This window comes from Lonsdalea iberica, from assembly GCF_002111585.1.
Classification (GTDB): domain Bacteria; phylum Pseudomonadota; class Gammaproteobacteria; order Enterobacterales; family Enterobacteriaceae; genus Lonsdalea; species Lonsdalea iberica.
On sequence record NZ_LUTP01000010.1, the window covers coordinates 57,672 to 109,473 of the forward strand.

Sequence of the window (51,802 nt, forward strand, 5' to 3'; positions counted from 1 at the left end):
TAAACCGACTTTCGCGAATATAGCGCCCGGCGAGGACGTCACTCAGCTGTTGCTGGGCATGATCCGGGTCGAGGTCGGTTAAAAAGCCGAGATTTCCTCTGTTGACGCCGATGACGCTGATGTCGTAGCGGGACAGCACGCGCGCGGCACCGAGCATGTTGCCGTCCCCGCCGACCACGACGGCGAGGTCGGCCTGCTGTCCAACTTCCGCCAGACTGCCGGTGACGGCCTCAGTGAGGTTCAGTTCCTGGGCTATTTGTTGCTCGAGGATTACGGAATAACCTTTATCGGTTAGCCATTTATAGAGCATTTCGTGTGTGGCCAGGGCGGAAGGATGCCGTGGATGACCGACGATACCGATGCAGTTAAATGTTTTATTCATTGGGCGGTTAATCCTTACGGGAAGAGGGCGTTCCGCGTTTCAGCCGAGCAATATGTCAGGGTTCCCTTGAAACCCCCGTTTTGATCCCCATAATAAGCGAACAAGCGAGATGAATGCCAAAACCGCGGAGTATTTCATGAGTAGTAAAGAACAGAAGTCGCCGGACGAACAGGTCCAGGATCAAAAGAAAGCAGCAGACGCCTCTGTTGAGACGCCAGAAGCGGCTGATCCCCGTGATGAACGTATCGCCGAACTGGAAGCGCAACTAAGCGAATTAGAGCAGCGTGAGCGCGAAAGCGTGCTGCGCTCTCGCGCCGAAAGCGAAAATATTCGCCGCCGTGCGGAGCTGGATGTCGAAAAAGCGCATAAGTTCGCGCTGGAAAAATTCGCCGGCGAAATGTTGCCGGTAATTGATAATTTAGAGCGTGCGCTGGAAACAGCAGACAAGTCCAACGATGCGCTGACAGCCATGATCGAAGGGGTCGAACTGACGCTGAAATCTTTGCTGTCTGCCGTGCATAAATTCGGGATTGAAGTCGTGGCGGATGTGAATGTCCCGTTCAACCCGGAAATCCATCAGGCGATGACAATGATGGAATCTGCCGATCACGAGCCTAATCAGGTGATGCTGGTCATGCAGAAAGGTTATACCCTGAACGGTCGCCTGCTGCGCCCGGCGATGGTTGCGGTATCAAAAGCTAAAGAGTAACTTTTCTGGCTTTGCTTCGGAGCAGGGGATGTTAACCTGCTCCGAAGAGCCCCTGCTTTTCCTCTTTCCCCTTTCTCTCCCCCAAGTATTGACGCAACAATATTTCTCGCCTGATTTATATCGAACCCGTTTTTTTTCAGGCCGAAAGCATCACATTGTGTATATTTTGTTAATATTAGTTTTTTGATACGCATCGGGTTTTGTGTCGAAACACCTCATCATCTCTGCCTATCAGAACAATCATTTCTATCGCTCTAAATGCACTTGATAATCATTCTCATATCTGTGAGAGTATAATTTCAGTATGTTTAGAAGGGTCAATTTTATGCAGGAGAGCCGCGTTATCACATCTGTCAGCCGTACATCTAGGAAGATCAAACTTTCCCTGATGGGGCCTGCGTTTATCGCGGCAATCGGCTATATCGATCCTGGTAACTTCGCGACCAATATTCAGGCCGGGGCATCTTACGGCTATCAGCTGTTGTGGGTGGTCGTATGGGCTAATCTCATGGCCATGCTGATTCAGCTACTTTCGGCCAAGTTGGGAATTGCGACCGGTAAAAATCTTGCAGAGCATATTCGCGATCGCTTTCCGCGTCCTGCCGTTTGGGCCTATTGGGTACAGGCGGAAATTATCGCTATGGCGACCGACCTGGCGGAGTTTATCGGCGCCGCTATCGGCTTCAAACTGTTGCTGGGCGTCTCTCTGCTGGAAGGCGCGGTGCTGACCGGTATCGCTACGTTCCTGATACTGATGCTGCAACAGCGCGGGCAAAAGCCGCTTGAGATGGTGATAGGCGGTCTGCTGCTGTTCGTCGCGGCGGCCTATATCGTTGAGCTGATATTTTCTCGTCCTGAGCTGGCGTCGATTGCGCGTGGCATGGCGATTCCAAGTCTGCCGACCTCAGACGCCGTGCTGTTGGCGGCAGGCGTACTGGGGGCGACTATCATGCCGCACGTCATTTATCTGCATTCGTCGCTGACGCAGCGTAAGGGAGACAATACTCGCAGCGATCGCTATGCTTCGACGAAGTTCGATGTGGCCGTAGCCATGACTATCGCTGGATTCGTCAATCTCGCCATGATGGCGACAGCCGCAGCGGCGTTCCACTTTAGCGGCAACACCCACGTGGCGGATCTGGATCAGGCGTATTTAACCCTTAAACCCCTGTTGGGACAGGCAGCCGCCACGATATTCGGTCTCAGTCTGGTCATTGCGGGGCTGTCGTCGACGGTGGTGGGTACTCTGGCGGGGCAGGTCGTTATGCAGGGATTCGTCCGCTTTAGAATACCGCTGTGGCTGCGTAGAGCGGTGACCATGCTGCCATCGTTTATCGTCATCCTGTGCGGTATGGACCCCACGCGGGTGCTGGTCATGAGTCAGGTACTGCTGAGCTTTGGCATTGCGCTGGCGCTGGTTCCTCTGCTGTTATTCACCAACGACCGCAAACTCATGGGCGATTTAGTCAACGGCCGGTGGGTGAAATTGATTGGCTGGGTCATCGTCGCCGTGGTGGTGACATTGAACCTCTATCTGCTGATTGGCAGCCTGTTCGGTCTCTAGCACAAAGCGCGGCGCTTATTGCGCCGCGTCTTTACGCGGTTTATTTCCCTTTTCTTAATTCGGTCACCGGGACGCCGCCGATTCCCCAGTTATCCGTATCAACCTCCTCAATCACCACGACGGTGGTGCTGGGATTTTTGTTCAAAACGTCCACCAGCAATTTTGTCGCGCCTTCAATCAATTGCTTTTTCTGGTCAGCGGTCACGCCTTCCCGTGTAATTTTGATATTGACGTATGGCATAGTTTCCTCCGGTGTAGACTCGAAAATTATTCAGGTAACAGGACTACGAGAACACATTTGAATCATCCATGGAGTGAAGCTGTTCCAGCTGCTGATACATGTCGATAACGCATCTTCCGGCATCCTGCAGCGCGCGCGAGTTAACCTGCGGACGTGGCAGCACATAGGTATAGAAGTTCGGCCCTTCAGCGAGAACACCCAGCGCCCACAGTGATTTCTGCGCTTCTCCTTCGCTAGAGATCGGATGCTGATTGCGATCGATATCTATCCCGCCGGGATGATAGCCTTGGTTGATGAAGGGGCGGATAATTCCCTGTGTGATGAGGTTGTGGATAAACGGCGAATCATCGTGCAGTACAGAGAAACTGTCGATCCTGGCTTTGATCAGCACATCGAATTCCGTCCGGCTGTTTGTCTCGGTAAACGAGCTGTTAATCTCGTAACAGCCTGATTGGGCGTTGAGCATCAGTGTAGACGCGGGCCCCCCGCAAGCTTGACCACCCCCGCTTCCATCAGCGCCAGCAGTTCACGGTTCCGCTCTAATGGCGGTCCCACCGCGATGCGGTTAAAAATTGGCGCGTAGTGGTCCGAGAGACGCTGATGAGATTCGCCGGTTAACCCGCCGAAATCGATCGCACTTCGCAGAATATCGCGCACGTCTCGAATCACATCGGTGGCCGCTTTGATTGGGCCCTCAATATTGCCTTGATCCGCGGCGTGGAGATCGTCAATCAGGTGCGCCATCAAGAATTCAGTGTAAGCCTGCAGGGAAGCGAATGACCTGCCCTGATGTGGATAAAACAGCGCGAGGATACATTGACGATCCGCAGGATCTTCTTGATACGTCGCCGCATCCGGCCACTGCTTATCTAGAGTGCTGCGATAGACGTAGCACATCTCCTTCATCAGCAGAGGCAGGATCTGTTTTTCTAAATCCAGCTTCGACGATCCCGTGTCGGAGAGCGTCTGCTGACGAAGTTTGTCGATGACGGCGAGAGTAATGAATGCGGGATGGTGTTGCCCGCCGACGCCCTTCTGATTACGACCGCGGCTGCTAAACGGCAGTGCCTGACGGGAGAACAGGGCGATAGCCGGTTCACGTCCGCTGGGGGTGTAGCGCAGTCGGTCTCCCTCTTCTGTGAAAATGCCTCCTCGGCCATAGGTCAGTTGCGATAGCACATCGTAAGCGGTAAGCCCCATACCTTGAATCAGCACGCGCGACTGTGGCGATATCTCGTCCAGCATCGTGGTGGGATAAGGTGTGCTGAAATACTGAAGACGGGGATTTCGTATGCCTTGGCGGCCACAAATTGCAGCAGCACGTGATCGTCAATGGACAGCCTATTGCGCCCATGCCCGGTGGTGAGGAAAACAAAATCGGCTGTAATGCTCGTCCCGCCCTCCAGATCAACCGTGGTTTTCCCGTTATTTCGAAGGGTCATGTTGGTGGCACGGTGCGGACGATAGTGGATCACGAAATCCTGAGGCAGCTCGCGGGTGATTTCGTGGTATCCCCAGGCAAGATATTTGCCCAGCAGACGACGGGGAAGGTAGTCGTTTTCCTGAATTTCAGTGCCATTTTTGTTTCGGTAGCCCTGTGCTCTAGCCCACTCACACAAGTTGAGCCCACGGCGGATGGGGCCGGTATTTCTGACCGACTCATCGCCAAAGAGCGTAATTTGACTGGCGACGGTGTTGACCAGCAGGTGGTCGGGTTGTTGAGGATGGTGAGCTCCCGTGCCAATTTCATTGGGATCAACGAGCAGGATTTCCATTCCTTCTGGGGGTGGTGAGAGGTGATAAAGCGTAATCAGACGTTCAAGAATACTTAATCCTCTTGGACCTACGCCCAATATTGCAATAGTTGTTCGAGCCATAACTCATCTCCTTTGATTGATCGAACATTGACGATTTCCTGTTGTGAAATAACTCATTCCAGAGGCAATAAATAACGCGATGGCACCGCAGACAGTGGCGAAGACGACTGCGTGGGGACCGGATTTCAGCGCGCTGGTCAGCAAGGGGCCGGCAATTTGCCCTATCCCGTAAGTCAGGGTAACCAGTCCGAGCAGATTGATATGTCGTGGAACGCGAATGCGTTTGGCTAACGGCATCACCAGTGAGGTGGAGCCCATGAACGTGGCGCCGAACCCGATGCTGCTGAGGATTAATAGTACGGGTGAGTTACTAACCAAGGTCAGCAGGACGCACGCTCCCTGCAGGAAAAGATTGACCGTCAGGCATTGCAGCGTTCCCCACCGACCCGCGGCCCAAAGCCAAATGAAGCAGCCGGGAATGATGCCGAGACCGACCAGCGACCACAGGTGGCTGGCTAGCAGCGGAAATGCCAGTGTTGTGGCCATCAAAGGCAGATAGGTGGCGATGATGATGTAGCCGAAGCCGGCGAGTCCATACAGCAGCGCCAACTGCCACCAGAGAATGGTTTCCTGTTTGACCGGCGTGGGAGCGACGCCGGCAGATGCCGCCGCACGCCGTGGCGTCAGCAGCCACATCCCCAGCAACAGCAGAGCGGACAGCAGGCCCGCGCCCCACCACAGCGTCTCTGCGTCCAGCGCATAGCGCTGCCCGGCGACGACATACTCATTCCCCATGATGATTCCCACGCCAACGCCCGCATATAGCGCAGCGATAGCGCCAAAGTCATGCGTGAGGCGCATGATGCTTAAAGAGCCGAAAATCATCATTCCTGCGCTGGCGATACCGGCGGTGAAACGAATCAACAGCGTCGGGGTAAAATCATGAGACAGGGCCATAGCCAATGTCAGTACCGCGGTGACGATAGCGGCGGCAAACAGCGTCGCGCTGGTGTAAGCGGGGGGAATCAGGCGGCTGAAAGCAAACAGCAGGCTACCAAACAGATACCCCGCATAGTTGGCGCTGGCAAGATACGAGAGCTGGTCGAACGTAAACAGTTTCTCGCTGAGCATGACGGGCAACATGGGGGTGAAGAGAAAACGGCCGAGTCCCATTCCCAGCGCCAAAATCGCCATGCCGAACAGTGCAGTGCTAATAGATGACGACATTTGCTGGGAATATCGCACTTGATTCATTTTTCTCTTCCGCAGATAGCAGGAATGGTGTTAGAGCTATCCTGACGGTTATTAAGATAAATAAAAGTGAATATTTATTAGCTAAATATTCATTTAAAGGGAACGTGCGATATGAACAGCGATTCACTGCGTTTCTTCAAAGCCGTCGCTGAGACAGGCTCTGTCACAGAAGCGTCAAAGCGTTTGCACTGCGTTTCGTCAAATGTGACTACCCGGCTCAAGCGATTAGAAGCCAGCCTCAATGTCTGTCTGTTCAGGCGTGAGAAAAATCGTCTCCACATCACGCCGGAGGGCGAATACTTGCTGGGGTACGCCAAACAGATTTTGGCGTTGCTGGACGAGGCGCAGCGAAATTTGCAGGCCCGCACGCCTTCCGGGCCGCTACGCCTCGGGTCATTGGAAACCACGGCGGCGATCCGCTTACCTTCCCTGTTGTCCTCATTCAGCCTCCAGATGCCGCTGGTCGAGCTGAGTCTGGAAACCTATTCAACGTTCCAGCTGGTTAAAAAAGTGCTGAATGGTGAATTAGATCTCGCCTTTGTCGCTGCTCATGACTCCTTACCGTACGAGCTCTTGGGCCGCATTCCCGTCTGGCGGGAGAGATTAGTCCTGGTCACGGCGAAGGATCACGCTGACGTCGTGACCGCTGACGATTTGCAGGTCAACAAACCGTTGAAGTTTGCACAAGGCAGCCACTACCGCGCCCGCTTCGAACAGTGGATTAGCCAGCAAAGTCTCGCTGGCGCAGGGCTGCAGGAGTTTGGATCTTTTCAGGCTATTCTCGGCTGCGTGGCGTCAGGAATGGGGATTTCGCTCCTCCCCGACAGCGTAGTCAGATTCTACGCGCAGAGCTTTGCTGTCCGTGGGCACACTATCGACCCTGCGATTGGTGAAATCGATACGCTGATGATTTGGCACAAGAGCCGAGAATCTGGCTGGGGCATTTCCGCATTCAGGCAATTTGTGGTCAATAACGGTTCGGTGCATGATGAGTGACTCGGCGCCGTCTGGTCGACATGGCCCGGCGAGCCTGCTCATCAGAATAACCTGATGTTGATTGACACGATTTGAGACCGAGGGCCTGACATGACGTCATCGATTACCATCGTTAAAAAGAAACTGCTGTCCGACCAATGGTTTGTGCTGAATAAGTATGTTTATGACCTGAGAAGGAAAAATGGCGGGACCGTTCGGCAGGTTCGCGAGGTGTATGACCGGGGGAATGGTGCGACGATTCTGTTGTATAACCGGGAAAGCGGCAACGTGGTCCTGACGCGTCAGTTTCGGTTGCCGACATACCTGAACGGCAATGAGAGCGGCATGCTGCTGGAAGCCTGTGCGGGGATGCTGGACGAGCACTCTCCTGAAACTTGTGTACGGAACGAGGCCATAGAAGAGACCGGCTATGTCGTCAGAGACGTCGAAAAATTGTTTGAAGCCTATATGTCGCCGGGCGGCGTGACCGAAATCATCCACTTCTTCGCCGCACAGTACGACGACTCCTTGCGTGAAAACAGCGGAGGCGGGATCGACGATGAGGATATCGAAGTGGTTGAACTGCCTTTTACCGAAGCGGTCGCGATGGTGAAAGACGGGCGCATCAAAGATGCCAAGACCATCATGCTCCTACAGTACGCCCAGATACAGGGGTGGTTCAGTAAGTCGTAGTGGATTGGCTGTCAGGGCGGGGCGGTAAAATTCGCCCCGCGACCTCTCTGTTACTGTTATAGCTGTGCGGCCAGTAGGTCTTCTAGCTTCTGCTGATCGGCGGCGAACAGACGTATCCCTTCCGCCAGTTTCTCTACCGCCATGGCGTCCTGATTGTGCAGCCAGCGGAATTCGGCTTCGGAGAGCGGCGAAGCCTGATAAAGCCCTTCCGTCGCCGGGCTGAGTTTGCGCTCCACCGGCGCACCGCTGTTCTTCAGTTGCTCCAGCAAATGCGGAGAAATGGTCAGCCGGTCGCAGCCCGCCAGCGCAAGCACCTGTTCAACTTTGCGGAAGCTGGCACCCATGATGACGGTCTCGTAGCGGTGCTGCTTATAGTAATCGTAGATGCGTTTGACGGACTGTACGCCCGGATCTTGTTCTGCCGAATAGTCCGCGTTAGGTTCACGAGCCTGATACCAGTCGTAGATGCGGCCGACGAACGGCGAGATCAGATACACTCCCGCTTCCGCACAGGCCCGCGCCTGGGCAAACGAGAACAGCAGCGTCAGGTTGCAGTTAATTCCTTCCTTTTCCAGCGCTTCGGCTGCCTGAATCCCTTCCCAGGTCGCCGCCAGCTTGATCAGAATACGTGAACGGGGAATCTCTTTCTGTTCATACAGTCCAATCAGCTTGCGGGCCTTGGTGACGCACATACCCCGGTCGAATGACAGGCGCGCGTCTACCTCGGTGGAGATCCGCCCTGGAATGCTTTTCAGCACCTCGGCGCCAATGTTGACGGCCAACTGGTCGCTGGCGTTTATCAGCTGTGTTTCGCGCGATCCGCCCTGCTGGCGGGCATAGTCCAGCGCGTCGGTAAACAGCGACTGATAGGAGGGCAGGCTGGCGGCTTTCAGGATCAGGGAAGGATTGGTGGTGGCATCCTGCGGCGCGAAATGCCGGATTGAGTCGATATCGCCGCTGTCAGCCACCACGACGGTGAACTGTTTAAGGGCATCGAGTTGGTTCATGCATGACTCCTGGGATAAGAAACGGATCGACGAAAACTCGGGTAGTAATGACATACCCTGCATCAGTACCGGACAGAATGACATGCGGTTTTTCTGATTACTGTGATGGAGGAAGACAATAGGGCAATTGATCGACCCGATCGCAGAGACGCGATCGGGGGAAAAGGCGGTTAGCGGGATTGACGTTGCAGCCACTGGTCCAGCTGATTGGCGAACTGCTGGCGGTCGCGCTGGCTCAACGCGTTGGGGCCACCGGTCTGAATGCCGCTGGAACGCAGGGTATCCATGAAGTCGCGTAGCGTGAGTCGCTCGCGGATGGTGTCCGGCGTGTAACGCTCCCCGCGAGGGTTCAGCGCCTCACCCTGTTTTTCCAGCACCTCGGAGGCCAGCGGGATATCGCTGGTGATCACTAAATCGCCGGGCGTGACGCGACGGACGATTTCGTTATCCGCAACGTCGAAGCCGGCGGCGACGCGCAGCGTGCGCAGGTGGGGGGATGTCGGCACTTTCAGCGGCTGATTGGCGACGAAGGTGACGGTGGTCGCCGTGCGTTCTGCCGCACGATACAGGACTTCCTTGATCACAACCGGACACGCGTCGGCATCGACCCAGATAACGGCCATCAGCGTTCTTCCTCGTTTTCTTTGGGGGCCAACCAGTCGCGCGGCGGCAGAAAGTCCCGATACAGCGCGGCTTCCGGGCTGTCCGATGCCGGGGCGTATTGATATTCCCAGCGCACCAACGGCGGCATCGACATCAGAATGGATTCTGTCCGCCCGCCGCTCTGCAGGCCGAACAGCGTGCCGCGGTCCCACACCAGGTTGAACTCCACGTAGCGCCCGCGACGATAAAGCTGGAATTCGCGCTCCCGCTCGCCCCAGGGCAGATCTTTACGGCGTTGGACGATCGGCAAGTAGGCCTCTGCAAACCCTCTGCCGACGGCCTGCATAAATGCGAAGCTGGTGGCGAAATCCGGCGTATTCAGGTCGTCGAAGAACAGGCCGCCAATGCCTCGGGCTTCGTTGCGATGCTTCAGGAAGAAGTACTCGTCGCACCAGGCTTTGTAGCGCGGGTAGATGTCTTCGCCGAAGGGCTGACAGAGGTCGTGCGCCGTTTGATGCCAATGAACCGCATCTTCTTCAAAGCCGTAAAATGGCGTCAGGTCGAAGCCGCCGCCGAACCACCACACCGGCATCTCGCCCTCTTTTTCGGCAATAAAGAAGCGTATATTGGCATGGCTGGTGGGCACGTACGGATTGAGCGGATGAATAACTAGCGAGACGCCCATGGCCTGAAAGCTGCGCCCTGCCAGTTCTGGGCGGTGTACGCTGGCGGAAGGCGGCAGCGACGCGCCTGACACGTGGGAAAAATTGACCCCGGCCTGCTCAAAGACCTGCCCCTGACGCAGGACCCGGCTTCGTCCGCCGCCGCCGGTTGCGTATTCCCAGGCGTCCTCCCTGAAGGTTTCGGCACCGTCCATCTGTTCCAGCTGTTGGCAGAGGGTGTCCTGCAACGAGAGCAGAAAACGTTTAATCGCGTCGATATCGGGAGAACTCATCGTGATCCTTTTGGCATCAGTGGCAAAGCCGTCAGTATAACGAGATTTTCGCGTCGATAAATGCTGTCGTGGTGATGAGGCGGTGACGGCAATTTACGGTTGCGTCTGACGGGAATCACGCGATAATCAGAACTTCCCTCATTTACTTACCGCTAATGGGTCGTTACCGATGGACATCCGCATATTCAGGCAAGATGACTTTGAAGAAGTGATCACTCTTTGGGATCGTTGTGATCTCCTGCGCCCGTGGAACGATCCGGAAATGGATATCGAACGTAAGATGAACCATGACCCCGATCTGTTTCTGGTGGCGGAAGTCAGCGGAGAGATTGTCGGCTCAGTGATGGGCGGTTATGACGGTCACCGGGGGTCGGCCTACTATCTGGGCGTTCATCCCGACTTTCGCGGGCGCGGTATCGCCAATGCGCTGGTCAGTCGGCTGGAAAAGAAGCTGATTGCGCGCGGCTGTCCAAAAATCAACCTGATGGTGCGCGAAGATAACGATGCGGTGATTGGCATGTACGAGAAGCTGGATTATCAAACCGCAGACTGCATCACGCTGGGCAAGCGCCTGATAGAAGATCAGGAGTATTAACCGCGGGGTGATGTGCTGGCGCGACATGCATGCTATCCCCCACGAATACGACCTGACTGTCGTATACCCCCGCAACGATTTTTACGGCACTTTCTGCTCACAGAGGACTCCAATAGCCATCTGCATGCAGGCAGGTGCCGTTTTTTTAAGGAGTTGGTTGTGATAACTGTTCGACCGCTATATTTGGCTCTTCCGCTGCTGCTGACCGGCTGCGGCACGCTGTCCCATTTTTCCATGTCCAGCCTGTCGCCAATGAACTGGTTCGGGTCTTCTTTAACGGTCTCAGACACGGGCGTCGGCGGCATCACCGCGGGAACGTCGATGTCTGAAGCCGAGCTTGATCGCGCCTTGGACGGAAATTACCGGCTGCGCGGCGGAATGGCAACGCATAATGGTAAGTTGGTGGCGTTCTATGAAGCGCTGAAGGACGACCAGGTGAAAGTGACGATCAACGGTGAGCCTAAGCGTCACGTCAGTCAGGTGGATGTCATGGACACGTCGGCCGCCAGCGTCTGGGGCGTTAAAATCGGTGACGAATTCAGCTCGCTTTACAGCAAGGCGTTTGAGGCTTGCCGACTGGGACAGGGCGACAGCGCCCGCGACGTGGAATGTGTCGCGCCGCAAAGCAAGCATGTGAGCTATCTGTTCACCGGTAGCTGGAGCGGTCCGGACGGACTCATGCCGCCTGATGATATTCTGCAACGTTGGAAAGTCAGCAAAATCATCTGGCACGCTCAGCCGCGCAGCTGATTCCCTCATCTGGCATGGGCGCAGCCGCCCGTGCTTTTTCTCATCTTTCACTGTATTTGCCGGTAATTCCCCGCACGACCTTCCCCTCTTTCTATCTCAGCCGCGTTGCGGCCTGGGAGACATTTTGCGTTGAAGCAAAGCAAAATGAGTATTGCATCCGGTATCATAAGCGCGCTGGGTATTTTCGGATCAAGGTAGATGCCACAACACACTGAATAAAAAGAGGAATGAGAGTGATGACACCAATTCAAAGCGGTATTTTGCTGGAGCATCGCCGTTTTGCCATTTATATGGAAGCCAGTGTTCAGGGAGAATTTGATGCCATCCGGCAGGGATGCAAGAAATTTTGTCAGTCTCTGAATGAGTTACAACAGCAGTTCCCTGAGGCTGGTTTGGGCGCGACGCTCGCCTTTGGTCACGATGTATGGCGCGAGCTGGATTGTGACGGCAGCGCCGCCGAACTGAAGCCGTTTACACCGCTAGGGAAAGGGCTGGCGCCGGCGACGCAGCGAGATATGTTGATCCATATTCAGTCGCTACGTCACGACGTGAACTTCAGCCTGGCGCAGGCGGCGATGGTCGCCTTCGACAGCGCCATTCACGTCGAGGAAGAAACACATGGCTTCCGCTGGGTGGAAGATAGGGACCTGAGCGGCTTTGTCGACGGTACCGAAAATCCACAGGGCGAAGATCGCCATCGTGTCGCCATTATCCCCGACGGACAGCCGGGCGCGGGCGGCAGCTACGTTTTTGTACAGCGTTGGGAGCATAACCTGCGTCAGCTAGAGCGTATGAGTACGGAAAAACAGGAACAGATGATCGGTCGCACCAAGCAGGAGAACGAAGAGCTGCCGTCCGATCGGCGTCCGGCGACTTCTCACCTTAGTCGTGTCGATCTCAAAGAAGACGGCAACGGTCTGAAAATTTTGCGCCAGAGCCTGCCTTACGGGTCGGCCAGCGGTAAAAAAGGACTCTATTTCATGGCCTATTGCGCTCGCTTGCACAATATCGAACAGCAGTTGCTAAGTATGTTCGGCGACCGGGACGGAAAGCGGGACGAGATGTTGCGCTTTACCCGCGCTGTGAGCGGGAGCTACTATTTCGCTCCATCGCTGACGTGGTTACAGGCGTTGTAATTGCCGAAACGAGACGACCCCGATAGAGAAAGGTAGGCAGAGGACGTGAAGACAGACGCGCTTGAACACTGCATCGGCAATACGCCGTTGGTGAAATTACAGCGATTGGCTCGCCACACGGATAGCGAGATATGGGTCAAGCTGGAAGGACAGAACCCGGCGGGGTCGATTAAGGACCGCGCCGCTTATAGCATGATCTGTCAGGCGGAGCGGCGGGGGACTATCGCCCCCGGCGACACGTTGATCGAAGCGACCAGCGGCAACACCGGCATCGCATTGGCGATGGTCGCGGCGTTGAAGGGATACCGCCTGCGGCTGCTGATGCCGGAAAACATGAGTCTGGAACGTCAGGCCGCCATGCGTGCATACGGCGCGGAACTGCTGCTGGTGAGCCCGGATGAAGGAATGGAAGGCGCGCGAGACATGGCGCGCCGTATGGCGCAAGCGGGCGAAGGTTATGTGCTTGACCAGTTCAACAACCCGGACAACGCGCACGCCCATTTCGTCGGCACCGGTCCTGAAATCTGGCGTCAAGCGGCGGGTCGCCTGACCCACTTTGTCTCCTGTATGGGCACCACCGGCACGATCACCGGCGTTAGCCGATATCTGAAAAGTCAGCGTGAGGCTGTCTGCACCGTCGGACTGCAACCACAGGCCGGCAGTCAGATCCCGGGGATCCGACGCTGGTCGCCGGGCTATACGCCGGGGATTTACGAGCCGTTGCTGGTCGACCGTGTTCTGGACGTTTCTCAGGAGGAGGCCGAATCCACTACGCGCTTGCTGGCGCAGCAGGAAGGTCTGTTATGCGGCGTGAGTTCAGGCGGTGCCGTGGCGGGCGCCTGAAGATCGCCGCCGCTGAACCGGGAAGCCATATCGTCGCGATTGTGTGCGATCGCGGCGATCGTTATCTCTCGACCGGCATCTTCAACTGACCGCCGTTTCTCCTTCGGCTATTCCCTTTCCAACGCGTAGATAGGCTGCATGTTGGCGGCGCGCCGGGCAGGGAAGAAGCCGAAAATCACGCCGATTAGGCTGGAGCAGACGAACGCAGCGACGATAGAGGCGGGCGAATACACGAGAGAGAAGCTGGTGACCAGCAGGCCGAATATCCAGCCGCCCAGCATCGAGGTTGCGACGCCCAGCAGCCCGCCGCACAGGCAAACCAGCACCGCTTCAATCAGGAATTGCTGCATAATATCGCTGGTACGCCCCCCCACCGCCATCCGTACGCCGATTTCACGCGTCCGCTCCGTGACTGAAACCAACATGATATTCATCACGCCAATCCCGCCGACGATCAGTGAAATCACCGCAATCAACGACACCAGCAGCGTCAGGGTGGCGCTGGTTTGCTGGATGGTTTGCCGGATGCTGTCGGTGTTCATCACGAAGAAGTCCTTGTTGCCGTGCTGGCGCGTCAGTACTTCCGTGATGCCCTGCTCTGCCACGCCCAGATCGATATTGTCTTTGACGCGAACCGTGATGCTGCGCAGATAGGACTGTCCGACCAGTCGCCACATCGCGGTCGTGTAAGGGACCCAGACATTCAGGTTTTCATCACTTCCGAAGCCACTCTGTTGGCGGGTCGCTACGCCAATTATCCGGCACGGCAGCGTGCCGAGCAGAATGACCTGCCCCAGAGGATTTTCCCCATGAGGGAACAGCTTATCGCGCGTGTTCTGATCGATAACGACTTCTTGCGCCAGGGTGTCGATACTGCGAGAGGGAAAGGCTACCCCTTCCGAGAGGGTATAGCCGCGCACGGTAAAAAACTGTTCGCCGACGCCGTTCACGCTGGAGGAGACCGACACATTGCGATAGCGCAGCGTTACGCTGGTGGAGAGCAGGGGAGTGATGCTGTGGACGTAAGGCTGTTCCGAAAGCGGTTTGATGTCGCTGGCCCTGAGCGTTTGGATCGCGCCTGACCGCATATCGCCAAAGTCTTTGCCGGGAAAAATTTCTAGCGTGCTGGTCCCCATCGCGTTGATGCTATCCAGAACCTGCTGCTGAGTGCCTTTCCCCAGCGCCACGACAGACACCACTGACGCGATGCCGATGATAATGCCCAGCATGGTCAGAAAAGTACGCATTCTCTGGGCGTTCATTGCACGCAGCGCCATTTTAAACGCGTTGGTAAAGCGGTCACACCATTGGGACATCGTGGGGCTGGCGGACAAAACGGGGCCTTGAGCCACGGTCACAGGCGGGAGAGTGGAAGGAAAGGCATCGCCTGGAGCGGCGTCATGATGGTGATCGCCGATGATTTCACCGTCACGGATCTCAATGATGCGCTCCGCCTGCCGTGCCACCTGCATATCGTGTGTAACGATGATGATGGTCTGCCCCTGCCGGTGCAGCTCTTTCAGGATCGCCAGCACTTCATTTCCACTGGTGCTATCAAGCGCGCCGGTGGGTTCATCGGCCAGAATGACGTTGCCGCCGTTCATTAAGGCGCGGGCAATGCTGACGCGCTGCTGCTGTCCACCGGAAAGCTGGTTAGGCGAGTAGTTCAGACGTTCTTCCAACCCCAGTCGGGTCAGCAGCGCGAGTGAGCGTTGCTGGCGCTCATGGCGTGCTTTACCGGCATAGATGGCCGGGATCTCCACGTTGTCTTGTACCGTCAGGTCACTCAGCAGATGATAACGCTGAAAAATAAAGCCGAAGTGTTCCCGCCTCAGCGCGGCCAGACTGTCGTTATCCAGCGTCAGCGTGGAGGTTCCGGCCACCAGGTAGTCACCCTCACTGGGTTTGTCCAGACAGCCGAGGATGTTCATCAGGGTGGATTTTCCCGAGCCTGATGCCCCGACGATGGCGACCATCTCACCCGATTGGATCGTCAGATTGATGTCTTTTAGAACGTCGACGGTCTTCTCTCCGTTGGCGAAACGGCGAAAGACATGGCGCAGGTGCAACAGCGGTGTCGTCATGGCTTAGAATCCCATCGGCGGTCTGCCCGGACGGCTGACGGTCGTGCCGACCTGTTGGCTGACAATCACTTGTTCGCCGGCGTTGACGCCGGAGGTGAGCTGGACGAAGACGTTGTCGCTGATGCCTGTCGTCACCAGCCGCGACTGGATGTCTCCTTTGGCGTCGACCACCTGTACGGATGTCTTCCCGTTGTCGTTATGCAGCGCGGTCATTGGGACAACCAACGCATTCTTAACAGTATCCAACAGGATGTAGACCTGTGCCGTCATCGAGATTCGCAGGGTTTCTTCGGGGTTGTCGACATCGAACAGACCGTTGTAGTACACCGCCGTGGTGGTGGACGTCGAGCTGCTACTGCTGCTGGCGCTGCTGCTGGTAGACGAGGTATCGGAGCTTAGCGATTCTGGCGCCGGTTCGATAGCGCGTAACGTGGCCTGATAGCGTTTATCCGGATCGCCGAGAATGGTGAACCAGACCGACATGCCGGGCTTGACCTTGATGACATCCGCCTCGGAGATCTGAGCTTCGATCGTCATGGTCTTCAGGTTCGCCACTTTCGTAATGGTGGGCGTGCTCTGCGCTGCATTCACCGTTTGTCCCTCTTCGACCGGGATGGCGACGATGGTGCCGTCTATGGGAGAGAGGATGCGGGTATAGCCTAAATTGACTTGCGCAGTGCTAACGGCAATCTGAGCCTGGATGATTTGCGCGTCCAGCGCGGCGATCTCGGCCTGTGTCGCGTCCAGGGTCGCTTTGGCGCTGTCATAATCCGCTTGTGCGCCGACGCCTTTCCGCATCAGCATTTCCTGACGCTGCCAGCCGATCTGATTATTTTTCAGCACCGCCAGTTTGGCCGCACGCTGTGCCTGCACGTTTTTCAGCGCAGCCTGGCTATCTTTGAATGCGTTCTGCTGAGTCAGGTCGTCAATTTCAGCCAGTAACTGGCCTTTGGTGACCTTGTCGCCCAATGAGATCGGCAGCGTCTTGATTTGCCCTGAGGCCTGTGCCCCCACGCTGACCAGCTTTTGTGCTTCAATCGTGCCGTCGGCCAGCACGGTTTTTTCCAGATCCCGAATGGCGACAGGGGTAGTAATATAGTTAACTTTGCTTTCTGGACGCAGCAAATAAAGCGAGAGTAGGGCAAGAAGAATAGCAAACAGTATAATTAAAATTAAGCGGGCGGGCCGTAAACGGAATTTCATCAAAACTTCAGTGTCCTTAGTAAGGCCGAAGACATAAAGCATAGTAGAGACATCAATTTACTCTATTTATCGAAAGCCCCGCGTAATAATTGTCTAAATAGAAAGTAAGTAATCTGTAAATACAGCTGCGTAAGATATTGGCACGCTTAAGAATAAGTTTCATTCGAACATACGGGAACAAAAGATGAAAATTTTACTGGTAGATGATGATGCCGAGCTGGGAAGTATGCTGTGCGAATACCTGACGGCCGAAGGGTTCAATGCTGAACAGGTTCTGACCGGTCAAGAAGGTGTTGACGGGGCTATGTCCAATCAGTACACCGCCATGATTCTGGACATCATGCTGCCGGACATGAGTGGGATCGATGTATTGCGTCAGGTCAGGCGGAGCCAACAGTTGCCGATCATCATGCTGACGGCGAAGGGCGACAACATCGATCGCGTTATCGGCCTGGAAATGGGCGCGGATGATTATGTTCCCAAACCCTGCTACCCCCGGGAATTGGTGGCTCGACTACGCGCGGTATTGCGTCGTTACGAAGATAAACCGGAAAAGACCAGTGAGTCGGGGATGGTTACGTATGGCGAACTGATGCTAAATACCTCTACTCGCAACAGCGAATGGCGCGGCGAATCGTTCGATCTCACGGCTTCCGAGTTTAATCTGCTTGAGCTGTTGATGCGCTCACCTGACCGGGTGGTGACGAAAGATGAGTTGTCGGAGAAATGCCTGGGGCGCCGACGCGAAGCGTACGATCGCAGCGTAGACGTTCACATCAGCAATATTCGGCAGAAACTGAGCGCGTTGGAAGGCAGCAAATTGACCATAGAGACCGTGCGCAGCGTCGGCTACCGGATCCGATAATGATGCAGGGAAGACTTTTCTGGAAGATCCTGGTCGGTCTATGGCTGACGTTGATCGTGATCTCGCAATTACTGTGGGTGGGCATATCCTTTTATGGCGATCGCGATGTTCCTCCTGAAATCAAGCTGGGGCGGCACGTCATTTCATTACAGATGACGCTGGCATCTCAGGCTTTGCAGCGCGGCGGGCTCTCCGCGCTGGATGAGGAGATGTCGAGCTGGCCTGAAAGTGAACGGCACTATCTTACGGTCTCCACGCAGAATACGTCGGATACCCTACCGCCGCAGGATGACGATGGTGAACCGCTGCTGCCTGACGATATGGTCGAAGGCAATAACCCTGCCAGACCTGTACAGCAGGTCACCGGTCCGGATGACGAACATTATCTGCTGCGATTCGATATCGATAAGTTAAGACAAGAGTTCCGGTTTGGGCCTCCGGCATTGCAGCGATTTTTGCACATTCCCGGTCCTATCCTGTGGATCGGCGCCATCAGTGGGCTGTTGTTCAGCGCGATGATGGCCTGGAACCTTGCCCGGCCGCTCAACCAACTGCGGGCGGCATTTGGTCAGGTCGCGCAAGGCAATCTTTCCGTAAGGCTGCCGTCGGCGATGCGTCGACGTCATGATGAGATCAGCGATGTGGCGCGAGACTTCGACTCGATGGTGGAGCGCCTGGATGTGCTGGTCAGCGCGCGTGAGGAACTGCTGCACGATGTTTCTCATGAACTCCGATCGCCGCTGGCACGTCTGCAGTTAGCCATAGGGTTGGCCCGGCAAAACGACAGTCATGTGGAAAGCTGCTTACAGCGCATTGAGCGCGAGGCGGAGCGGATGGACAAGATGATAGGCGAGCTGCTGACCTTGTCGCGCACCGATAACGCGGAGATTAACCAGGAGATCAACGAGGAGTATTTCGACCTGCTGGGGCTGGTGAACGCGGTGGTCAATGATGCCAGGTACGAAGCGCAGGTGCCGGGTGTTGAGATCAATCTCAACGCCGGTGACTACGAAGACTACACTCTCAAGGGCGTATCGGAGCTGATGCGGCGCGCGCTGGATAACATTATCAGAAACGCGCTCCGCTTTTCTGGCATGGGGCAGGAGGTCACCGTGACGTTGAGGAAAAGCGAACGCGAGTGGGTTATCGACGTCTCGGATAACGGTCCCGGAGTCGAAAAGAGTAAACTTTCCAGTATATTCGACCCGTTTATACGTATCGATTCTCCCCAATCCGGCAAAGGTTATGGACTGGGGCTGGCCATTGCTCGCAAAGCCGTGCTGGCTCACGGCGGACGTATTGAAGCGATGAATCAGGAACCCCGAGGGTTACTGATTCGCATCAGCCTGCCACGCTGGCAATAGGGCGCTCTGCCCCTCTCCGAGGCATTTCGCCGCCGGTATGGCAATAGGCCCTCCGTTCTTGGGGGGCCTATTCTCCCTGTCATCGCCTCTTTGACGTGCAACACTTTCACCTTCCGCTGTGCCCATTTATCTCCATCGTCATCACTCCCTTTGTTTTTGAACTTAATGTGCCGCGACAGCAGGGCGCCAGCTGTCTCGTACAGGCGGACAAGCCACGTTTGGCTGGGGAGCTTGGTTCGGAGGCATGTTCGGTATGATGGATGAAGAAGGTGCAGCGCTGGCGAGGATAGATGGCGGGCAATAAAAAACGGCGCCTAAGCGCCGTTGATGTACAAACCGAGCCGTTATTATTTTTTGATGCGAATCACCGGCGTTTCGCCGACGACGACAGAACCACTCAGTTTGGTCAGCTCTTTGATTTCATCCATATTGGAGATCACAACGGGCGTCAGTGTAGATTTGGCTTTTTCTTCCAGCAGCGGCAGATCGAATTCGATGATCGTGTCGCCTTTCTTGACGCGTTGACCTTCTTCAGCGATGCGTTTGAAACCTTCGCCTTTCAGTTCAACGGTATCAATACCGAAGTGGACGAACAGCTCGATACCGCTGTCGGATTCGATGGAAAAAGCATGGTTGGTTTCGAAAATTTTACCGATGGTGCCATCTACCGGAGCAACCAGTTTGTTCCCGTTCGGTTTGATAGCAATACCGTCACCGACAATTTTTTCGGCGAAAACAACATCAGGCACATCTTCAATGTTCACGATCTCGCCAGACAACGGGGCGATGATCTCAATGCTGCCGGTATCTTTTTTATCATCAGAAACCAGAGACTTCAGTTTATCGAACAAACCCATGATTCTCTCCTAAGCTTTAATATTGGGCCAGCATGGCGGATCAGCAAAGCGTCTTTTCTTTAATGAACCGGTTTACCAGATTGCTTAACTCTTCCGCCGTCGGTTGGGCTAATGCCTGTTCCGCCAGCGCCTTCGCATCGCCGTAATTGGCATTACGGATGATTTTCTTGATACGAGGGATTGAGATGGCACTCATGCTGAATTCATCCAGACCCATCCCCAATAACAGTAGTGTAGCACGTTCGTCACCGGCGAGCTCACCACACATCCCTGTCCATTTGCCTTCTGCATGAGAGGCGTCAATCACTTGCTTGATCAGGGTTAACACTGCCGGGGACATCGGATTGTAGAGATGAGAAATCAGCTCATTACCACGGTCTACAGCCAGAGTATACTGGGTTAAGTCGTTTGTCCCAATACTGAAGAAGTCCACTTCCTTGGCCAGATGATGGGCGATCGTGGCTGCGGCCGGTGTTTCCACCATGACGCCGACCTCGATGGTTTCATCAAAGGCTTTACCTTCTTCTTTCAGCTGCGCTTTCAGCATTTCCAGTTCAGCTTTCAGCGTACGAACTTCCTCGACGGAAATAATCATCGGGAACATGATACGCAGTTTGCCGAAGGCGGAAGCACGTAGGATAGCGCGCAGCTGTGAATGCAGAATTTCTTTACGGTCCAGACAGATACGGATCGCACGCCAGCCCAGGAACGGGTTGTCTTCCTTCGGCAGGTTCATGTACGGCAGATCTTTATCGCCGCCGATGTCCATGGTACGAACGATGACTGCCTGGGCGCCCATTGCTTCCGCAACGGCCTTGTATGCCTGGAACTGCTCTTCTTCAGTCGGCAGCGCATCACGATCCATAAACAGGAATTCGGTACGGTACAGACCAACGCCTTCCGCGCCGTTACGCTCAGCGCCAGCGACGTCGCGCACGGTACCGATGTTGGAGCAGACTTCGACCTGATGTCCATCCAGCGTGACCGCCGGCAGATCTTTCAGTTTAGCCAGCTCTTGTTTTTCAGAAATGAACTGCTGCTGAACTTCTTTCAGCTTATCGATGATGTCCTGGCTCGGATTCTGGTAAATGGTGTTGTTCACGCCGTCCAGAATCAGGAAATCACCGCTTTTGACCTGTTGGGTCGCATCTGATGTACCCACGATGGCTGGCAGTTCCAAAGAACGCGCCATGATGGATGTGTGAGATGTACGGCCGCCGATGTCGGTGATAAAGCCCAGCACCTTTTTCAAATTCAGCTGAGCGGTTTCAGACGGGGTCAGGTCGTTAGCAACCAGAATCACCTCATCCTGAATATCGCCCAAATCGACAATATTCATGCCGAGAATGTTTTTCAGCAGGCGCTTGCCGATGTCACGCATGTCGGCAGCGCGCTCCTTCAGGTATTCGTCATCCAGTTCTTCCAATGCCTTGGCCTGGTTTTCAATAACAGAAGAAGCCGCCGCGTCTGCAGATGCGTGGTCATCTTTAATCAGGGATATGATTTCCTGCTCGAACTCTTCATCTTCCAGCAGCATGATGTGGCCTTCGAAAATAGCTTCTTTCTCGGGCCCCAGTGTTTCCGCTGCTTTGTTTTTGATCGCTTCCAACTGCTGTGAGGCTTTCGCCCGGCCAGCCAGAAAACGCTCGACTTCCTGATCGACCTGTTCCGCAGTGATTTTTTTCCGGTTGATGACGATCTCATCGTCTTTCAGTAACAGCGCCTTACCAAAAGCAATCCCGGGTGATACTAATATACCTGAAATCATAACCCTACCTTACTTAATACTGATGTGCACTAAAGAGACCGGCTGCTGTTACTCAAGCTCAGCCATCAGTTTAACCAGATGTTCAACGGCTTTTTGTTCGTCTTCGCCTTCAGCGGAGATCGTGACCACAGTGCCCTGAGTCAAGCCGAGGGTCTGTAATTTGAACAGGCTCTTAGCGCTGGCGCTTTTACCGTTGGAGTTGACGGTGATGTCGGAGACGAAGCCTTTAGCTTCTTTAACAAACTGAGCAGCGGGACGGGTGTGGAGGCCATTCGGCGCGGTAATAGTTACTTCTTGCTGGAACATTCGGTTTTCCCCAACTTATTGGATTAGATAAATGTTGTGGAACTAAAGTCTAGTTTATCGACTGAACTTTAGCCTGTTTGGTTAACTCCCTGCGCATGTTACAGGGGCAGGCCGGGATGCGGCAAGGAACGCCTAAGCATTACCTTGAATACAATATCAGTAAACCACCCTGAGAGTTCAACCATTGTCACACAGGTGAATCAGAATACCGTTTGGAGACTCGACTCGCGTTGCGCTCAATCATGAAATTTTCAGAGGGTGAAGACGGATATTTATTTCACGCATCAAAATAATTGTCCGGTTAGATACTAAACCTGGGCTGGAAATGCAATCCACTACACCTGCAAACTTTGACGTGGCCCACAAAAAAAGCACCCCGGAGAGTGCTTTTTGTAACATGCCGATTACTTATCCGTGGCTTGTCTGTTACTGCTGAAGTTCTTGCTCGGTGAACAGATCGGCGAACAACGCGGTGCTCAAATAGCGCTCGCCGGAAGAGGGCAGAATGACTACGATGGTTTTGTCTTTGAAGGCGTCTTCTTTCAGCAGGTTAAGTGCCGCGGCAACAGCTGCGCCGGACGAAATTCCCGCGAGAATGCCTTCTTCTTCCATCAGGCGTCGTGCGTTGCTGATGGCATCTTCATTACTGATACGCTCAACGCGGTCAACCAATTTTAGATCCAGGTTATCTGGAATGAAGCCTGCGCCAATCCCCTGAATTTTGTGAGGACCAGGCTTAATCTCTTCGCCCGCGAGAGCCTGGGTGATGACAGGAGAGTCAACGGGTTCAACCGCGACGGTCGTGATAGCTTTACCCTGGGAGTGTTTAATGTAGCGGCTGACGCCCGTTAAAGTCCCCCCTGTGCCGACGCCCGCGATGAAAACATCGACTTCGCCGTCCGTGTCTTCCCAGATTTCCGGCCCGGTGGTTTTTTCATGAATTTCCGGGTTGGCCGGATTACTGAACTGTTGCAGCAGCAGGTAACGCTTTGGATCGCTGGCGACGATTTCTTCGGCTTTGGCGATAGCGCCTTTCATCCCTTTCGCGCCTTCAGTCAGTACCAGGTTAGCGCCAAGCGCTTTTAACAGTTTACGGCGCTCGATGCTCATGGTTTCAGGCATCGTCAGTGTTAATTTGTAGCCTCGGGCGGCGGCCACGTAGGCCAGAGCGATACCGGTGTTGCCGCTGGTCGGTTCGACCAGTTCGACACCGGGCTTCAGAACGCCGCGCTTTTCGGCATCCCAAATCAGGTTGGAACCGATACGGCATTTAACGCTGAAACTGGGGTTGCGAGACTCAACCTTAGCGAGGATGCGTCCATTACCAATGCGATTCAGCCGAACCAGCGGCGTATGGCCGATTGTGAAAGAATTGTCTTCGTAGATCTTGCTCATAGCCCGTCCTTTAAATAGCTGTATGTAATTTTTGTGAACGCTAGAGAGAATACCTTTTCAACACTGTCAGTGAAGTAAGCAATCGCTATATCGTTATGTTTTTAGGAAATATATTTTTCATAGTTTCCCGGCCCAAGTCAGCGAGGTTTATTTGGCTTTCAACACGTTGGATAAATGCTGGTAACGATCTACCCACAGCGCTGTTGCGCCGCATACGGCGACGGGCATGATGATCAGATTCAGTACAGGAACGATCGTGCACAGATTGACTAGAGCACCAAACTGCAGATTGCTCATTTTATGCTGTCGCAAAGTCTGGCGCATGACCGGGAAACTGACCTTATGATTATCGAACGGGTAATCGCAATACTGCACCGCCAACATCCAGGCGCTGAAGATAAACCAGAGGATTGGCGCGACCGTTTGACCAATGCCCGGTACGAAATAGAGTAAAAACAGCACCAGCGCTCGAGGTAAATAATAGCCAAGTTTCTGCACTTCACGTCGCATGATACGCGGCGTGTCTTTAGCGATGCCCCATATACCGCTGTCCGGCAGAGCGACGCCGGTCAACCGCGCCTCTAACTGCTCAGCCAGCAGGCCATTGAACGGCGCCGCGATAAAATTGGTCAACGTACTGAAAAAGTAGCCAAAGACCAACAAGATAGATATCACCGCTAGAGGCCAGAGCAGGTAGCTGAGCCACTGCAGCCAATGAGGAATATGGCTCATCAGTTGAGGAATCCAACTATTCAGTTGTTGGAACAGCCACCAGAAGGCGCCGCCCATCAGCAAAATATTGACCAGCATCGGCAAGACAACGAACCGCCGGATTCCAGGTAGCGAGAGCAACTGCCAGCCTCTCACGAAGTAGTGGAAACCGCTGCGAAGGTTTTGGCGTTCTTGTTCGTAAGGCATACTCTTGTTCTCATTGTTCCTTGAAGATGGCGGCATCATATCGGGACGATATTGTGCTGGCTAGCCCGCTTTTGCATGAAAAAACAGCAAAAAAGTGCGCACTTATCATCTTTATTGTCATAAACTGTCGGCCAGACTTGCACTTGTGTACACGGGCAAATACAGTTAGTGATATATGTATATGCCATAGTGGCAATGTATTGGAATAACTGGGATAGCAATGATGCAGGACTTGCGTCTGATATTAATCGTTGTTGGCGCGATCGCAATTATAGCACTGCTGCTTCACGGCTTGTGGACCAGCCGTAAAGAGCGTTCGTCCCTTTTTCGCGATCGTCCTGTGAAGCGTTTGAAGCAGGATCCGGAAGAAACGCCGTTCGAGGCGCTGGACGAAGGGGTGGGAGAAGTTCGGGTCAAACCCGTGCGCCCGCAAAAACAGAAAAGTACGCCCCCTGCGAATCGTCCGCCAACGAGTGCTTCAGGGCGTGCCGTGGACGATCCTCCGTTGACGTCTCATGAACCGACATCATCTTCAGCAAATTACGATCCGCTGTTGGGTGAAATGGATTCTGCGGAGCCGTCTCAAATCGATGAAGCCGAGCTTGAGCTTGCGGCAGATACGCATTCCGATTCGGAAACGGTAGCGGAGCGTGAAGCCAAAATGGCAAGCCTGCAGGAAGCGCAAGAAGAAGCGGCTCCCACTAATGAAGCGCCGGCAGCGAAAGAAGCGGTATTGGTGGTTCATGTCGCTGCGCATCAAGGGGGCGTTATCGGCGGGGAACTGCTGTTGCAAAGCGTTCTTCAGTCGGGTTTCCAATTCGGTGAGATGAATATTTTCCATCGCCATGTTAATCCAGCGGGCGGCGGTCCGGTGCTGTTCAGCCTGGCCAATATGGTGAAACCGGGTTCTTTCAACCCTGACGACATGTCGGAGTTTTCAACGCCGGGCGTATCCATCTTCATGATGGTGCCGTCTTATGGTGACGCTGGCCAGAATTTCAAACTCATGCTGCAATCAGCACAGCGTATCGCCGACGATGTCGGTGGTGTGGTGCTGGACGATGAGCGCCGAATGATGACGCCGCAGAAGGTTGAAGTGTATAAATCACGTATACGCGAAGTGCTCAACTAACCGGTTATCATTGTCGGTTTCTCTAGCGATACACAGTAAAAAGCCTCCGCATGCGGAGGCTTTTTCTTTGGGCTTGAGTTTGCCTGAGTTGCATGACCACCCGTTTTCAGATTAAGGAACTTGAATGCCCCCCGCTTTTCCCTAAGCGACGGTGGTGAATCGTTATTCTTGCGCCTGCGTTGCCGGCGGCTCAGCTTTGGGGTCCGTGGTGGGTGCTGATTTGGCTTCCAGCTCGTCCAGTCGTTGCTCTAGCCGCGTCAGTTTTTCACGCGTGCGTAGTAGAACCTGCGTTTGAACGTCAAATTCTTCACGGTTGACGAGATCCAGACGGGATAGCTGCGATTGCAGAACCTGACGAATCTTTTTTTCCATATCCTCGCCGAGTTCCCGAATCCCTTTCGGCATGGATTCGTGCATCTGACGGGCGATTTGCTCTATCTTTTTAGGGTCAATCATGATGATTATCCTGATGGGTTAGACGGAAAAAGTGCTGCTGTTAGTCAAGTGTAATGCCTGCTAGGCATTGTATAAACCTAAACTGCGCCGGCGTAGCGGTTATTGACGATGAGAGCCCTTATACCCGTTGCCCCTGCAAATCGTTAGCGTTATAGTAAACCCGCTTATTCTCAGGGCGGGGCGCAATTCCCCACCGGCGGTAAACCAGTCCATACACGGTATGAGGTTGGAAGCCCGCGAGCGCTCAGACTGTCGTATTGGGTTTGAGGTCAGCAGATCCGGTGAAATTCCGGGGCCGACGGTTAAAGTCCGGATGGGAGAGAGTAACGGTATCCGTCAGGCTGAGCCTGCCCGCGTTATTTTTTTAGCATTGATTGCATTTCTATGCCGTCAGTGCCACTCCTCAAGTTAGCCCTGATTCTGGTAATCCATAGAAAATAGTGAGGGTTTTTTACCATGAATCAGACTTTGCTTTCTCAATTTGGTACATCGACCGAGCGTGTTGAACGCGCGCTTGAAGCGCTGCGTCAGGGACGTGGCGTCATGGTGCTGGACGATGAAAATCGTGAAAACGAAGGCGATATGATTTTTTCCGCCGAACATATGACCGTCCAGCAGATGGCGCTGACCATTCGCCATGGCAGTGGGATTGTTTGTCTGTGCCTGACCGAAGAGCGTAGACAAAAACTGGAATTGCCGATGATGGTTGAGCATAACTCCAGCCATTATCAAACGGCCTTCACGGTGACAATCGAAGCGGCTGAAGGCGTGACGACGGGTGTGTCCGCCGCAGACCGCCTGACTACCGTTCGCGCCGCTACGGCCGACGATGCCCGCGCCAGCGATCTGAATCGTCCTGGGCATGTTTTCCCTCTGCGTGCGCAGCCCGGCGGCGTATTGGTCCGCGGCGGCCATACAGAAGCGACAGTCGATCTGATGACGCTAGCTGGCTTGAAGCCGTTTGGGGTGCTGTGCGAACTGACAAATGACGACGGTTCCATGGCGCGTGCGCCAGAGGTGATCGCCTTTGGTCAGCAGCACGATATGCCGGTACTGACGATCGAGGATCTGGTGGCTTACCGCAAGGCGGTTGAACTGAAAGCCAGCTAATCGTGTTATCGATTTATGCCTTATGCCGGGGCGAGTCCCCGGCTGTATTCTAACTGGGTTTACGCGCCAGCAGCGTGGCGAAACGCAGTTTGATACGCTTCCCCTCCTCGTCCGTTTTGTGCAATTTCCCGATATCGCGATCGTGTTTCACCACTTCCCATGCCTCGTAATAGCGGCTCAGTTCGTCCTCTTGGAACGTAAATGAAAAGGGCAGCGGGCAGGGATAATCGCCGGCCGACATCGCCGCGACAATCAAGTTTTACCCCCGGCGACGGTCTGTTGCTGCATCTTTTGGATAATGGCCGGTCTGCGTGAGCGCTCGAGGCACACGAATACCACGGTAGACACAATCATGTCGTAGGCGTCATCTCTATCGGCGAGATGAATATCATGTGCACATGCCTGAATTCCCTAGAGATGTTCTTGCTCAATGATGTCGTTCAATGCGCGGATACTTTCAGGGTGTTTATCCCATGCGGTGACATTCCAGACTTTCCGGTGAAGATAACGTGCATTACGCCCGCGGCCGAGATCTAATGCCTTGCCGCTACCAAGATGACGCAGGGCATCAATCACCGCCGAGTGCGTACGAGACAGGCCATACTTCTGATGGTAAGAATCCTCAGGACAACAGTAGAAACTCAGTTGACAGCGCATGTGTCGGAGCAGGCCTTAACGCGATAGCGTTGCCGTGGTTCAATGGGGACGAGTTCTGTGGGGAAATACGGAGTGCCGAGAAGGCCTCATCGTATTCCCGAGAGTATCGTCAGCGTTAACGCCCCTTGTGATACCGCCAGCCTGGTCCAGGTTCCATCTTGCGCGTTATATTCCTCCCGGAAAGCCGCTAGTCGTGCCTCCCAATCCCATACCGGCAGTTGTTTGTAGCACATCAATGTATTCATCATTATCTTAACAACATAGCGAAAGCGATTTCATCATTGCCTCGGCGGGCGACGTCGAAAACCATGAAGTTGCATTTTTAATGCATCAATTTATTGAGAGGTAGGGAAGGGCGTGATGAGAGGGCCTTGAAAACGTACGAGGAGAGGGGATGAGGCAGGGGAAAGGAGCAACCGCTAAATGAATAATTGGGGGAAGACTATCGCTCCCCCGAAGTGCCTGACCTGTATCAGCGTCAGGATAACGAGTTATCAGCCGCAGCGATTACAGGCTTTAGCCTGAATCTGATGGAAGAAATCGTTACCCTTGTCATCCACTAGGATAAATGCCGGGAAGTCCTCAACCTCGATTTTCCAGATTGCTTCCATACCCAGCTCAGGATATTCAACGCAGGTCAGACTCTTAATGCTGTTCTGCGCAAGGATCGCGGCAGGGCCGCCGATACTGCCGAGGTAGAAACCGCCGTGTTTCTTACACGCGTCGGTCACCTGCTGACTGCGGTTGCCTTTTGCCAGCATGATCTTGCTGCCGCCGTGGGATTGCAGCAGGTCGACGTAGGAGTCCATACGACCCGCAGTAGTCGGACCCAGAGAGCCGGAGGCGTATCCGGTCGGTGTTTTGGCCGGGCCAGCATAGTAAATCGGATGGTCTTTGACGTACTGAGGCAGGCCTTCGCCGTTGTCGATGCGCTCTTTCAGCTTCGCATGAGCAATATCACGTCCTACGATGATCGTGCCGGTCAGAGACAGACGCGTAGAGACCGGATACTGAGACAGTTCGGCAAGGATGTCATCCATTGGTCGGTTGAGGTCGATGCGGACCGCTTCGCCTTCACCGGCTTGGCGCAGATGTTCCGGGATGTATTTGCCAGGATTTTGCTCCAGCTGTTCCAGCCAGATGCCGTCGCGGTTGATTTTGCCTTTGATGTTGCGGTCTGCGGAGCATGACACGCCCATACCGACCGGACATGATGCGCCGTGACGCGGAAGACGGATCACGCGAATATCATGCGCGAAGTATTTACCGCCGAACTGTGCGCCGAGGCCCAGATTACGGGCTTCTTCCAACAATTCCTGCTCCAGCACGGTGTCACGGAAGGCCTGACCGTGTTCGTTGCCTTCAGTCGGCAGTTCATCGTAGTAGTGCGTAGAAGCCAGCTTGACCGTTTTCAGGGTGGTTTCCGCTGAAGTGCCGCCGATGACGAAAGCAATGTGATACGGCGGGCACGCTGCGGTGCCTAGCGTACGCATTTTTTCTACCAGGAAATTTTTCAGTTTTCCTGGGGTCAGCAGCGCTTTGGTTTCCTGATACAGATAGGTTTTGTTAGCAGAGCCGCCGCCTTTGGTGACGAACAGGAACTTATACTCTTCGCCTTCCGTGCTGTAGAGATCGATCTGCGCCGGCAGGTTAGTCCCGGTGTTGACCTCTTTATACATATCCAAGGGGGCGTTCTGCGAGTAGCGCAGGTTGTCTTCGATGAAGGTGTTATATACGCCGTGCGACAGCGCTTCCGCATCGTTGGCGCCGGTCCAAACGTTCTGGCCTTTCTTGCCGACAATGATGGCGGTTCCGGTATCCTGACAGGTCGGTAAAATGCCCTTGGCGGCGATCTCTGAGTTGCGCAGGAATTGCAGCGCGACATATTTGTCGTTTTCGCTCGCTTCCGGATCGCTCAGGATATCGGCGACCTGCTGCTGATGGTCGGGACGCAGCATGAACGAAGCATCGTGGAAGGCTTGCTGAGCAAGCAGCGTCAGTCCTTCCGGCGCGATTTTCAACATGTCCTGACCGTCGAACTGCGTAACGGAAACATAGTCTCTGGAGAGCAAGCGATACTCGGTTTTATCTTTACCGAGGGGAAAAGGCTCTTGGTAATGGAAAGTTTTATTCGACATTGTTGTCTCACTTAAGGCCGTATAGTTTATGAATTCATTCAGTTTTATCGCCCTGGCGGCGTGTTTTGCGCAGTCTTAATCATTAGAGCGGTGCGTTTCGTGCTGCGACAAAAGTAATAGACGCTACAATGTTATGGTTTTATTTCCATGAGTGCTACGTATGCGGGGTACATTATTATTAATCTCCGTCATGTTTTCATGGAAAATAGCGTTCGGCTTGTTTCATTCGGTGAGAATTCAGTCTGATGTGCGTTATGGAATAATGTTTAAGTTAATTAATTTTATTAATTTAAATAAATAACAAGAGGTAAAACGAGCGTCAAAAAATATCTTGCGTACGCAAGTGATACTTTTTCATTATTACTCTTTCAGAAACACCCTTCTTTTATATTCCTTAAAATCAGCACAATGGTTCGCTCCCGATCTTCTAAACACGCCTTCTGCGTCAGCGTCTACGCTTTATTGCTAGCCTGTGTCTGTTTGCACTCGGAAGAGCGGGCAGAGCAACGCCCCCTTCACTCAGAGAGGAACTTCTATGAACTTCGATCTGTTTGCCGATGAGCAACCCGAGCGCCGTACAGAGACTCTCGCGCCGGGTGCCGTGGTGATGCGCGGCTATGTCTGGGACGAGGCTTGTACATTATTGGACGACATCAAGCGAGTGAGTAGTTCGGCGCCTTTTCGACACCTGACAACACCGGGCGGATACGGCATGTCTGTGGCCATGAGCAACTGCGGACCATTAGGATGGGTGGCTGATGAGCGAGGTTATCGTTACGACGCCTACGATCCGCTTTCTGGCCTCCCCTGGCCCGAGATGCCGCCTCTCTTCCATCAGTTGGCGACGGCGGCGGCTGGAGAGGCCGGCTTCCCAGGATTTCAGCCCGATGCTTGCCTGATCAATCGCTATTCATTGGGATCGCGTTTGTCTCTTCATCAGGATAAGGATGAACGCGATCTTGAGCAGCCTATCGTTTCGTTTTCACTAGGTTTAAATGCCATTTTTCTCTTTGGGGGGAGGAAACGCAGCGATCCGTGCCAGCGCGTACTGCTTTCTCACGGCGATGCGGTAGTTTGGGGCGGGGAATCTCGGTTGTTTTACCATGGAATCCAGCCCCTGAAGCCGGGACCTTTACCCAGCGGCATGCCGGGAGAATATCGGTTCAACATGACGTTTCGCCAGGTTCGCTAAAGCGCAGAAGAGCGCATGGCGCGGGTCAGCAGATACAAGCATCGGGCGTCGGGGGCGCCCAATGCGGAGAGATCAGGCACGCCCCAGGCGCATCAGTTCTTCGGGCGCAAAGAAGCCGTTCAGCCCTTGCAGCTCAACGCATTTGGCCTTACGCACTTCTTCACGTTTTAGTTTTTCCGCATGGATAGCGGCGACGGTACCTACGGTGCGGGAGCCATCCTGCATGACTCGGCAACCGATGCTGAGCGGGTTTCTATATCGGTCATACGCTGTGTACATTTTTTGCCTCCAAAACTTTGACGACATACAACGCAACCGATCCTACTGCTCAGTAACGCAATAGACCATGGTATTTGCATGGTTATGATTAATTGCTCTATAAATCAACGGGCTTGTGATGGGCCGCGTTAAAAATAGCAGAACGAAACGCTCAGATGCAGGCTCGTTCCGTCGGCCGTCAAGACGTCGCGTTTTTAGGCAGGCGCTTAAAGCTGAAGATTAATTGAACCGCGTTGATGACGATGAGCAGCGATGTCACCAAAAAGACCCAGCGGTAGCCCAACGTGGCAGAAATACCTGAACCGAGCAGGGGACCGATGACATTCCCCAGATACATGCAGGACTGGTTATACCCGAAGATGCGCCCGGTCACCTGCTGACTGCTGTATTTCACCAGAAGCGCCTGTACGGCGGGTAACAATGCACCGTCGGCAAAGCCCAGGATAAAACGCAGAATCCCCAATTGAGTCGCGCTTTGAATGGTGGACATCAGGAAAAACAGCAGTGCGCTGAACAATAGCGCGACGATGAGAATACGCTGCGAACCAATGCGGTCGCCGAGCTTGCCGAGCCGGGGAGCGGACATCAATGCCGACACGCCGGGAACCGCGGCAATGACCCCGCTGATAAAGGCGATGTTCTCGATGTCGGGAGACAGCTCGCGGATGAACAGCGTCAGTATCGGGCCTATGGAGCCATTGGCCATCTGTATCATCATGGTGGTGATGCAGAGGCTGACGATCAGCATGGGATAGGGCAGCGACGCGAAGACGGCCTTACCGGACAGCCGGTCGGCTTTGCTGACTTTGACGAAATTCTCTTTAATCGCGAACAGCGTAATCAGGAAAGAGATAAACAAGAGGCCGGACGTCACGAAAAATACCGTTCGCAGCCCCAGGTGGTCCGCCATGAATCCCCCCAGCATGGGCCCTATCAGCACGCCGGATACCTGCCCGGTGGAGAGCGTACCCAGCGCCCAACCGCTTCGGGCTCGGGGCACCTGAGAGGCGATGAGCGCCATCGCGTTGGGGATATAGCCGGAAGTCAGTCCCATTAAGGCGCGAAGTAGGAACAGATGCCAGACGCTGGTCGCCATCCCTTGTAACCCCATGACAATCGACATCCCTAGTGCGGCTCGCAGCAGCATTAGCCTGCGCCCTTTTCGGTCGGCCAGACTTCCCCAAAGGGGGGCGACGATGGCTGAAATCATGAAGGATGAACTGAAAATCAGCCCAGACCATAGATTGAGAGACGCATGATCGTGTACGCCGAGCTGCTCGATATATAGCGGCAGGAACGGCAGGATCTGGCTCATGGCCATGCCGGTAAAAAAGCACCCTACCCAAGCGGAGAAGAGGTTAAGTTTCCATTTTTCCATAAGGTCAGGACATGAAGTGACTTAGACAGTGAACAATGAGTATGGCTGTTTTAACCGCATCGTGAAATGGTTTTTGTATACCAAAGGATAACCGGTAGGCAGAAAAAAGAGGAACTGAGGGGAGTCGAGGGGAAAAGATTACGCCGCCTTTCGGTTAGAACAGGCGGCGTGGAGCCTTACTGGCGAACTAATCGCCCTACCGCGTGGCTGTCTTCGAAGTTACTGCGGAACGGGTTGATATCCAGACCGCCGCGTCGCGTATAGCGCGCGAAAACAGTCAGCTTCTGCGGCTGGCAGTAGCGCTGAATGTCGTTGAAGATACGCTCGACGCACTGCTCATGGAACTCATTGTGCTGGCGGAACGAGATCAGATAGCGCAACAGGCATTCCGGGTCGATTTTTCTGCCTTCATATTTAATCACCACGCTACCCCAGTCCGGTTGGTAGGTCACCAGACAGTTGGATTTGAGCAGATTAGAGCTCAGCGTTTCGCTGACCGTCGGCGCATTTTCGGAAACGGCGTATTTCAAATACTCCGGGTTGAAGGAGTAGTCGTTGACCTCGATATCCAGGTCGTCAATAACGGTGCCCGGAAGGGCGTCGATTTGCGCCGGATAGCCCGTCAGCCCGGGATAAATATTGACTTTTACCTGGCCCTGCGCGGCGGCCGAGAGGTCGGCCACCAACGTGGACAACAGCGTTTCAATGTCGCGCATGCGCGTCTGGTTGAAGCTGTTGAGATAAAGCTTGAATGACTTGGATTCGATCAGGTTGACCGAAGAGGCGGGAACCTGAAATTCGGCAATCCCCACCATGGGCTTGCCTTTCTTGTTGAGCCACGACAGCTCAAAGGCTGTCCACAGGTCATAGCCCGTGAAAGGCAGATCGGCGTCGGTCAGGCCGACCAGCTCGCGCCCATTGGCGCGAGGCAGCGCTTCCAGCAGTTCCGGATCGTACTGATCGGGATAGCTGGAGCGAACGCCAAGATGCGTGATTTTATCTTTTTCCGTGATATGCATAAGATCATTTCCTTGCCGGAGCGGCGTTGATATAGCTTCTGAACAGTTTCCGCGTGCCGTAAATCGGGCCGACGCCCAGCACTGCATAAACGACTTTAATCATGAATTGAGACAGAATCATGGTTTTTATGACGTCAAAACTCAGCACATTATAGAACGCGACGATACAGAAAATAACGCTATCTACCGCCGATGCGGTAATCGTACTGGTGATCACGCGAATGAACAGATAGCGCGACTTCGTCATGATTTTTATTTTGTACAGAACGTAGGCGTTCACGTTTTCAGAAACCAGATAGGCAAGCGAAGACGCCACCAGCACCGCCATGATGCTGTGAACAATACCGTTGTAAGTATGGTCGTACTCCCACTGCGGCAATCCTGGGATCAAGCTCGTAACCCACAGGCCGAGGACGAACGCGAGGTTGGCGAAAAAGGTGATGAAGATCGTTCGCCTTGCCAACTTCAGTCCGTAAAATTCGTTAAGGATATCGACCAGGATAAACGTAATGGGGTAGACGAAAACGGCGGGCGGCACCACCATGTTCAGCGCGGGCACAAATACCGGCTTCACCCCGGCAATGGTCGAAAAAATGTAAATAACGCTCAGCGCGATACTGATGAGAAGATAGGCATGCCAGGAACGATCGTTGCGGTCGCTGATGTCGTAAACGGTTGTGATGTCTCTGCTGTTGTAGAGCTTTTTGTATAAGGCATTGAGCTCGTGGCGGCTGAAATCATCAGAGATTTCGTTATCCACGAGCTCTTTTAAATCCATGCTGATAGTTTTGCCTGTCGCCAGCACCATGATGTTGGCTGACAATTCGCCGCTATGGTTAAATCCCAGTAGTTTAAACTTTCTGTTGGATTCCATTTACAGTCTTTCCTCTATGATATAGCCCAGCAGCACTATATTGCTGGATCTTTTCCTTTCAAATGAGATGGTTCCCTCTGGTGGCTGAATAATAAAACCTTCGGCCGGCGAATAGCACAGTAAGGGGGTGTTGAGTACCAGGGCTGGCGGACGTTTAATAATAATGACATCGTTCGGTGAAAATTGGTCACTAATAGTAGACTCAACTCGCATCGCTAAAATATTTGATTCTTCCCCGAAGAAATAGGTTAGGGGGTATTGAATGGCTAACTGGCCTATTTTTTTATCTTGTGACGCTAATAAATCGGACTGAGGAATAATGGGAACCGCGGCCGGATTTTTATTCCCTTCGTGGGAAAGCGTATTATTAAGCTGTTCAATCTTTTCCAGATCGTAATCTTCTATTTCTTCACACGACAGGCCGAAAAAATCAGAAATGCGATTCACGGTTGATTGCTGTACGTTATTCACGCGTCCATCGAGGATTTTGTAGATAGTTGTGCGGGTCACACCGGTGCGGTTTGAAAATGACGCTTTCGTTTCCCCACGCGTCCGCATCAAATATTCAATATTCTTGATGATGTTGGTTTTACGTTGAGCATTCGTTGTTTTCATAGACATCCTTTACGCAATAACACCTCTTACCCGTTTATCTTACGCTAAAACAGCGTTTGTCCGCATCCAGAGGGGCGTAATTTCTTGTCGAATTCGGCGGTTAAATCATCATACGAAAATCTTCACCAACATCCTATTCTTGCCATTATTATTGGCCTTTCGAAAAGTGAACACTAAAGTGAGTTTTACGTCAACTTATCTGTTGACTAAAGGTTTTTTGCTGCGTTAATGTTTAAAAAGCTCTGAGAGATATACACGGCGCATACTGTAGTTAAGTCTTATGGCAGTTATTATTGATTAAAAAATTATTGCCGTGATTTTCTTATTGGAGCCTGAGTCATTCTAATTCCAACACCAGGGAACTTAGGTAGGAATGAATGAAGAAAATATCATTCAAGATCCATTGACCCGAAATAATTAGCCGTGCCAATCATGTTGCCGTGCTGTCTTAGCGTCTGACAGCGTGGCAACATGATTATTCGGCTCTCGTCAGTTATTCTCGCCTTGCTCCATCCTCTCCCCGTCAGTGACTGTCCAGCCCCAGCCCAAGTCCGATGCGGATAACGGCGGTTCGTTACTCTTTGATGATTCATGGGGTGCCTAAGATGAGCTCGTTCGTTCACAAGGAATTAACACCGAAACGCGAATTTTCGCTATCATGCATCCTTTCTACCTGCGACAGATGAGTACTATGGAACGTTTTCTTGAGAATGCGATGTACGCCGCCCGGTGGCTGTTGGCGCCGGTCTATCTTGGTTTATCGCTAGGGCTACTGGCGCTGACCATCAAGTTTTTTCAGGAGATCTGGCATGTTCTGCCCAACATTTTTTCCGTGGCGGAATCTGAGCTGGTCCTGACACTGCTGTCGCTGGTGGATATGACACTGGTGGGTGGCTTACTGGTCATGGTGATGTTTTCTGGCTACGAAAACTTCGTCTCGGCTCTCGATATCGACGAGGGGAAAGAGAAGCTGAACTGGCTGGGCAAAATGGACTCCGGTTCATTGAAAAACAAAGTGGCGGCTTCCATCGTCGCCATCTCCTCCATCCATTTACTGCGTGTGTTTATGGATGCCCGCAATGTCCCCGACAACAAGCTGATGTGGTACGTCATCATCCACCTCACTTTTGTATTGTCAGCCTTCGTCATGGGCTATCTGGACCAGCTGTCGCGTCGAGATAAAGACCACTAACGTCTGGTGCGCTACTTGTTGCCCGTCATGCCAGCGATTACCCACAGAATCAGGCGCGTTGGCTCCGGCGAACCGCCTCTGTGGCGTCCGGCCTCTCTTCAGGTCATTATGTGTGTTTTGTCACAACTCCATATTGTTACCGGTAACATGTTACCGGTAACGGTGCTACGATTGTTGACATAACCGGTTTTATTGCATGGGTGGAGAAAGAAGTATGGCGGGTCAAAGCTTTATTCTGATGGGCGTGTCCAGCACGGGTAAATCCTCAGTCGGCGAGGCGCTGGCGAGGGCAGTCGGCGCCAAGTTTATCGACGGTGACGATTTGCACCCGCGCAACAATATCCTGAAAATGGCAGGGGGAGACCCGCTAAATGATGATGACCGGGCACCGTGGTTGGAGCGCATCCGCGATGCGGCATTCAGCCTTGAACGAAAAAATGAGACCGGCGTCATCGTCTGTTCAGCCCTGAAAAAGCAATACCGTGATCAAATTCGCTCGGGCAACGAGCATGTCACCTTTATCCATCTTTCCGGTTCCTTCGAATTGGTTCTGGCTCGCATGATGGCGCGCGAAGGCCACTTTATGCCTGCGGCGCTTCTAAAGAGCCAGTTCGACACATTGGAAGTGCCGGGAAACGACGAACCCGATGTCGTCACGGTCAGTATTGATGGCAGTTTTGATGACGTGGTGAAACGCTGCGTCATGGCGGTACGTGGGAGAGCGTGCCGTGCTTAAACGGAGGAATGAATGAATAACAATAAAGTCATTGAGCAAGTCACACGTCGTATACTGGAACGCAGTGAAGCCTCTCGCCGCCGCTATTTGGCGAAAACGGAAGCCCAGGCGGAACAAGGCAAAACCCGCAGCCACCTGTCCTGCGGCAATCTGGCGCATACGGTAGCCGCCTGTCCATCCAGTCAGAAAGGCACGATTCTAGATTTTACCCGCGTCAATGTCGGCATCATCACCGCCTATAACGACATGTTGAGCGCTCATCAGCCTTACGGCACCTATCCCGACACGATGAAAAAAACGCTGGCTGAAATGGGCCACAGCGCGCAGATTGCCGGCGGCGTCCCGGCGATGTGCGATGGCGTGACTCAGGGGCAGGACGGGATGGATCTGTCGCTGTTCTCGCGCGATCTGATCGCTCAGGCGACGGCCGTTTCGCTGAGCCACAACACCTTTGATGCGACGCTGCTGCTGGGCATCTGCGACAAAATCGCGCCCGGCCAGCTGATCGGCGCGCTCTCGTTCGGCCATTTGCCTTCGGCTTTTGTGCCGTCCGGCCCGATGTCCGCGGGGATCAGCAACGATGAGAAAGTGAAGGTACGCCAGCAGTATGCCGCGGGTGAAGTCGGCAAGGCCGCGTTGCAGGACATGGAGTGCAACGCCTATCACTCGCCGGGCACCTGCACGTTCTACGGCACGGCCAACACCAACCAACTGGTGTTTGAAGCAATGGGGTTGATGCTGCCCGGTTCTTCTTTTGTCGCGCCGAACGATCCGCTGCGAGCGGCCCTGACCGAAAAAATTACCGCGCACATCGTCACTCAGGCCGACAACGGCACGCAATACCGACCGCTGTCGCGCGTGGTGGATGAAAAATCCATTGTTAACGGTCTGGTCGCCCTGCTGGCCTCCGGCGGTAGTACCAACCACTCTATCCATCTGGTGGCGGTCGCGGCGGCGGCGGGATATGTCCTGACCTGGGACGACATCGAAGAGCTGTCTCAGGTCGTGCCGCTGTTGGCGAAAATGTATCCGAACGGTCCGGCCGACATCAATGAATTCCAGCAGGCGGGCGGCGTGCCGACGCTGATGAAAGCGCTGGCAGAGCGCGGTCTGCTGAACATGGATGCCACGCCGGTTTACGGCAGCATGGAAGACTATCTTTCCTCGCCGCGTCTGCAGAATGGCCAGCTGGTTTTCGAGCCGGTGGCCGACTCCTCCAATCCAAATGTCATCGCTTTACCCGGCGCCCAGTTCAGCGAACAGGGGGGCCTGAAAGTGCTGGACGGCAACCTGGGCCGCGGCGTCATCAAAGTCAGCGCCGTCGCGCCCGAATACCGCTTCATCCAAGCCCCGGCACGCGTCTTTGAATCTCAGCACGACGTGGAGAAGGCTTACCACGCCGGCGAGTTTACGCAAGACGTCGTGATTGTCGTGCGCCATAACGGCCCTGCCGCCAACGGCATGCCGGAGCTGCATAAGTTGATGCCGATAATGGGCAACCTAATGAAGTCCGGACTGCGGGTTGCGCTGGTGACGGACGGTCGTCTGTCCGGCGCATCCGGTAAAGTGCCTGCGGTGATCCACCTTTCGCCGGAAGCGCAACGCGGCGGTCCGCTATGCCGGATCATCGATGGCGACGTCATTCGTGTGGATGCGCAGGCTGGTCGTATTGACGTTCAGACCGATCTGACCGCGCGACCGGAAATACATCCCGAGCTGGCGCCTGAGCATCTGGGGTCTGGCCGCGAGCTGTTCTCCGTATTCCGCCAGGTGGTATCCAGCGCCGAACAGGGCGCGTCCATCTTCAGCCTCTAACGCCTTCGCCGCGCACGGCTGTGTGCGGTAGCCCCGGTCGGGTGACGTGGGTCCGTCAGGTCCTTGCATCATCCGGCTTTTTTGTGCGTATTTCCTGAGAGTAGCTATATTTTTTGCAGGCTTCCTAAGGAATGTATGATGAAAAAATCAATGCTTTTCGCTCTATTTGGCGGCATGGCGTTAACCGCCTGCCATTCCAACGATCCCGCTGAGTTCATGGTGCCCGGCAATGAAAAGATGGAAGTGTCGAAGCAGATGTACGTCTGTGACGATGGCTCAAAGCTGGGAGTGATGTACTACAACAATGAGCCCAACTATGCCGCGCTGGTCAACATTCCGGACAAGGGCAAAATTTTGATGGTTGACGTGCCAGCGGCCAGCGGTGCCCGCTATGTCGGGAATGTCTACGAATGGTGGACCAAAGGCGATAACGGTACGTTGAAACAGGTCCTCGAAGGTAAAGACATCGAGTGTCATAAATAAGGCGTGACCTCGGCGATGAGGTCATGTCATCGCCGGGTTATGCTGTCCGTTATGTTTTGCCGTTTCCCATCGCGACCAGCTCGGTCATGTTGGTCTCGCGGTTTTCAAACGGGCAACCGCCGCGAACGGCAGGCCTGACAACCTCTATCACGATACGCCTTTTTGCCTCCGACGTGATTTCTTGCAGCGATCGGCCTATGATCCCGTCGGGAAAAACTCAGGCGGAGGCTGATAAGGATGTCAGGAAAACAGCGGGTGATGTGCGGTATCGCTGCCATTTTGTTTATTGCGGTGATCGCGACGATCGTGAGTTATTGGTCCAATTTTCTTTCCGCGATGTTGGCAATACAAATCTATCTTCATCGCTATCTGGTGGGTTATCTGCTCCAGCTTGGGAACCAACACGTGGGCTACGGCGTATTGCTGCTGGCCGCCAGTTTCATCTACGGCGTATTGCACGCCATCGGCCCCGGCCATGGCAAATTCATCATCACGACCTACCTCAGCGTCTCCCATGAGACGGCCTCTTCCGCCAGAATCCTCGCCTTTCTGGGGGCGATGACGCAGGGCCTTACGGCAATTCTGTTCGTCTATCTGCTGGTGGTTTTCCTGAACGTCTCGATGGGCGATTTGAGCCTAAGCCGCTGGTATATGGAAAAAATCAGTGCGCTCTACATCGGGGCGTTCGCCGTCGTGTTAATTGCCAGAGCCGTACGCGCGGGACGAGCCCGTCCGGCTATCCGCCGTTGTACGCCGGTGGTCGCCGGTACGTCGGCGGTATTGGTGCGGCCTCTTGCGAACAAGGTTGTCGAACCCGCGGCCTGCTGTGGACACCATGCCGTTAACCCGGTGGCCGTGCCACGCGACCTGTCGTCCGCGCTGGCGATGATTGCAGCTATCGGCATTCGACCTTGCACCGGCGCGATAATGATCCTGGCGTTCGCCAACGCGGTCGGCTGCTTCAACTGGGGCGCTGCCGCCGTCATGGCGATGGCGTTGGGAACGGCGTTGGCAATCTGCGCGCTGGCAACGTGGGTGATCCACTCGCGCGACCGGGCATCGTCTTTGTTCCAACGTGCGCGCCATCCGATGTTCGGCACGCTGCGTCCTTGGCTGCTGGCGGCGTCAGGGCTGCTTCTGTTTCTGTTTGCCCTTATGCTGTTCTCCTCCACCTTGCCAGCGAACATGATTGGCGATGCGCTTAACAACGGCTGTTGAGTGCAACCTCCGGTAAACGGCAGGAGTGAGCGCGGGGTAAGGGCGTATTCAAGGTTGTCACCCTGGAAGTCGCATGTTTTCATTAGGCGTCAACGGCGGCAGAACTTGGCTTCTTTAGGAAGCAAGGCAACGTCGGCGACGGGCGTTCCTCTGCCGCATTTCGCGCGGTGGAAGAGCTGACTCACTCTCAGATAATCCAATGCCATGTCCCAGATGAACCAGGCGAGTTTCAAGCTCTCGCCAGAAAAAACGCTGTCGGATGAGCAGTTGGCGCTCAAACAGCGCGTAGAAGCCTTTCTGTGCCAGCATCGTCATGCCGATCAGGCGTGTTTAGTGATCCAGGGGCCGGCGGGCACCGGCAAAAGCGTCTTCCTGCATGCGCTGTTCGCCGATTTACAGCGTGACGCGCGTCAACGGAAGGATCATCCGCTGTACGGCAGCGAAAACGTGTTGCTCGTCAACCATCCCGAAATGCTCAAAGCCTACAAAAACGCGTCGGACGCACAGGTCGCACTCCGTAAAAAAGACTATGAGCGCCCGACGACGTTCATTAACCGCATGCGCAAACGGGAAGCCAAGGTGGATATCGTGCTGGTGGACGAGGCCCACTTGCTGCTGACGCGCAGCGATCGCTACAACCATTTTTTTCAGGACAATCATCTGGAAGAGATTTTGCGCCTCGCTCGCTGTGTGGTGCTGATTTTCGATGAGCAGCAGGTGCTGAAATCCAAAAGCCTGTGGCGAGAAGGCGATCTTGAGCGACTGATCGCCCGCGGCCCGCATGAAGTGCATCTATTGCGGCATCAGTTCCGAATGAAGGCGGCCACGTCGGTGCAGCATTGGATTAACCACTTCTGTCGTCGACAACTGATGCCCTTGCCGGTAGCGGCGCCCGGCGAGCCAATGTTTGAGCTGAAGATCTTCGACGATGCTCAGGCTATGTATACAGCGATCCGCCGGCGTAACGCCGACAGCGGACTGTCGCGGATGCTGTCGACCTATGATTACCCCTATCGGTTGGACGGTCAGGATCACTTTATTGAAGAGGGCGCCTTCCGGCTACGCTGGGATCGCTCGAAGCCGAACGAGCGCCTGCCGTGGGCGGAGCGGGAAGACACTATCGACGAAGTCGGCTCGGTATACACGGTACAGGGCTTTGATCTCAACTACGTCGGGCTGATCCTGGGGCCATCGGTATCCTGGGATGCAGAACGTCGTGAAATCGTTATCGATCCGTCTCGTTATGAGGACGGCGCGGCGTTTCAGGGCGCTGGGCGTCTCGACGACGCCGAGACGGTGAAAGTTCGTATCATGCTCAATGCCATCAACGTGCTGATGACCCGCGCGATCGATGGACTCTATATTTATGCTCACGACGCGGGACTGCGTCGCCAACTGCTTCTCTTGCAGGATGAAGCGGCAACGAACGGAGAGAACCATGTCTGCAAATGAACTGGCGTGGATTGACGATCCGCGCATGAAAACGGTATCCCGGCACGTCGACGTCGTCGATGACTCCGTCAACGCGCTGGTGGAACGGATGTTCGCCCTGGTCGAGAGGATGAACGATTCAGGGCTGGCCGCGATTCAGTTAGGGATCCCGCAGCGCATCGTGGTGATCGATATGGATGATGAACACGGCGTGCGTCAGCGTTTGGCGCTGATCAACCCGGAGGTGGTGGAACGCTCTGAGGAAACGACCTCGCATCTTGAACTGTGTTCCTCTATCCCGCAGCATCCCTTGCCGGCGGTGCGGGCCAAGCGCGTGCGCGTGGCGTATACCGATCAGGGCGGCAATCAACAGTCGTTGGACGCGGGTGGGGCGCTGGCGGTATGCCTCCAGCATGAAATCGATCATCTCGACGGATTGTCGTTGATCGACAACCTGTCCGATCTGAAACGTAACCGCATTCGAACTCAATTGGCCAAGCTGCGACGTAAGCTGGCGCCGAGGGACGAATAACGCGTCTGTCGGGGGCTGTTGCCGCGAGGGGCGTGATCGCATCAATCAGCAACGGACGCAGGGCGCGCCCGTTGTCGTTGCACCGGAGCTAGTGAAACAGAGGTTGCGGCGAGGTCACGTCCGGCACTTGGGCGCGGGTCATTTTCTCGACGATGTGGTCCAGCGGGCAGAACCAGCCGACGGCCGTTTGTTGGCAGTGGCTGTCGTGATACTCCTCGATCAGCGGCGGCGCCTCTGACGTCAAGGGGCTGAGATTGCGCCACTGGTCCAGCGACATGGCGCTAAACGTCAGCCGCACGTAGCGTTCGCCGCTGTGGGTATCGCGATAGCGCTCGAACGCCAGGCTGCCCCCCGGCGGGATATCGTTGCGCGGATAGTCGCCCAACCGCCAGTTCATCTGCAATATGGTCTGGATCTGCGCGATATTGGTGTCATGGCCGACGAACAGCGCCAGCGGCGCTTTCAAACCCGGGTTTGCCGGGGCGGACGCCGTGGTGCCGGCCGTGAGCGCCGCGACCAGCTGAGACATCAGCAGCGTCCCGCCGTGTCGCGCCAGCTCCGGAGTGTCGCTGACCAGGTCGTATTTAGCCGCGTGCAGCGCCATCAGCGCCGAGACTTCGCGGGCATTTCGGGCATGGCCGAAAGCCACCTGGGACAGCGGCAGTCCTTCGCTGTACTGCAGGCGGATAGTTTCGCCTATCGTCGACCCCGGAGACAGCGGGCCTTTGAGTGATACGCCGTGCTCTTTTTCCACCAGCTTCCACGGCGCGTTCAGGAACTCGCAGGAAGAAGGCGTATCGGCGCAGACCGCCGCGCGCAGCAGCGTGATGGCGGGCTGATAGCGTTGATTCAGATCCTCTGCGCTGCCCGTCTGCGCCGTGACCTGCTGTTTGACGACCTCTCTGTCTGGCTGGCTCAGGCCCATATCCGCGCTTTGAAACAGCGGATCACGCTTCTCACGTGTGCTGCCCGCCGCGAGTCCGCAGCCCGGAAACATGCCGTCGAGGAGCGCTTGCGCCGTGGCGCGGGTTCTTTGCAACGGGCTGGACCAGGCGAACACCTGTTCCGGCGGCGGACAGCCCGCGCCGATGGGCAGACCTGCCGCTCGCCAGCGGGCGATCTGATAGGCACCCTGATGGATAATTCCGGCGTAACCGTGACCAGAGAGGTGACCGTCTGGTACCGTCCATTCGGGCCACGTTTTACCGGTCGCTTTGTTCAAGGTGTCGGTTCCCGTCTGAGGACGGACGCCGTGGCGGCTCAGCGTGACGACATGTTCCAGCGTAAATTGCGTCTCGGGCGCGGCCATCGACGGAAAGGCGGACATCAATGCCAGCGTGGCGGCACCCCATTTGAAAATAGTCATAGCGGATCATGAACCTTATTATTAAAACGTGTATTTAAATCCGGTGGCGTAGGTGGTTTGCCGTTTATCACTGCTTTTTGACACGGATTCGTTGGTGACTTCAAGGACGTATTGCCAGTGAGTTAGGAATTTAATTTTCATTTCGACTTGATGTTCATAGTCGGTGTCTCGTGTAGCGAAAATAGGCCGATCGCTAAAATAGCGAGAATATTTATAAGATAGCGTCGCGTGGCTGAATTTATATTTTGCGCCCGCATCAATACGGTGTGTATGTTTCGTCGGCTTATCGTCGTAATCGGTTATTTCGTAGCGATAACGTGTTACAAGCACAATATTATCGACCACAAACCATTCCGCGCTCAAAGACGGTTTCCAGGTTTGCTTTTCATCGTAAATGCTGGACGTCAAGCCGGGGGTTAATGTCGCCGAAGGGGAAACCGCAAACGCGTAATCGATGCCAAACTCCGTTTTATCTTTACGTAAGTGATTGAATGCCTTGCCGGCTGAACCATCCGATGACTCGCGCGGATAGGTTTCCCACTCCGCGGACAGCCCGAGTCCCTGATTGAAACGATGTTCAATGCCCCATTTATCGCTGTGGGTACGGGAGACATCGCTGAATTCATGTTTCCAGAAAAGAGAAACTGCCTGCGATTGAAAAGACAATACGCATAAGGAGATGAATAAAAAATGACGTAAAAACATTAATAATCGCCGTTTGTGCTAAAAGTGCTGCGAATATAGGGATGCGACATGACAGAATAATGAACGTTATTTGCCGCAGAGATGATGAGATAAAAATTTGTGAGATGGGCGATAAGTCAACGAGCCCTTGTAAAATAAAATGCTTTTTATCTCAAGATGAATAGATTGTCGTTCTGCCGACGGCGTGACGTTATTTTCGCCGTCGGCGGAACAGGTCTGCCATTGCGCTTAAGGCAGACGCGTCGTCTTTTTCAGTACGATATAAAGCACGCTGGCGACGACGAGCGAATTGAAGGCGGGAATGCCCCATTCTACGTTCAGGCCTACGACGCTGCCGATGATGCTGGCGATGATGGCGGCCCAACCGATCGCTGGGGTATTGGCCGCATCCGGTAGCTGACCCGCTTTGCGGCTGGCGTCCAACAGCGTTCTATGGCTGCGCAGCAGGTAATAGTCCACCAGCATAACCCCAATAATTGGCGGGAACACCACGCCCAACAGCGTCAGAAAATCGACAAAGCGGTCCAGAATACCTAGCACTGACAGCAATGTGCCGATCAGGCCAATGACCAGTGTGATGGACATATAGCTGAGCTTTTTACCGGTGATCCCTTCAATGGCGTTCGCCAGCCCCAGCGATGAGGAGTAGAGGTTAATATCGTTGATTCTCAACGTAGAGAATACGACGGCGATCAGCCCGATGCCCCCGGCCATCTGCGACATAATGGTGACGACATCTGCCGTGTTCAGCGCTCTCGCGATTAAGATAGCGAGACCGTTTACGATGAATTCGCCGACGATAATCGACATGATAGTCATCCAGAACACGTGACGGCCTTTCTGCGAATAGCGGGTCATATCCGGCGTAATGAGGCTGGCGACGATACATCCCCCGACGACCATTGTGGCCCCGGCGCTGATGGAGACGGACTCGGACGGGATGGAGTCTATGAGAGCGTAGAACGAGTGCCCCGCCAGCGTTTGCGTCGAAATGTAGGCGACGATACCGATAAACAGCGGGACGGCGATACGGGCGGTATAGCGCAATGCTTTGAAACCGAAGGCGACCAGCAGCGTCAGCGCCACGCCCGACAGTGTGGCGGAGCCGGCGAAGCCCAGTTTGTCGTTAAGCGCAAAGTTGAGCGCCCGCGCGAACACCGCATTCTGTACGCCGAACCAGCCGAGCAGGCTGATGGCGATCACCACGCCCATTAGCACGGCGCCGAGTCGGCCAAATCCGCACCATCGTGCCAGCAGGCTGCCGGACAGCCCCTCCATCATGCCCGCATAGCCCAGACCGATGGTCACGATGCCGAAAATGAGGCTGCCGATGGCGATGGCGGTAAAGGCCTGACCCAGCGTCATCGAATGCCCCAGCACGGCGCCGAGCATGAACTGGTCTAGGGCGGTGAGCATACCGATGTGCACCAGCGCGATATTGAAAAAAGGCAGTCTTGCCGAGTGGGGAACCCGGCTTACCGGATAATCATCTATTTTTTCCATATTTTCCTGAGTCCTTGTGGTTAATCGCCCCATTCCTGCAGGCGCGGCTGGTTTTAATGCCAGCTGAAAGCCAACGCGATCCCCGGTTGTCGAACGGACGTGAGGTCACCTTGCGCCCCGAGATAACAGGGATCTCTCGGGGGGGATTGGTGAATGTGTCTGACGTGGTTAGCGCGCTAAATATATTGAATGCCTTTCACCAGCAGTCTGGGCGGAATGTATTTATCTAATCCCGAGTGATAACAAAACGCTTTAAATTGATGCAATGAATGCACGTCGGCTTTTTGGTAAATGTTATATATTCTGTTTTCAATAGTTTTGTAGGCAAGGTTGGTTTTTCGGGCGATCTCCTTTCCTGAAAAACCCTGCAGGATCAGAAAAATCATTTCCAGTTCCGAGGGCGTAAATAAACTGTTTTCGACGCGGGTAATCAGCGTGGAGGGCGCCTTTTTATCGATATAAACCAGAGGGGAGAGCGTCGTCAGGGGCTTGGCGTTCCACATGGTGCCAATACAGCGTTTCTTGACGTCGAAAATAGGAATTTTTTCGCTGACGAACGGCGAGAGAAACGTGTCGCCATTCCAATAGTGCGTTTCGATGACGGCGACGCTTTTCTGGCTGTGCTCTGTTCGTCGGTCGTGTTCTATAAAGTCTTCCGACAGTTCCGCCCATTCGGCGGGGAATTCGGCGTCCAGTTTTCCTTCGAACTCAAATTGGGCGGGCGTATTGGTATACGTCAGGGCGGCTTTGTTCATGTAAATATGCCGCGATGCCAGATCCTTGATTCCCCAAGGTTCGTGCAATGCTTCCATCACGGTTATCAGACCGCCGATATAACGGCTGATGTCTTCTGTGTCCTGCGGCATCCTGACCTCCTTTCAAGACGACTGATAATTTACTGAAACTCCTTACGGAGATAATGACGCGTGAAACGGTGAGCGTAACCGGCGAGGTGGCCGTACTCCTGATATCCGAGCTTCTCGTAAAATCCCTTGGCCTGAAAACTGAAGGTATCGACATAGGCCATATGACAGCCGCGTTTTATCGCCTCCGTTTCGGCCTGCTGCATCATTTGGCGGCCTAAACCGGCATGACGATAAGGTTCGTCGACCCACAGGAATTTAATTTCCAGCGCTCCCCACCAGGTTCTTGCAACCAGACCTGCAATAATGTCGTTATTATCATTGGTGAAAGTTAGAAATAACGGGTAAATATCACCTTCCTGGAATTTTTTATTGTGTTGCAATAAACGTTGAATGACGAATTCCTCATCCTGAGGATTGGGGGTGTCGGTAATATTTAACTTCATTATTGTTATGCTCCTGATTTCTATAAATCTTATGTCGCATCCAAGCGAATATTAATCTTTAGCATAAATCGTTTTTTGAGACAAGGGCGGTTTCTACCCCTTCATTATCAGCCTGCATGGGGTAGTGTACTCCGAGTTTATGCAAGAAAAACCAGGCCTTGAATACGCTTATAGTAAAACTATTAGTCGCATCCTCTTTGCCATCACCAGGGAAACATATTCTTATTGGATGGGAGAGTAATGATGAGTGGGCATAAATTTCGGTTCATCTACTATTATGATAAATATAAAAAATAAGCGATTGTATATCGTGTATTTATAATATTTAACCACACTCAATTTATGCGACAACGAGCCTCTTAGACGGAGGCTCGGATAAGCCGGACGGTTAGTCCACCGACCGAATAAACTCAAGCAGATCCTGATTCAACCGATCCCGGTGCGTTTGGGGAATAGCATGTGGCGCACCTTCATAGACCTTGAGTTGGGCGTTTTTGATCATCGCCGCGGCCACTTTGCCCGTAGATTCGAACGGCACGACCTGGTCGGCATCGCCGTGGATAACCAGCGCAGGCACGTTGATGCTGTGCATATCCGGGCGAAAATCCGTTTCAGAGAATGCCGTGACGCAGTCGAGCGTACTTTTCAGAGAGGCCAGCAGTGCAATGTTCAACGTTTGGGTCAGTACGCCGTCGGAGACGTGCATGCCTTTGTTGAGGCCGTAAAACGGCGTCGCGAAATCGCTGATAAACTGCGCGCGGTCTTGCATAATCCCTTTACGGATGCCGTCGATGACCTGTTGTTCCACCCCATTCGGATAGTCGGCCGACTTCATCAGCTTGGGGGTTACAGCGCTGAGCAGGGCTAGGGCCTTGACGCGATGTGAGCCGTGACGCTGGATATAGCGGGCAACGTCGCCGCCGCCCATCGAAAAACCGATCAGCGTAATCTCGTCCAGTTGCAGGTGTTCTATCAATTCGTGGATATCATCGGCCAGCGTATCGTAGTGATAGCCATTCCACGGCTGGTCGGAACGCCCAAAACCGCGGCGGTCAAAGGCGATGGCGCGGAAGCCGTGCTCGGCGAAAAAATGCAGTTGGCTGTCCCACATATCGGCATCCAGAGGCCAGCCGTGGCTGAACAACAGCGGCTTACCTTTCCCCCAATCCTTGTAATAGAGCTGAGTACCGTCTTTCGTTCTGAATATGCTCATATGTAACACCTCTGATAGGTCGCGAATAGGAAGATCAATGCGAACTCCCGGCCGTACGGTAGCGGTTTGGGTCGACGCAGACGCTACTTTTTAGCTTAGCAGGATATCCTTATTTGACAGGCCGCTGCGCGTTGAGAGCGGCTTATTCAGCGAAGATAAAAAATGAAAGGGTGCAGAGGCTCGATTGCCGTCGCGATGGGGGAAAACGGTGCATTTGCGGCGTCTTACAGAAAGAGAGGCGCGCGCTTTACTTAGAAGGCACATCTTGATTTGTCAGGAGCTGGCGACGTTGATGCGTCTCGGCTTGGTTCCCGTGATTTTTCTGCTCAACAACAACGGCTACATAATTGAGCGCTACATCTTGGGGGAACACGCCTCCTACAACTCGATACCGTCTATGCGTTACACCGAGCGGCTCCATGCAATGGGAGGCGGAGACGACGTTGTCAGCGCGGTGGTGGAAAATAGCGCCCAGCGGGACGCCGCGCTGGAATACGCCGGGCAGGCTAAGTCGCTCACGCTGATCGAAGTCAGGCTGCCGGATATGGAGGGACCGCAGGCGTTGAAAGCTCTGTGTAGCAACTGCAACCGTTTCAATTTTGGGGTTACGTCTCCCCGCCTTCTGTAACGCGGTGTCATCTTCGCAGGCCGCCATTTCTGGGTGGTCTGCCATTACGCCGGAACGCCAGACGTTATTTCACATATCTTCCGGTTACTCAGGGCCTCTTTTTAGCGATAGTTGTTGCGCTGTACTCTGCGGCATCACGCTTTATTTCCCGGTGTTATTTCTTGTCTGATTATCGCTATTTGGCGGAAAGGTAAATGATATTTTTTTACTTTTGATATAACCGTTTCTTATATTCGATAATTACATTATTTCTTGTGATTGTTATTCCCCGTTCGGTTTTGATGACACATTACTCTGGTGGGAAATAAACGCTGGTGAGAAATAATTTTTCAGTCAGGTGTATTTTTATTCAGGGGTGACAGTTTCAACTTGTTATGCTATATCTATAGATGCTGTATATCACGGTTGATAATATCGTTATTAGACGATAAGTCAGAATATTCAATCAATAACCACCTTTCGAAAAATTACCTATGCCACGTTTAACACTCACTTGAAATAAAGGAAAATTATGTCTGATGTACACGACGACGGAGACAAATATAGCGATAAACCACCGGTGATATTACCGGCTGACAATGAAAAGTTATCCGACACGTTAGATAGTGGAAATAACAGCTTCTTTAGCGCTGATGCCTTTTTATTGACAGCAACTGCCATCGCCGCCATCGCGGGATTTTTATATGGCTACGACACCGGAATTATTTCCGGCGCTCTGCTGCAAATCACCCATGACTTTTCCCTCTCTTCCCATGCCCAGGAGCTGGTCACCAGCGCCATACTGGTCGGCGCTGTCGTCGGCGCCTTGTCCTGCGGTAAGTTATCCAGCGTACTGGGGCGGCGGTATACGGTCATGATCGTCGCCGCTATCTTCGCGCTGGGGGTGATTGGCTCCGGTCTGTCGCCCAACGCCTATTATCTCGGCGCCGCGCGGCTGGTGCTGGGGTTTGCCGTCGGGGGCGCGTCGCAGATTGTCCCGGTCTATATTGCCGAGCTGGCGCCGCCGGAGAAACGCGGCCGGCTGGTGACGTTCTTCAATATTTCCATTGGGATCGGCATTCTCACCGCGGCGCTGGTCGGGACGTTTCTGCAGGATCTGTGGTCCTGGCGCGTCATGTTCGCCGTCGCGGCGATCCCCGCGGTGGTCCTGCTGATCGGCATGCTGCCGCTGCCGGAAAGCCCGCGCTGGCTGGTGGGTAAAAAACGCATGAAGGAAGCCCACGTCGCGCTGGATACGGTGCGGGAAACCGCCCGGGAAGTGCGCCGCGAGATCAAGGCCATCCAGCGCGTGCATGAACGGGCTAAACGCAAGTCAACCGGCAGTTGGAAAGATCTGAAGCAGCCGTGGCTACGTCCGGCGCTGGTCGTCGGATTGGGCATTGCCGCGTTTACTCAGTTGTCCGGCATCGAAATGATGATTTACTACACGCCGACCTTCCTGACCGGTGCCGGTTTCAGCCGGGCTATGGCGCTGCACTCCGCGTTGGGCGTGGCGGTCATTTATCTGGTGCTGACCATCGTCGGCAAGCTGTTGGTCGACCGTATTGGCCGCCGCACGTTGACGCTGTATATGATCCCCGGCGCGGTCATCAGCTTGGTCTTGCTGGGGCTGATGTTTCGCTTGAACGCCAACGGCGGACAGCACGGCTGGCTAATTGTGGCCTGCCTGTTCGCTTTTATGGTCTTTAACTCGGGCGGGATTCAGGTCATCGGTTGGCTGGTGGGATCGGAGGTCTACCCGCTGGGCGTCCGTGAAAAGGCCAGCAGTCTGCACGCGGCCACGCTGTGGGGCTCAAACTTGCTGCTCACCTCCACCGCGCTGTCGATGGTCAATCTGCTGGGTATTGGCGGCGCCATGTGGTTCTACGCGTTGCTGAATCTGCTGGGATTCATCTTCATCTACTTCATAATGCCGGAAACGAAAGGGCGCAGTCTGGAGGAGATTGAAACCTCTCTGAAGGAAGGGCGTTTTTATCCACGCAGCCAGCGTGAACAGGCCGTTACGCAGGAACCGTAATATGCACGTCTGAGGGGCATGGCCCCTCTTTTTTGCTTCATCGTCCTGGTGACCGTCAGGCAGGCCATCCCGATGGGGCGGTCGCAGGCGCGGCGGTCCGCGTCAAATCTGGCTGATAATAATCCCGCCGCTCAAAACCAGCACCAGACCGATAAGGGTAAGGATCAGCTCCTTGCAGGTTTTATGTTCCTTCAGGATAAAGATCCCGCCCAGCGTCGAGATAATCACGCTCATCTGCGACAGCGTAAATCCGGTCGCGACCCCGTTACGTTGTGCGGAGATTAGGTAACCCAGCGCGGCCACCGCAAAGATCAAGCCGGGCAGCATGCTCCAATAGGTCTGTTTCTCTTTAAGCGTACTGCCGAGTTGTTTGATGGAGAGCAGGAGCGACATCACCACCATGCCCGCCGTTTGCGGCAGGAAGGCGTCCCACCCGCTGAGATTAAACATGCGGGGCAGGGCGGAATAGCCGATGTAGCCGAACATGGAGACGATCAGAATGCCTACCCCGGTGAGCAGG

50 protein-coding genes, 3 pseudogenes and 1 riboswitch (1 of these 54 running past the window's edge) are annotated in these 51,802 nt (G+C 54.2%); of the genes and pseudogenes, 22 read left to right on the forward strand and 31 right to left on the reverse strand.

Annotated elements, in window-relative coordinates:
* A pseudogene (gene nadK / locus AU511_RS05680) lies at nt 1-382 on the reverse strand (NAD(+) kinase); it reaches 496 nt to the left of the window's first position.
* A 136-nt stretch (nt 383-518) separates the two neighbouring features.
* On the opposite strand from nadK, the gene grpE reads away from it, so the two are divergent.
* Together grpE and AU511_RS05690 are read left to right on the forward strand one after the other, a co-directional pair.
* Nucleotides 519-1,091: a nucleotide exchange factor GrpE gene (grpE, locus tag AU511_RS05685; RefSeq protein WP_094100288.1), complete on the forward strand. Its 573-nt coding sequence runs from the start codon at nt 519-521 to the stop codon at nt 1,089-1,091.
* Between the two features lie 325 nt (nt 1,092-1,416).
* Nucleotides 1,417-2,655 (forward strand): Nramp family divalent metal transporter, encoded by a 1,239-nt coding sequence (locus tag AU511_RS05690; protein WP_094109066.1) that lies wholly within the window; start codon nt 1,417-1,419, stop codon nt 2,653-2,655.
* Nucleotides 2,656-2,695: 40 nt separating this feature from the next.
* On the opposite strand, the gene AU511_RS05695 is transcribed toward AU511_RS05690, so the two are convergent.
* The 5 genes from AU511_RS05695 to AU511_RS05705 all read right to left on the reverse strand — a co-directional run bounded on the left by AU511_RS05695 (nt 2,696) and on the right by AU511_RS05705 (nt 5,967).
* Nucleotides 2,696-2,896 carry a 2-hydroxymuconate tautomerase family protein gene (locus tag AU511_RS05695; RefSeq protein ID WP_094109067.1) on the reverse strand — a complete coding sequence of 67 codons (201 nt, stop codon included), beginning with the start codon at nt 2,894-2,896 and terminating at the stop codon, nt 2,696-2,698.
* A 43-nt stretch (nt 2,897-2,939) separates the two neighbouring features.
* Entirely contained in the window at nt 2,940-3,287 is a 348-nt protein-coding gene (locus AU511_RS17655; RefSeq protein WP_240503771.1) for a hypothetical protein, read from the reverse strand.
* A gap of 74 nt (nt 3,288-3,361) precedes the next feature.
* Nucleotides 3,362-4,096: a hypothetical protein gene (locus tag AU511_RS17660; RefSeq protein ID WP_240503772.1), complete on the reverse strand. Its 735-nt coding sequence runs from the start codon at nt 4,094-4,096 to the stop codon at nt 3,362-3,364.
* A gap of 8 nt (nt 4,097-4,104) precedes the next feature.
* On the reverse strand, nt 4,105-4,773 hold the full coding sequence (locus tag AU511_RS17665; RefSeq protein WP_240503773.1) for an FAD/NAD(P)-binding protein: 669 nt from the start codon (nt 4,771-4,773) through the stop codon (nt 4,105-4,107).
* A gap of 3 nt (nt 4,774-4,776) precedes the next feature.
* Nucleotides 4,777-5,967, reverse strand: coding sequence for an MFS transporter (locus AU511_RS05705; protein WP_094109068.1), 1,191 nt, complete (start codon nt 5,965-5,967; stop codon nt 4,777-4,779).
* Between the two features lie 111 nt (nt 5,968-6,078).
* Here AU511_RS05705 and AU511_RS05710 point away from each other — a divergent pair, with 111 nt between their 5' ends.
* Together AU511_RS05710 and nudK are read left to right on the forward strand one after the other, a co-directional pair.
* Nucleotides 6,079-6,963, forward strand: coding sequence for a LysR family transcriptional regulator (locus AU511_RS05710; RefSeq protein ID WP_094109069.1), 885 nt, complete (start codon nt 6,079-6,081; stop codon nt 6,961-6,963).
* A 90-nt stretch (nt 6,964-7,053) separates the two neighbouring features.
* Entirely contained in the window at nt 7,054-7,635 is a 582-nt protein-coding gene (gene nudK, locus AU511_RS05715; protein WP_094109070.1) for a GDP-mannose pyrophosphatase NudK, read from the forward strand.
* 56 nt (nt 7,636-7,691) lie between these two features.
* Here nudK and tal read toward each other — a convergent pair whose 3' ends face one another.
* From tal to hemF, 3 genes are all read right to left on the reverse strand, one after another.
* Entirely contained in the window at nt 7,692-8,642 is a 951-nt protein-coding gene (tal, locus tag AU511_RS05720; RefSeq protein WP_094109071.1) for a transaldolase, read from the reverse strand.
* Nucleotides 8,643-8,812: 170 nt separating this feature from the next.
* Nucleotides 8,813-9,265, reverse strand: a complete 453-nt coding sequence (locus tag AU511_RS05725; protein ID WP_094100248.1) for a YaiI/YqxD family protein — start codon at nt 9,263-9,265, stop codon at nt 8,813-8,815.
* On the reverse strand, nt 9,265-10,200 hold the full coding sequence (gene hemF, locus AU511_RS05730) for an oxygen-dependent coproporphyrinogen oxidase (protein ID WP_094109072.1): 936 nt from the start codon (nt 10,198-10,200) through the stop codon (nt 9,265-9,267). Before hemF ends, AU511_RS05725 begins: the two co-directional genes overlap by 1 nt.
* 169 nt (nt 10,201-10,369) lie before the next feature.
* Between hemF and AU511_RS05735 the strand changes: the two genes are divergently transcribed.
* From AU511_RS05735 to cysM, 4 genes and pseudogenes are all read left to right on the forward strand, one after another.
* Nucleotides 10,370-10,795, forward strand: a complete 426-nt coding sequence (locus AU511_RS05735; RefSeq protein WP_026738648.1) for a GNAT family acetyltransferase — start codon at nt 10,370-10,372, stop codon at nt 10,793-10,795.
* A gap of 159 nt (nt 10,796-10,954) precedes the next feature.
* The gene (locus AU511_RS05740; protein ID WP_100059643.1) at nt 10,955-11,545 is read left to right on the forward strand and encodes an RpoE-regulated lipoprotein; all 591 of its coding nucleotides are present in this window, start codon (nt 10,955-10,957) and stop codon (nt 11,543-11,545) included.
* Nucleotides 11,546-11,781: 236 nt separating this feature from the next.
* Nucleotides 11,782-12,681, forward strand: a complete 900-nt coding sequence (locus AU511_RS05745) for a Dyp-type peroxidase (protein WP_094109073.1) — start codon at nt 11,782-11,784, stop codon at nt 12,679-12,681.
* 45 nt (nt 12,682-12,726) lie between these two features.
* Nucleotides 12,727-13,613, forward strand: a pseudogene (cysM, locus tag AU511_RS05750) (cysteine synthase CysM).
* An 18-nt stretch (nt 13,614-13,631) separates the two neighbouring features.
* On the opposite strand, the gene AU511_RS05755 reads toward cysM, so the two are convergent.
* Together AU511_RS05755 and AU511_RS05760 are read right to left on the reverse strand one after the other, a co-directional pair.
* Nucleotides 13,632-15,608 carry a MacB family efflux pump subunit gene (locus AU511_RS05755; protein WP_094109074.1) on the reverse strand — a complete coding sequence of 659 codons (1,977 nt, stop codon included), beginning with the start codon at nt 15,606-15,608 and terminating at the stop codon, nt 13,632-13,634.
* Nucleotides 15,609-15,611: 3 nt separating this feature from the next.
* The gene (locus AU511_RS05760) at nt 15,612-16,811 is read right to left on the reverse strand and encodes an efflux RND transporter periplasmic adaptor subunit (RefSeq protein WP_094109075.1); all 1,200 of its coding nucleotides are present in this window, start codon (nt 16,809-16,811) and stop codon (nt 15,612-15,614) included.
* Between the two features lie 184 nt (nt 16,812-16,995).
* Between AU511_RS05760 and AU511_RS05765 the strand changes: the two genes are divergently transcribed.
* Nucleotides 16,996-17,676: a response regulator transcription factor gene (locus AU511_RS05765; RefSeq protein WP_094109076.1), complete on the forward strand. Its 681-nt coding sequence runs from the start codon at nt 16,996-16,998 to the stop codon at nt 17,674-17,676.
* A complete protein-coding gene (locus AU511_RS05770) occupies nt 17,676-19,040 on the forward strand; it encodes an ATP-binding protein (protein WP_094109077.1) in 1,365 nt (454 codons plus the stop codon). The genes AU511_RS05765 and AU511_RS05770 overlap by 1 nt, the downstream gene beginning before the upstream one ends.
* Before the next feature lie 347 nt (nt 19,041-19,387).
* On the opposite strand, the gene crr is transcribed toward AU511_RS05770, so the two are convergent.
* The 5 genes from crr to cysZ form a co-directional block, all read right to left on the reverse strand.
* Nucleotides 19,388-19,897: a PTS glucose transporter subunit IIA gene (gene crr / locus AU511_RS05775; protein ID WP_026738656.1), complete on the reverse strand. Its 510-nt coding sequence runs from the start codon at nt 19,895-19,897 to the stop codon at nt 19,388-19,390.
* A gap of 40 nt (nt 19,898-19,937) precedes the next feature.
* The gene (ptsI, locus tag AU511_RS05780) at nt 19,938-21,665 is read right to left on the reverse strand and encodes a phosphoenolpyruvate-protein phosphotransferase PtsI (RefSeq protein WP_094109078.1); all 1,728 of its coding nucleotides are present in this window, start codon (nt 21,663-21,665) and stop codon (nt 19,938-19,940) included.
* A 48-nt stretch (nt 21,666-21,713) separates the two neighbouring features.
* A complete protein-coding gene (gene ptsH, locus AU511_RS05785) occupies nt 21,714-21,971 on the reverse strand; it encodes a phosphocarrier protein Hpr (RefSeq protein WP_026738658.1) in 258 nt (85 codons plus the stop codon).
* A 426-nt stretch (nt 21,972-22,397) separates the two neighbouring features.
* Complete coding sequence (gene cysK, locus AU511_RS05790; protein WP_094109079.1) at nt 22,398-23,366, reverse strand: cysteine synthase A; 969 nt, start codon at nt 23,364-23,366, stop codon at nt 22,398-22,400.
* A gap of 147 nt (nt 23,367-23,513) precedes the next feature.
* Nucleotides 23,514-24,284, reverse strand: coding sequence for a sulfate transporter CysZ (gene cysZ / locus AU511_RS05795; RefSeq protein WP_094100238.1), 771 nt, complete (start codon nt 24,282-24,284; stop codon nt 23,514-23,516).
* A gap of 223 nt (nt 24,285-24,507) precedes the next feature.
* On the opposite strand from cysZ, the gene zipA reads away from it, so the two are divergent.
* Nucleotides 24,508-25,416, forward strand: coding sequence for a cell division protein ZipA (gene zipA / locus AU511_RS05800; protein WP_100059645.1), 909 nt, complete (start codon nt 24,508-24,510; stop codon nt 25,414-25,416).
* A 162-nt stretch (nt 25,417-25,578) separates the two neighbouring features.
* On the opposite strand, the gene ubiK is transcribed toward zipA, so the two are convergent.
* A complete protein-coding gene (ubiK, locus tag AU511_RS05805; RefSeq protein WP_094109081.1) occupies nt 25,579-25,872 on the reverse strand; it encodes a ubiquinone biosynthesis accessory factor UbiK in 294 nt (97 codons plus the stop codon).
* Nucleotides 25,873-26,034: 162 nt separating this feature from the next.
* Nucleotides 26,035-26,201, forward strand: a riboswitch (FMN riboswitch).
* 127 nt (nt 26,202-26,328) lie between these two features.
* On the opposite strand from ubiK, the gene ribB reads away from it, so the two are divergent.
* On the forward strand, nt 26,329-26,982 hold the full coding sequence (gene ribB / locus AU511_RS05810) for a 3,4-dihydroxy-2-butanone-4-phosphate synthase (protein WP_094100235.1): 654 nt from the start codon (nt 26,329-26,331) through the stop codon (nt 26,980-26,982).
* 49 nt (nt 26,983-27,031) lie between these two features.
* Here ribB and tehB read toward each other — a convergent pair.
* Together tehB and fumA are read right to left on the reverse strand one after the other, a co-directional pair.
* A pseudogene (gene tehB, locus AU511_RS05815) lies at nt 27,032-27,884 on the reverse strand (SAM-dependent methyltransferase TehB).
* 249 nt (nt 27,885-28,133) lie between these two features.
* The gene (gene fumA / locus AU511_RS05820) at nt 28,134-29,777 is read right to left on the reverse strand and encodes a class I fumarate hydratase FumA (protein WP_094109082.1); all 1,644 of its coding nucleotides are present in this window, start codon (nt 29,775-29,777) and stop codon (nt 28,134-28,136) included.
* 535 nt (nt 29,778-30,312) lie between these two features.
* Between fumA and alkB the strand changes: the two genes are divergently transcribed.
* Entirely contained in the window at nt 30,313-30,969 is a 657-nt protein-coding gene (gene alkB, locus AU511_RS05825; protein ID WP_094109083.1) for a DNA oxidative demethylase AlkB, read from the forward strand.
* 72 nt (nt 30,970-31,041) lie between these two features.
* Here alkB and ydfZ read toward each other — a convergent pair whose 3' ends face one another.
* From ydfZ to AU511_RS05850, 5 genes are all read right to left on the reverse strand, one after another.
* Nucleotides 31,042-31,248: a putative selenium delivery protein YdfZ gene (gene ydfZ / locus AU511_RS05830; protein WP_094100232.1), complete on the reverse strand. Its 207-nt coding sequence runs from the start codon at nt 31,246-31,248 to the stop codon at nt 31,042-31,044.
* 178 nt (nt 31,249-31,426) lie between these two features.
* Nucleotides 31,427-32,626, reverse strand: coding sequence for a multidrug efflux MFS transporter (locus tag AU511_RS05835; protein ID WP_094100231.1), 1,200 nt, complete (start codon nt 32,624-32,626; stop codon nt 31,427-31,429).
* A gap of 176 nt (nt 32,627-32,802) precedes the next feature.
* Nucleotides 32,803-33,645 (reverse strand): NADPH-dependent 7-cyano-7-deazaguanine reductase QueF, encoded by an 843-nt coding sequence (gene queF / locus AU511_RS05840; RefSeq protein ID WP_094109084.1) that lies wholly within the window; start codon nt 33,643-33,645, stop codon nt 32,803-32,805.
* A gap of 4 nt (nt 33,646-33,649) precedes the next feature.
* A complete protein-coding gene (locus AU511_RS05845; protein WP_094100229.1) occupies nt 33,650-34,519 on the reverse strand; it encodes a queuosine precursor transporter in 870 nt (289 codons plus the stop codon).
* Complete coding sequence (locus tag AU511_RS05850) at nt 34,520-35,134, reverse strand: helix-turn-helix domain-containing protein (RefSeq protein ID WP_094100228.1); 615 nt, start codon at nt 35,132-35,134, stop codon at nt 34,520-34,522.
* Between the two features lie 691 nt (nt 35,135-35,825).
* On the opposite strand from AU511_RS05850, the gene AU511_RS05855 reads away from it, so the two are divergent.
* The 7 genes from AU511_RS05855 to def all read left to right on the forward strand — a co-directional run bounded on the left by AU511_RS05855 (nt 35,826) and on the right by def (nt 42,541).
* Nucleotides 35,826-36,326 carry a TIGR00645 family protein gene (locus tag AU511_RS05855; protein ID WP_094100286.1) on the forward strand — a complete coding sequence of 167 codons (501 nt, stop codon included), beginning with the start codon at nt 35,826-35,828 and terminating at the stop codon, nt 36,324-36,326.
* Nucleotides 36,327-36,540: 214 nt separating this feature from the next.
* Entirely contained in the window at nt 36,541-37,062 is a 522-nt protein-coding gene (locus tag AU511_RS05860) for a gluconokinase (RefSeq protein ID WP_094100227.1), read from the forward strand.
* 12 nt (nt 37,063-37,074) lie between these two features.
* A complete protein-coding gene (edd, locus tag AU511_RS05865; protein ID WP_094109085.1) occupies nt 37,075-38,877 on the forward strand; it encodes a phosphogluconate dehydratase in 1,803 nt (600 codons plus the stop codon).
* 138 nt (nt 38,878-39,015) lie between these two features.
* The gene (locus tag AU511_RS05870; RefSeq protein WP_167372003.1) at nt 39,016-39,360 is read left to right on the forward strand and encodes an MliC family protein; all 345 of its coding nucleotides are present in this window, start codon (nt 39,016-39,018) and stop codon (nt 39,358-39,360) included.
* A gap of 237 nt (nt 39,361-39,597) precedes the next feature.
* Complete coding sequence (locus tag AU511_RS05875; RefSeq protein WP_094109087.1) at nt 39,598-40,578, forward strand: nickel/cobalt transporter; 981 nt, start codon at nt 39,598-39,600, stop codon at nt 40,576-40,578.
* A 204-nt stretch (nt 40,579-40,782) separates the two neighbouring features.
* Nucleotides 40,783-42,030, forward strand: coding sequence for a DUF2075 domain-containing protein (locus AU511_RS05880; RefSeq protein WP_094109088.1), 1,248 nt, complete (start codon nt 40,783-40,785; stop codon nt 42,028-42,030).
* On the forward strand, nt 42,017-42,541 hold the full coding sequence (def, locus tag AU511_RS05885) for a peptide deformylase (protein ID WP_167372004.1): 525 nt from the start codon (nt 42,017-42,019) through the stop codon (nt 42,539-42,541). The genes AU511_RS05880 and def overlap by 14 nt, the downstream gene beginning before the upstream one ends.
* Nucleotides 42,542-42,629: 88 nt before the next feature.
* Here def and AU511_RS05890 read toward each other — a convergent pair whose 3' ends face one another.
* The 6 genes from AU511_RS05890 to AU511_RS05915 form a co-directional block, all read right to left on the reverse strand.
* Entirely contained in the window at nt 42,630-43,907 is a 1,278-nt protein-coding gene (locus tag AU511_RS05890) for a histidine-type phosphatase (protein ID WP_094109090.1), read from the reverse strand.
* Nucleotides 43,908-43,928: 21 nt separating this feature from the next.
* Nucleotides 43,929-44,612, reverse strand: coding sequence for an oligogalacturonate-specific porin KdgM family protein (locus tag AU511_RS05895; protein WP_094109091.1), 684 nt, complete (start codon nt 44,610-44,612; stop codon nt 43,929-43,931).
* Nucleotides 44,613-44,840: 228 nt separating this feature from the next.
* A complete protein-coding gene (locus AU511_RS05900; protein ID WP_094100218.1) occupies nt 44,841-46,115 on the reverse strand; it encodes a cytosine permease in 1,275 nt (424 codons plus the stop codon).
* Nucleotides 46,116-46,291: 176 nt separating this feature from the next.
* Entirely contained in the window at nt 46,292-46,981 is a 690-nt protein-coding gene (locus AU511_RS05905; protein WP_094109092.1) for a helix-turn-helix transcriptional regulator, read from the reverse strand.
* Nucleotides 46,982-47,010: 29 nt separating this feature from the next.
* Nucleotides 47,011-47,424 (reverse strand): GNAT family N-acetyltransferase, encoded by a 414-nt coding sequence (locus AU511_RS05910; RefSeq protein ID WP_094100216.1) that lies wholly within the window; start codon nt 47,422-47,424, stop codon nt 47,011-47,013.
* A gap of 388 nt (nt 47,425-47,812) precedes the next feature.
* The gene (locus AU511_RS05915) at nt 47,813-48,637 is read right to left on the reverse strand and encodes an alpha/beta fold hydrolase (RefSeq protein ID WP_094100215.1); all 825 of its coding nucleotides are present in this window, start codon (nt 48,635-48,637) and stop codon (nt 47,813-47,815) included.
* 265 nt (nt 48,638-48,902) lie between these two features.
* Here AU511_RS05915 and AU511_RS05920 point away from each other — a divergent pair, with 265 nt between their 5' ends.
* The gene (locus AU511_RS05920) at nt 48,903-49,265 is read left to right on the forward strand and encodes a thiamine pyrophosphate-dependent enzyme (RefSeq protein ID WP_139823886.1); all 363 of its coding nucleotides are present in this window, start codon (nt 48,903-48,905) and stop codon (nt 49,263-49,265) included.
* A 511-nt stretch (nt 49,266-49,776) separates the two neighbouring features.
* Nucleotides 49,777-51,282, forward strand: a complete 1,506-nt coding sequence (locus AU511_RS05925) for a sugar porter family MFS transporter (protein ID WP_094109093.1) — start codon at nt 49,777-49,779, stop codon at nt 51,280-51,282.
* 102 nt (nt 51,283-51,384) lie between these two features.
* Here the strand turns inward: AU511_RS05925 and AU511_RS05930 are convergent.
* On the reverse strand, nt 51,385-51,802 hold a 418-nt coding region (locus AU511_RS05930; RefSeq protein WP_240503774.1), incomplete at its 5' end, for a GRP family sugar transporter.

What these genes read in the sequence shown, in the direction of transcription:
- grpE (WP_094100288.1), top strand. Translation starts at nt 519, where the DNA reads ATGAGTAGTAAAGAACAGAAGTCGCCGGACGAACAGGTCCAGGATCAA.
- AU511_RS05690 (WP_094109066.1), top strand. Translation starts at nt 1,417, where the DNA reads ATGCAGGAGAGCCGCGTTATCACATCTGTCAGCCGTACATCTAGGAAG.
- AU511_RS05695 (WP_094109067.1), bottom strand. Translation starts at nt 2,896, where the DNA reads ATGCCATACGTCAATATCAAAATTACACGGGAAGGCGTGACCGCTGAC.
- AU511_RS17660 (WP_240503772.1), bottom strand. Translation starts at nt 4,096, where the DNA reads ATGGGGCTTACCGCTTACGATGTGCTATCGCAACTGACCTATGGCCGA.
- AU511_RS17665 (WP_240503773.1), bottom strand. Translation starts at nt 4,773, where the DNA reads ATGGCTCGAACAACTATTGCAATATTGGGCGTAGGTCCAAGAGGATTA.
- AU511_RS05705 (WP_094109068.1), bottom strand. Translation starts at nt 5,967, where the DNA reads ATGAATCAAGTGCGATATTCCCAGCAAATGTCGTCATCTATTAGCACT.
- AU511_RS05710 (WP_094109069.1), top strand. Translation starts at nt 6,079, where the DNA reads ATGAACAGCGATTCACTGCGTTTCTTCAAAGCCGTCGCTGAGACAGGC.
- nudK (WP_094109070.1), top strand. Translation starts at nt 7,054, where the DNA reads ATGACGTCATCGATTACCATCGTTAAAAAGAAACTGCTGTCCGACCAA.
- tal (WP_094109071.1), bottom strand. Translation starts at nt 8,642, where the DNA reads ATGAACCAACTCGATGCCCTTAAACAGTTCACCGTCGTGGTGGCTGAC.
- AU511_RS05725 (WP_094100248.1), bottom strand. Translation starts at nt 9,265, where the DNA reads ATGGCCGTTATCTGGGTCGATGCCGACGCGTGTCCGGTTGTGATCAAG.
- hemF (WP_094109072.1), bottom strand. Translation starts at nt 10,200, where the DNA reads ATGAGTTCTCCCGATATCGACGCGATTAAACGTTTTCTGCTCTCGTTG.
- AU511_RS05735 (WP_026738648.1), top strand. Translation starts at nt 10,370, where the DNA reads ATGGACATCCGCATATTCAGGCAAGATGACTTTGAAGAAGTGATCACT.
- AU511_RS05745 (WP_094109073.1), top strand. Translation starts at nt 11,782, where the DNA reads ATGACACCAATTCAAAGCGGTATTTTGCTGGAGCATCGCCGTTTTGCC.
- AU511_RS05755 (WP_094109074.1), bottom strand. Translation starts at nt 15,608, where the DNA reads ATGACGACACCGCTGTTGCACCTGCGCCATGTCTTTCGCCGTTTCGCC.
- AU511_RS05760 (WP_094109075.1), bottom strand. Translation starts at nt 16,811, where the DNA reads ATGAAATTCCGTTTACGGCCCGCCCGCTTAATTTTAATTATACTGTTT.
- AU511_RS05765 (WP_094109076.1), top strand. Translation starts at nt 16,996, where the DNA reads ATGAAAATTTTACTGGTAGATGATGATGCCGAGCTGGGAAGTATGCTG.
- AU511_RS05770 (WP_094109077.1), top strand. Translation starts at nt 17,676, where the DNA reads ATGATGCAGGGAAGACTTTTCTGGAAGATCCTGGTCGGTCTATGGCTG.
- crr (WP_026738656.1), bottom strand. Translation starts at nt 19,897, where the DNA reads ATGGGTTTGTTCGATAAACTGAAGTCTCTGGTTTCTGATGATAAAAAA.
- ptsI (WP_094109078.1), bottom strand. Translation starts at nt 21,665, where the DNA reads ATGATTTCAGGTATATTAGTATCACCCGGGATTGCTTTTGGTAAGGCG.
- ptsH (WP_026738658.1), bottom strand. Translation starts at nt 21,971, where the DNA reads ATGTTCCAGCAAGAAGTAACTATTACCGCGCCGAATGGCCTCCACACC.
- cysK (WP_094109079.1), bottom strand. Translation starts at nt 23,366, where the DNA reads ATGAGCAAGATCTACGAAGACAATTCTTTCACAATCGGCCATACGCCG.
- cysZ (WP_094100238.1), bottom strand. Translation starts at nt 24,284, where the DNA reads ATGCCTTACGAACAAGAACGCCAAAACCTTCGCAGCGGTTTCCACTAC.
- zipA (WP_100059645.1), top strand. Translation starts at nt 24,508, where the DNA reads ATGCAGGACTTGCGTCTGATATTAATCGTTGTTGGCGCGATCGCAATT.
- ubiK (WP_094109081.1), bottom strand. Translation starts at nt 25,872, where the DNA reads ATGATTGACCCTAAAAAGATAGAGCAAATCGCCCGTCAGATGCACGAA.
- ribB (WP_094100235.1), top strand. Translation starts at nt 26,329, where the DNA reads ATGAATCAGACTTTGCTTTCTCAATTTGGTACATCGACCGAGCGTGTT.
- fumA (WP_094109082.1), bottom strand. Translation starts at nt 29,777, where the DNA reads ATGTCGAATAAAACTTTCCATTACCAAGAGCCTTTTCCCCTCGGTAAA.
- alkB (WP_094109083.1), top strand. Translation starts at nt 30,313, where the DNA reads ATGAACTTCGATCTGTTTGCCGATGAGCAACCCGAGCGCCGTACAGAG.
- ydfZ (WP_094100232.1), bottom strand. Translation starts at nt 31,248, where the DNA reads ATGTACACAGCGTATGACCGATATAGAAACCCGCTCAGCATCGGTTGC.
- AU511_RS05835 (WP_094100231.1), bottom strand. Translation starts at nt 32,626, where the DNA reads ATGGAAAAATGGAAACTTAACCTCTTCTCCGCTTGGGTAGGGTGCTTT.
- queF (WP_094109084.1), bottom strand. Translation starts at nt 33,645, where the DNA reads ATGCATATCACGGAAAAAGATAAAATCACGCATCTTGGCGTTCGCTCC.
- AU511_RS05845 (WP_094100229.1), bottom strand. Translation starts at nt 34,519, where the DNA reads ATGGAATCCAACAGAAAGTTTAAACTACTGGGATTTAACCATAGCGGC.
- AU511_RS05850 (WP_094100228.1), bottom strand. Translation starts at nt 35,134, where the DNA reads ATGAAAACAACGAATGCTCAACGTAAAACCAACATCATCAAGAATATT.
- AU511_RS05855 (WP_094100286.1), top strand. Translation starts at nt 35,826, where the DNA reads ATGGAACGTTTTCTTGAGAATGCGATGTACGCCGCCCGGTGGCTGTTG.
- AU511_RS05860 (WP_094100227.1), top strand. Translation starts at nt 36,541, where the DNA reads ATGGCGGGTCAAAGCTTTATTCTGATGGGCGTGTCCAGCACGGGTAAA.
- edd (WP_094109085.1), top strand. Translation starts at nt 37,075, where the DNA reads ATGAATAACAATAAAGTCATTGAGCAAGTCACACGTCGTATACTGGAA.
- AU511_RS05870 (WP_167372003.1), top strand. Translation starts at nt 39,016, where the DNA reads ATGAAAAAATCAATGCTTTTCGCTCTATTTGGCGGCATGGCGTTAACC.
- AU511_RS05875 (WP_094109087.1), top strand. Translation starts at nt 39,598, where the DNA reads ATGTCAGGAAAACAGCGGGTGATGTGCGGTATCGCTGCCATTTTGTTT.
- AU511_RS05880 (WP_094109088.1), top strand. Translation starts at nt 40,783, where the DNA reads ATGTCCCAGATGAACCAGGCGAGTTTCAAGCTCTCGCCAGAAAAAACG.
- def (WP_167372004.1), top strand. Translation starts at nt 42,017, where the DNA reads ATGTCTGCAAATGAACTGGCGTGGATTGACGATCCGCGCATGAAAACG.
- AU511_RS05890 (WP_094109090.1), bottom strand. Translation starts at nt 43,907, where the DNA reads ATGACTATTTTCAAATGGGGTGCCGCCACGCTGGCATTGATGTCCGCC.
- AU511_RS05895 (WP_094109091.1), bottom strand. Translation starts at nt 44,612, where the DNA reads ATGTTTTTACGTCATTTTTTATTCATCTCCTTATGCGTATTGTCTTTT.
- AU511_RS05900 (WP_094100218.1), bottom strand. Translation starts at nt 46,115, where the DNA reads ATGGAAAAAATAGATGATTATCCGGTAAGCCGGGTTCCCCACTCGGCA.
- AU511_RS05905 (WP_094109092.1), bottom strand. Translation starts at nt 46,981, where the DNA reads ATGCCGCAGGACACAGAAGACATCAGCCGTTATATCGGCGGTCTGATA.
- AU511_RS05910 (WP_094100216.1), bottom strand. Translation starts at nt 47,424, where the DNA reads ATGAAGTTAAATATTACCGACACCCCCAATCCTCAGGATGAGGAATTC.
- AU511_RS05915 (WP_094100215.1), bottom strand. Translation starts at nt 48,637, where the DNA reads ATGAGCATATTCAGAACGAAAGACGGTACTCAGCTCTATTACAAGGAT.
- AU511_RS05925 (WP_094109093.1), top strand. Translation starts at nt 49,777, where the DNA reads ATGTCTGATGTACACGACGACGGAGACAAATATAGCGATAAACCACCG.